The sequence below is a fragment of the Nonomuraea sp. GTA35 genome (assembly GCF_041950525.1).
Lineage (GTDB): Bacteria > Actinomycetota > Actinomycetes > Streptosporangiales > Streptosporangiaceae > Nonomuraea.
The window spans coordinates 166,868-221,576 of sequence record NZ_JBGNUV010000016.1; the positions used below are offsets into that span (position 1 = coordinate 166,868).

Here is a 54,709-nt window from a genome sequence, read left to right on the forward strand (position 1 = left end):
GCGCCGGCCGGGGTCGCGGCGCCCGCCAGGAACTCGTTCCCGCTTGATGAGTCCCTGCTGTTCGAGGAAGGCGACGGTGTGCGAGATCGACGCGGGGCTGACGTGCAGGCGCTGGACCAGCTCGGCGGCGGTGAGCGTGCCGGAGTCGGTGATGTACAGGCAGGCCAGCACCCTGGCGGCCATCCGGGTCATGCCCTGCTGTTCGAGGAGCGTGGCGAAGGATTCGGTGAGGTCCTGGACGGCCTGGGGGTCGCGCCCGTGGCTGCTGTCGCCGACGGGCGGTGCCGTGGACTCGGCCCGACGGACCGCTGGACGACACGGTGCCGGCGCGGCGGCCGATCAGCGTGCGGGACCTGCTCACCTCCACCAGCGGGCTCGGCATGGACATGACCGCACCGGGCACCCCGATCATGGGCGCGCTCTTCGAGCGGGGTGTCTACGGCCAGGAGGACGGCTGGCTGCTGCCCGCGCCGGACCCGGACGAGTGGATGCGCCGCCTCGGTACGTTGCCGCCGATGCACCAGCCCGGCGAGCGGTGGATCTACAACATCAGCAACGACGTGCTCGGCGTGCTGGTGGCCCGGGTCACCGGTCAGTCGTTCGAGGAGTTCCTGCGCGAGCGCATCTTCGACCCGCTGGGCATGAAGGACACCGGTTTCCACGTGCCCGCCGACAAGATCGACCGGCTGCCGCCGCTGTACTCCCCCGACTGGCAGACCGGGGAGTTCACCGTGGAGGACCCGGCCGAAGGGGGACACCACAGCACGCCCCCGGCGTTCCAGTCCGGCGGCGGCGGACTCGACTCCACCGCCGACGACTACCACGCCTTCTTCCGGATGCTGCTGGGCGGCGGGATTCACGACGGCGAACGCATCCTGTCCCGGCCCGCCGTCGAGCTGATGACCACCAACCAGCTTCCGCCCGAGCAGCTGGCCGCCCGGGAGGCATTCGGCCGCGACTCCGTCCATCGAGGGTATGGCCTGGGGCAGCACGGCGGCTGGGGGTTCGGCATGGCGGTGCGCACCTACCGGGGCGACCACGCCCCCGTCGGCCAGTTCGGCTGGGACGGCGGCAGCGGCACCACCGTCTACGCCGACCCGCACCACCAGCTCGTCGGCGTCCTGCTCACCCAGGCCGGCAAGTCCACCCCGGATTCGGCGCGAGCCATCCACGACTTCTGGACCACGCTCTACCAGGCCATCGACGGCTGACAGCCCATCCTGCCTGAAAGGGAGCGTGTGACTCAAACGATCAACAAGTTGCCGTCGAACGCCGCCGAGCGAGCTGAGAGCACCGATGCTGGACCGAGCGCTCTCGGCCCCAGTATGTGGACCGTCAGGCCACGCACGCTGTCGGTGCTCGGCCGCGTCTACTGAGCCGGCCCGCCCTGCCCGTCGCAGAAGACTTCCTCGACGAGCGTGTCCACCAGCTTCTGAAAATCCTTCGCCGGTCCCCTGGTGGCTTCGTCCACCCAGGTCACCGAGCCGGTGACGGTCGTCCTGCCGTCGGGCGAGCTGTACATCAGCGCCCCGTAGCCGTGCGGAGGGCTGCCCTCGTGCTGGTAGACGGTGCCGCAGCCCGGGCCCAGGTCCTCGACGAACAGTCCGAGGCCGTAGCCCATCTTGGGGTGCGGCGTGCGCATCTCGGCGAGCAGCCGGCTGGGCAGGAGCTTGCCGCCGTTCAGCGCGGAGACGAACGTGTGCAGGTCCTGGGTGGTGGAGATCAGGTCACCGGCGCCGGCCAGCAGGGAGAGGTTCTGGCGGCTGATGTCGACCACCTTCTCCCGGCCGGCTTCCTGGTAGCGGTAGTAGCCGTGGGCGTGCGGGCCGGGCAGCTGCGTCTGGTCACCTGGCACGGAAGTGCCCTTCAGCCCGAGCGGGCGCAGGATGCGCCGCCGCAGCTCCTCGGCGTAGGGGCGGCCGGTGACCTTCTCGATCAGCAGCAGGGCCAGCGTGTAGTTGGTGTTGGTGTACTGCTGGTCGCTGCCCGGCTCGAACCGTAGCGGCTTGGCCAGCGCCGGCCGGATCAGCTCTTCGGGCCGGTAGGAGCGGAAGCGGTCGGGCAGCCAGGCGTCGCCGTTGGCGGAGATGCCCGGTACCCACGTCCCGTCGGGGTCGAAGTCGCCGGTGTAGTTGAACAGGCCGCTGGTGTGCTGCAGCAGCATCCGCACCGTGATCCGCTCGTCCAGCCCGAACGCGGGCAGATGGCCGGCCACCGGGTCGTCCAGCCGGATCCTGCCCTCGGCCACCAGTTGCAGCACCAGGGTCGCGGTGAAGGGCTTGATGACGCTGCCCGTCCAGAACCGCCCGTTCGTGGGCGGCTTGGCGGCCTGGCCGAGCTTGCGCACCCCGGCGCTGCCGGTCCACTCGCCGCGCTCATCGTGCACGCGCAGCTGCACCCCGGTGAAACCGGCATCGACGAACGCCTGCATGGCCTGCTGCAGCTCCGGGCGGTTCTGCCCGGCCGGCACGGTCACGGTGCTGTCCGCGGTGGCCGCCCCGGGGGTGGCCGTCCCGGCCAGCAGCGCGGTCGCCAGCGCTGCGACCGCCGCGCGCCGCAGGACCTTGGTCGCGGGTGGGGGTTGGGTCTTCATTGTTCCTCGTCTTTCAGTGTCATTCCTGGGCGAACAGCTCGCCGGGCGATGCGGGGGGCGGGAGGCCGGGTGCCGGAAGGCGGCTGCGGGTCTCGTCAGCTCGCCTACCGGCCTGTTTCTGGTGCTTGCGGCTATTGAGCCGGTCCGGTCTGCTCGTTGCCGAAGACTTCCGTGACGAGGCGCTGGGTCGCCTGCTGGAAGGCCGCTCCCATGGACAGGGTGGCGTCGTCGACGTAGTTGAGCGCGGCGGTGAGAGTCTTGCTGCCGTCGGGCGTGCTGTACATCAGCGCGGCGTGGCCGGCCATGCCGCCGTTGTGGGTGATCAGGGTGCCGCCGCCGGGGGCCTGCTGCACGAACACGCCCAGCCCGTAGCCGGCCTTCGATTCCGGTGTGCACATCTCGGCCAGCAGCTCGGCCGGCAGCAGCTTGCCGCCCACCAGGGCGGTGATGAAGGTGTGCAGGTCGCGGCTGGTGGAGATCATGTCGCCGCCGCTGGAGATCCAGGACGGGTTGTGCTCGGTGACGTCCAGGACGATCTCTTGGCCGTCGGTCTCGTAGCGGTAGTAGGCGTGCGGGTGCGGGGCGGGGATGCCGGTCTCGGTGGTGGGCTGCAGGGTGCCGGTCAGGCCGAGCGGGCCGATGATGAGCCGCTGCATCTCCTCGGCAACCGGGCGGCCGGTGACGCGCTCGATGAGCAGCCGGGCCAGCACGTAGTTGGTGTTGGCGTAGCTCCAGTCGGTGCCCGGCTCGAACCGCGCCGGCTTCGACAGCGCCAGCCGCACCAGCTCCTCGGGCCGGTAGGTGTGGAAGCGGTGGTCCACCCACTCCCGGCCCGCCGTGGTGGCCGGGATGCCGGGTGCGAAGGTGCCGTCCTCGTAGTACTCGCCGGTGAAGTTGAACACGCCGCTGGTGTGCTGCAGCAGCATCCGCACCGTGATCCGCGGGTCCAGCCCGAACTCCGGCAGGTAGTCGGCCACCGGCGCGTCCAGGCCGATCCTGCCCTCGGCCACCAGTTGCAGCACCGCCGTGGCGGTGAAGGTCTTGGTGTTGCTGCCGATCCGCACGTGCCCGTCCACCGGCACCGCCTCGGTGCCGCCGAGCTCGGCCGTTCCGGCGCTGCCCGTCCACTCACCACGCTCATCGTGCACCCGCAGCGACACCCCGACGAAACCGGCATCGACCATCTCCTGGAGGACCTTGTCCAGCTCCGGGCGGTCCTGGCCGGCCTGGGGCACGGCCGGGACGCTGTCCGCGGCAACCGTGCCGAGTGAGACGGAGGCGGCGTCGAGGGCCGCGGTGATCTTGCGGGCCATCTCCGCCATGGCGGGGCCGGCCTCACCCCGGGTGGACGCTTCGACGGCGACCAGGACGGTGCGGCGGAAGTCGGCGGCCTCGGCCGGGTCCCGCTGCTGGAGCAGGCTGACGGACTGCGTCAGGGCTGGCAGCACCTGGTCGGCGAGTTCGGCCACGGTCCTGCCGTACTTCACGCCCTTGGGCGCCTTGGCAAGTACGTGCCCGACCAGGCCGGTCGCGGAGGTCAGGGCGATGGAGCCCTCGGTGGCGGCCTTGTGCGCCGAGCCGGCGGCACCGGCGGCCGACATCAGCGACACGGCGCCCCACGCGGCGGTCCGCAAGGTGAGCTGGTCCTGCTCGGAGAGGGTGATGGACATGGCTATGTGCTCCTTCACATTCGTTACGAAAAATCACGTGAACGGGCGGACGCTGGAGTGCGGGTAGCTGAACGGCTCAGGCCGGGTCGCCCGAGAAAGTCGCCTCCGCCCTCGATGCCGTCCTCGCCGAATCGTTCATGGCATCCACGATCGCCGAGCGCTCTGACACCAGGCCGTCGCCGTCCTGATGCGGCCGCTGACACGACACCGCCTGGTGGCGGTGAGCGTGAAGGCCGGTGGAGATCGAGCCTTCACGGTTTGCATAGGTCACGTCGCTGCGAAGCTGGACGCGTAGTCCTTCAGCCTGACGATCTGCCCGCGGGCCACCCCCGGTGCGCCGGCGGCGACCGTGCCAAGCCCTGCCTGAAGGGGCGTGCCCATGAAGAACCGGTCGGCCTCTTCGCGCCCCATCTGCTGATGCTCGGCGACGAAGCCGCGCATCTCCCGCTCGTAGGCGGCGAACGCCACCACGTGCTCGCCACCGGCCACGGCCAGCTCGCCGGCCAGGACGTAGGCGCCGATCAGCGCCTGGGAGGCGCCGCGGCCCGAGGTCGGCGCCGCGCAGTAGCCGGCGTCCCCGAGCAGCACCACCCGGCCCGAGGACCAGCGGTCCATCTCCACCTGAGTGTTGGCGTCGAAGAAGAAGTCCTCCGCCCTGCCCATCTCCTCCAGCAGGCGCGGGACCGGCCGGCCTTCGCCGGCGAACTGCGCGGCCACGATGCGCTTGTGCTGCGCGACGTCGTCACGCTCGTAGCCCAGCGGTCCGGAGGCGAAGTGCAGCGCCGCGTACGCCTCGGTGCCGTCGCGGGTGCTGAGGATGTCGGCAGCCTTGCCAGGCATGCTGGGGAGCCGGCCGGTGTCGCGCAGGCCAAGGCAGTCGGGCAGGCTGAAGGTCGCCGTGTAGATGCCCAGGTGCCGTACGAACCGCTCGCTCGGCCCGAAGACCAGCGAGCGGGTACGCGAGTGCAGCCCGTCGGCACCGGCCACCAGGTGGAAGCGGCGCGGCCGGCCGCGTTCGAAGGTGGCCCGCACGCCGTCGGCGTCCTGCTCCAGCGTGGCGATCGAGTCGCCGAAGACGTACTCCACCTGCCGGCGGGTGGCCTCGTGGAGCAGGCCGATCAGGTCACCCCTGAGGATCTGCAGGTCGCCCGCGAGGACCACCGCGGGCAGGTCACCGTCACCGTCTGTGCTCGCCGCGCCGCCCAGGCGCATGTTCAGCGCCTTGACCTGCTCCAGCAGGGCCATGCGGTCCAGCACGTCCAGTGCCTCGCCGCGCAAGCCCACCGGGCCCCCGTCCGCACGCACCCGCGGGGCCCGCTCGACCACGGTGGGGGTGAAACCGTGGTGGCGCAGCCAGTACGCCAGAGCGGTCCCGGCGACGCCGGCGCCGGAAATGAGGACGTCCATCAACAAGCTCCATCGAACGAACGGTTCGTGCGATTCGAGGATCAAGCACGGTGAACGCCCGGAACAACGACGAATCCCGAAAGATCACCTTCAGTGGGAGTAAACGGAGCAGGCCAGGCGTGGAACTGCGCGACATCTAGCTCTTCCTGACCCTGGCCGCGGAGCTGCACTTCGGCCGCACCGCTGCCCGGCTGTGCCTGTCACCCGCCCGCGTCACCCAGGCGATCCAGAAGCAGGAACGGCAGATCGGCGCCCCGCTGTTCGAGCGCACCAACCGCAGCGGCCGCACGCTCGAGCGGGGCGCCGTGGTGCAGAACACCGAAGAGGCCATCACCCTGGCCGGCATGGCCGAGATCGTCGTGCTGTTCCCCGCCCACATGACCCGCTACCGGGTACGGCCGGACATCACCTACCTGCCGGTCACCGACATGGGGCACCTGCCGTACGCGATGGTGTGGCGCAGCGAGACGGACAACGAGCCCATCCGCGCCCCACGTCGCAGATGGAGGTGCTTGCGGGGCCGAGCGTAGAAGGGGCGTCAATATTCGGGCATCAGCCGTATGAATGCCGTCAAGAACGGCCAAACCCTCCCAATCTCACGGTTCGCTGGTTCCGGGGCCGCCCAGCAGGTGCGGCAGAACACCCTGTCCAGATTGAGGAGTGGGGATGACCGACGTCATCTTCGTCGCCCTGACGGTCGCGATCTTCGTCGTCCTGGGGCTGGTCGTGAAGGCGGTGGAGCGGCTGTGAGTGCCGTGAACGCCGTGGGTCTTGTCGTGGTCGTAGGCCTGGTGATCTTCGTGGTCGCGGCCCTGCTGTTCCCGGAGCGTTTCTGATGTCATCGACCGTGGCGGGGATCCTGTTCATCGGGTCCCTCCTTCTCGCCCTGGCCGTCTGTTACAAGCCGCTGGGCGACTACATGTTCCGCGTCTACACCGGAACCAGGCACAACGCCGTGGAGCGGGTCACCTACCGGTTGCTCGGCGTCAACGCCGACAGCGAGCAGCGCTGGGGTGTCTACGCGCGCGGTGTGCTGGCCTTCTCGGTGCTGTCGATCCTGTTCCTGTACGGACTGCAGCGGCTGCAGGACCATCTGTCCCTGTCGCTGGGGATGGAGCCCGTGGAGCCGTCGCTGGCCTGGAACACCGCGGTCAGCTTCGTCACCAACACCAACTGGCAGGCCTACTCGGGTGAGGCCACGATGGGCCACGTGGTGCAGACCGCGGGTCTGGCGGTGCAGAACTTCGTCTCGGCCGCGGTCGGTATGGCGGTCGCCATAGCCCTGGTACGCGGCTTCGCCCGAAGCAAGACCGACACGCTCGGCAACTTCTGGGTGGACCTGGTCCGCGGCACCCTGCGCATCCTGCTGCCGATCGCGTTCGTGGCGGCGCTGCTGCTGGTGGCCGGGGGCGCGATCCAGACGTTCGCCGATCACAGCACGTGGACGACCCTGACCGGTGGCGAGCAGACGTTCACCCCGGCCGCGGCAGCCTCCCAGGAGGCGATCAAGGACCTGGGCACGAACGGCGGTGGCATCTTCAACGTCAACTCGGCCCATCCGTTCGAGAACCCCACGTCGTGGACGAACTGGCTGACGATCTTCCTGCTGACGGTGATCGCGTCCTGCCTGCCGCGTACGTTCGGCCGGATGGTCGGTGACAACCGGCAGGGCTACGCGATCGTCAGCGTGATGGCGATCATCGCGATCATCAGCGTCGGCGTCACCCAGTGGGCGGAGCTGGGTGCGAGCGGCACGGTGCCGCAGGCGATCGGGCAGGCGATGGAGGGCCGGGAGAGCCGCTTCGGCGTCTCGAACTCGGGCATGTTCGCCACCGCCACCACGCTGACCAGCACGGGCTCGGTGAACTCCTTCCACGACTCCTACACCGCGATCGGCGGCGGCATGCTGATCTTCAACATGCTGCTCGGCGAGGTCGCCCCCGGCGGCGTCGGCGCGGGCCTGTACGGCATGCTCGTCCTCGCCGTGATCACGGTGTTCGTGGCGGGCCTGATGGTCGGCCGCACCCCGGAGTACCTGGGCAAGAAGATCGGCGCCCGCGAGATCAAGCTCGCCTCGCTGTACTTCCTCATCACCCCGACGCTGGTGCTGCTCGGCACGGCGGTGGCGATGGCCACCGAGACCGGCCGCTCGGCGATGCTGAACTCCGGCCCGCACGGCCTGTCGGAGATCCTGTACGCCTACACCAGCGCCTCCAACAACAACGGCTCCGCGTTCGCCGGCGTGAGCGTGAACACCACCTTCCACAACACCACGCTCGGCCTGTGCATGGCCTTCGGCCGGTTCCTGCCGATCGTGCTGGTGCTGGCCCTGGCCGGGTCGCTGGCCCGGCAGGCGCCGGTGCCCGCCTCGGCCGGCACGCTGCCGACGTACCGGCCGCAGTTCGTCGGCATGGTCGTCGGCGTGACGATCATCCTGGTCGCTCTGACGTTCCTCCCCGCCCTGGCGCTCGGCCCGCTCGCAGAAGGACTGCTGTAGACATGTCAACCCCTGTGCTGGAGAAGCCGGCACCCAAGCAGAACGGCCGGGTCGGCGGCGGCCTGCTCGACCCGAAGCAGATGATCAGGTCGCTGCCGGACGCGCTGCGCAAGCTCGACCCGCGCGCCATGTGGCGCAATCCGGTGATGTTCATCGTCGAGATCGGCGCCGTCTTCACCACCGTGCTGGCCGTCTTCCAGCCGTCGTTCTTCTCCTGGGCCATCGTGGTGTGGCTGTGGCTCACGACGATCTTCGCCAACCTGGCCGAGGCCGTCGCCGAAGGACGCGGCAAGGCGCAGGCCGCCACGCTGCGGGCCGCCAAGCGCGACACGACCGCCCGCCGCCTCAAGAGCCGCGAGGCGACGGAGTGGGACGTGGTCGGGGCGTCCGAGCTGAAGCAGGGCGACCTGGTGATCGTCGAGGCCGGGGAGATCATCCCCGGAGACGGCGACGTGATCGAGGGCATCGCCAGCGTGGACGAGTCCGCCATCACCGGCGAGTCCGCCCCGGTCATCCGGGAATCGGGTGGCGACCGGTCGGCGGTCACCGGCGGCACCAGGGTGCTGTCGGACAAGATCATCGTGCAGATCACCCAGAAGCCGGGCGAGAGTTTCGTGGACCGGATGATCGCCCTGGTGGAGGGTGCGAACCGGCAGAAGACGCCGAACGAGATCGCGCTGAACATCCTGCTCGCCGCGCTGACCGTCATCTTCCTGGTGGCCACGGCGACGATGCAGCCGCTGGCGATCTTCTCCAAGTCGGTCAACCCTGGCGTGCCGGACTCGCCGGCGCTGACCGGCGACGGCGTCACCGGGATCGTGCTGGTGTCGCTGATCGTCTGCCTGATCCCCACCACGATCGGCGCGCTGCTGTCGGCCATCGGCATCGCCGGCATGGACCGCCTGGTGCAGCGCAACGTCCTGGCCATGTCCGGCCGCGCCGTGGAGGCGGCGGGCGATGTCTCGACGCTGCTGCTGGACAAGACCGGCACCATCACGCTGGGCAACCGGCAGGCCGGCGAGTTCGTCCCGGTGAAGGGGGTGAGCGAGCAGGAGCTCGCGGAGGCGGCGCAGCTGTCCAGCCTGGCCGACGAGACCCCGGAGGGCCGCTCGATCGTGGTGTTCGCCAAGCAGCGCTACGGGCTGCGCGAGCGGGAGATCCACGGCGCGCAATGGGTGCCGTTCACCGCGCAGACCCGCATGTCCGGCGTGGACTTCGAGGGCCGGGAGGTCCGCAAGGGTGCCGCCACGGCGGTCATGAAGTGGGTGCGCGACGCCGGCGGCCACCCCACCGACGACATCGGCCACCTCGTGGACGGCATCTCCGCCTCCGGCGGCACCCCGCTGGTCGTCGCCGAACGCGGCCGGGTCCTCGGCGTGATCCACCTCAAGGACGTGGTCAAGGAGGGCATGCGCGAGCGTTTCGACGAGATGCGCCGCATGGGCATCCGCACCGTCATGATCACCGGTGACAACCCGCTGACCGCCAAGGCCATCGCGGACGAGGCGGGCGTGGACGACTTCCTGGCCGAGGCGACGCCGGAGGACAAGCTGGCGCTGATCAGGAAGGAGCAGGCGGGCGGCCGGCTGGTCGCGATGACCGGCGACGGCACCAACGACGCCCCCGCCCTGGCCCAGTCGGACGTCGGCGTCGCGATGAACACCGGCACCTCCGCCGCCAAGGAGGCCGGCAACATGGTCGACCTCGACTCCAACCCGACCAAGCTCATCGAGATCGTCGAGATCGGCAAGCAGCTCCTCATCACCCGGGGCGCGCTGACCACGTTCTCCATCGCCAACGACATCGCCAAGTACTTCGCGATCATCCCGGCCATGTTCGCCGCGGTCTACCCGGGCCTGGACGCGCTCAACATCATGCGCCTGTCCAGCCCCCAGTCCGCGATCCTCGCCGCGGTCATCTTCAACGCGCTGGTCATCATCGCGCTGATCCCGCTGGCGCTCAGAGGGGTCAGGTACCGCCCGTCCAGCGCCTCCAAGCTGCTGTCGCGCAACCTGTACGTCTACGGCCTGGGCGGGATCATCGTCCCGTTCATCGGCATCAAGATCATCGATCTGCTGATCCAATTCCTTCCGGGGATGTCATAAATGGACCGCATGCCCAGCTGGATCCGCCGGCACCTCGCCGCGCTCCGCGCGCTGCTCGTGCTCACGGTGGTCACCGGCATCATCTACCCGCTGGCCGCCACCGGCGTGGCCCAGGCCCTGTTCAACGACCACGCCAACGGCTCGATCATCGAGCAGGACGGCAAGGCCGTCGGCAGCTCGCTGATCGGCCAGTCCTTCACCGACGCCGGCGGCAATCCCGTCCGCAAGTACTTCCAGTCCCGCCCGTCGGCGGCCGGCGACGGCTACGACCCGACCTCCACCTCGGCGAGCAACCTCGGCCCGGAGGACGTCATCGACACCCTGCCGGTGCCGGGCGCCCAGGACGAGGAAGGCAATCCTGACGAGGGCAGGCAGTCGCTGCTCACCCAGGTGTGCGCTCGCTCCAAGGCGGCCGGCGAGCTGGAAGGCGTCAGCGGCGCCCGCCCGTACTGCACCCCCGACGGGGTCGGCGCGGTGCTGAAGGTCTTCCCCGACAAGGCCGTGGCCGTCAACCAGGCCTGCCCCGCCACCCCGTTCATCCCCACCTACCAGGGCAAGCTGGTCGAGTGCGCGCAGCCGGGCGAGGACTACGCGGCCGGCCGCACCGTCCCCGTCCGCGGTGACGTGAGAACCGTGCAGGTGCCCGCCGACGCGGTGACGGCCAGCGGCTCCGGCCTGGACCCGCACATCTCCGTCGCCTACGCCGAGCTCCAGGCCCCCCGCGTCGCCAAGGAGCGCGGCCTGCCCCTCGACCGGGTGCGGACGCTGATCGGCGAGCACACCACCGGCCGGGCGCTGGGCTTCATGGGCGAGCCCGCGGTCAACGTGCTCGAACTCAACCTCGCCCTCGACCGGGGCTGACGTGCGGGGGCGGCTACGGGTCTACCTCGGGGCGGCCCCCGGGGTCGGCAAGACCTACGCGATGCTCGGCGAGGGCCGCAGGGCCGTCGAGCGCGGCCGGGACGTGGTCGTGGGCTTCGTCGAGACCCACGGCCGCCCCCGCACCGCCGCCCTCCTGGAGGGCATGGAGATCATCCCCCGCGAGGCGATCGTCTACCGTGGCGCCACCTTCACCGAGCTCGACGTGGATGCGCTCATCGAGCGCGCGCCGAAGGTGGCCCTGATCGACGAGCTGGCCCACACCAACGTGCCCGGCTCGAAGAACGCCAAGCGCTGGCAGGACATCGACGAGATCCTCGACGCCGGCATCGACGTCATCTCCACGGTCAACATCCAGCACCTGGAGTCCGTCAACGACGTCGTCGAACAGATCACCGGCATCCCGCAGCGCGAGACCGTCCCGGACGAGGTGGTGCGGCGGGCCACCCAGATCGAGCTGGTGGACATGTCCCCGGAGGCGCTGCGCCGCCGCATGGCCCACGGAAATGTCTACGCGCCGGAGAAGGTGGACGCGGCGCTGTCGAACTACTTCCGCGTCGGCAACCTGACCGCGCTGCGCGAGCTGGCCCTGCTGTGGGTGGCGGGCAAGGTGGACGAGCAGCTCGACCGCTACCGCAGCGACCACGGCATCGCCGGCACCTGGGAGGCGCGCGAACGCGTGGTCGTCGCGCTCACCGGCGGCCCGGAGGGCGACACGCTCGTCCGGCGGGCCGCCCGGATCGCTGCTCGCACCAAGGGCGCCGACCTCCTGGCCGTCCACGTGACCAGCGCCGACGGGCTGGCCGGCGGAGATCCGGCCAGCCTGGCCCGCCAGCGCACCCTGGTCGAGAGCATGGGCGGCACCTACCACCAGGTCGTCGGCGACGACATCCCCCGCGCGCTGCTCGACTTCGCCCGCGGCGTCAACGCCACCCAGCTCGTCCTCGGCGCCTCCCGGCGCGGCCGGTTCGCCCAGGTTCTCTCCCGTGGTGTCGGAGTGGAGACCACTGCCCGGTCCGGCCCCATCGACGTGCACCTGGTCACCCATGAGGAGGCCAAGCAGGGTCGCAGGCGGCCCGAGCGCGCCCGGGCCGCGCTGAACAGGAAGCGCCGGCTGTCCGGCTGGGCGGTCGCGGTCGCGGGCATGCCGTTGCTGACCGTCGCTCTGCTGCCGTTCCGCGAGGTGATCTCGCTGCCCAGCGAGATCCTGCTGTTCCTCTGCCTGGTCGTGGGGGTCGCGCTGATCGGCGGCATGTGGCCGGCGATCTTCGCGGCGGTGGGTGGCTCGCTCCTGCTCAACTGGTTCTTCACCCCGCCCGTCGGCCGGCTCACCATCGCCGACCCGGAGAATTTCCTCGCGCTGGTGGTGTTCGTGCTGGTCGCGGCCGCCGTCAGCACCATCGTCGACCTGGCCGCCCGGCGTACCAGAGAGGCAGCGCGAGCCCGTGCCGAGGCCGAGGCGCTGTCCACGCTGGCCGGGCACGTGCTGCGCGGCGAGGCCGCCCTGCCCTCCCTGCTGGGACGGCTGCGCGAGACGTTCGGCCTGGACTCGGTCACCCTGCTCGAACGCATCGCCGAGCCCACCCCGGACGACCAGGCCGAACCCGGAGCCTGGCGCATCATCGCCACCTCCGGCGCCGCGCCCTGCACCGCCCCCGCGGTGGCCGACACCGACGTCCAGATCAACGACCGCCTCGTGCTGGCCGCCCGCGGCCGGCTGCTGGACGCCGGCGACCGGCGCGTACTGGAGGCCTTCGCCGCCGAGGCCGCCGTCGCCCTGCGCCAGGAACGGCTGCAGCAGGAGGCAGAACAGGCCAGGCCGCTGGCCGAAGCCGACAAGATGCGCACCGCGCTGCTCGCCGCCGTCAGCCACGACCTGCGTACCCCGCTGTCGGCCGCCAAGGCCGCCGTCGAGAGCCTGCGCAGCCACGACGTCGACTGGACGCCGGAGGATCGCGACGAACTGCTGGCCACCGCTGACGAGTCGCTCGACCGGCTGGACCGGCTGGTGGAGAACCTGCTCGACATGAGCCGCCTGCAGGCCGGCGTGCTCGGCCTCTCCCTGCAACCCGTCGCCCTGGAGGACGTCATCCCCCGTGCCGTCGACGACCTCGGCCCGATGCGCGACCGCGTCGAAGGCAACGTGCCCTTCGGCCTCCCCGAGATCCAGGCCGACCCGGCCCTTCTGGAACGCGTGCTGGTCAATCTCATGGCCAACGCCGTGCGCCACAGCCCGCCCGGCCACGATGTGCTGATCACCGGCAGCCGGCACGACGACGAGGTCGAGATTCGCATCATCGACCGCGGCCCCGGCATCCCGCCCGAGGAGCACGAGCGGGTCTTCCTGCCCTTCCAGCGGCTCGGCGACCGCGACAACGGCACTGGCGTCGGGCTCGGCCTCGCGCTGTCGCGCGGGCTGACCGAGGCCATGGGCGGCACGCTGGAACCCGAAGAGACTCCCGGAGGAGGCCTCACCATGACCATCCGGATGCCGATCTCTTCCAAGAGGTGACCTCATGACCAGGATCCTCGTCGTCGACGACGAGCCGCAGATCCTGCGCGGCTCGGCGCCGGGCTTCTCCTCGCGACCACGAGCTGTGGCGCCGCCCTGTTGCCGGCCGGGACCCCAGGCGGCGGTGCGGAGGGTGAGCTGGTCCTGATCGGTGAGGGTGATGGCCATGACGGGGCGTGCTCCCTCGAGTCCGAGATCCAGGTGAACGCACCAGCTGACCCGTTCATGCGTCCACCATCGCCGACCGCCCTCGCAATTCGTACGCGTCATCGAGACCGGCGGCATGCCATCGTCAGCTCCGCGGCGACGTGCGGACGGGCAGCCCGGTCAGCGCCCGCTTGAGACCCGGCTGCCAGCCGACCTCCCCTGCCAGGGTGAGCTTCGGGAACCGCTCGAGAAGGCTGGTGAGCGCGATCTGCGTCTCGGCGCGGGCCAGCGCGGCGCCCAGGCAGTAGTGGATGCCGTGCCCGAAGCCGAGGTGCGCGTTGTCGGGACGGTGCAGGTCGAGCAGGCCGGGCCGGTCGAAGCGGCGCGGGTCGCGGTTCGCCGCCGCGTACACGACCTGGACGGCCTCCCCCGCCGGGATGCCGACACCGCCGAGCTCCACCGGTGCCAGGGTGTGGCGCAGGACGGCGATCTCGGCGGGCCCGCTGTAGCGCAGGAGCTCCTCCACCGCCGCCGCGATGTCGACGAGGTCGAGGGAACGGGTGAGCAGCAGCCAGACGCTCTGGCTGATGAGGCCGACGGTGGTCTCGTGTCCGGCGATCAGGATGCTGATGGACATCGAGATCAGCTCCTCGTCGCTGAGCCGGTCCCCGTCGTCCTCCCGCACCTTGGCCAGCCCGGACAGCAGGTCGTCGCCCGGGGTGGCCCGCTTGACGGCGATCAGGTCGCGCATGTAGCCGACGAGCCCTCTGGCTCCGGCGGCGAGCCGGTCCAGATCGGGTGCGCCGAGGTCGGCGGCCCAGCCGCGCCAGGTGTCCCGATCCTGTGCGGGGACGCCGAGCAGCTCGCAGATGACCTGGATCGGCAGCGGGTAGGCGTACCGCTCGATCAGGTCGAACTCCTCGGGCAGGCCGGACAGCAGCTCATCGGCGATCTCCTGGATGCGCGGGCGCAGCCCCTCGACCCTGCGGGCGGTGAACTCGCGGGAGACGAGCCTGCGCAACCGGGTGTGGTCCGGCGGGTCATAGGCGCCGAGCGTGCGCATCAGGTAGGGCACCACGTCCGCGGGCAGTCCGGCCGCCGCCGCCACGTCGACCTTGGCCTGCTTGGCGACGTCGCTGCTGAAGCGCGGATCGGTCAGCACCGTGACGCTCTCCGGATAGCCGGTGACCAGCCAGATGGGGGTGCCGTCCACATAGGTGCCACGACTGACCGGGCCCTCCTTGGCCAGGCCGGCGAGGAACGCGTCACGGTCGGGGGCGGTCAGCAGGCCGGCGATGTTGGTCATGTTCACTCCGATGGGGGAAGGACGACGGCCGGGGGCCGTACGGGGTCGTGGTGGACGAGACGTGTCCGGCGATGCTCATGCCGGCGACTCCAGGATCTTGACGGCGCGGCGTGCTCCGTCCTCGGCCCGGATGAGATGCCCCAGGCGTCCGGCGATCTCCTCCAGGTCCAGGGCCTGGCCGATGGCGGCGGCGAGCCCTTCGGCGGTGAGACGCCGCTGGGGTTGCGGCGGCGGGGCGACGCCGGCCGCGTGCATGCGGGCGGCCCAGAACGGCTGGTCGGCCACCCGCAGGCCGCCCACCCGGACGCGAGCACCGCCCGCACCCTCGCCAGCCGCACGGCCTCGGCCACCACCCGCCCCACCCGCTCGGGGCCGTTGCCCGCCATGCTGCCGAACCCGATGTAGGCCGGCCTGTCCCCCGCCGCCAGGAACGAGGCCGGCTCCGGCGAGGGCGTCCACCCTGGCGGGGCGGGCGGGAACCAGAAGCCGGTGGTGTGCACCCACGGCGGGTAGTCGAGCCCGTCCGGCAGCACATGCGCGCTGAAGCCCTGCAGTACGAGTGGCCGGGCCGCCGTCCGGGCGGCGCAGGAAGTCGTGCCGCCCGCGCCGCCGGGGCAGTTTCAGCCGCTCGGCGCGCAGCCGGTCGGCACCCACACCGGTTGCAGCGCGGCGGGCACCGCGGGCACGCCCAGCCACTCGTCGCCGCGCGTTCCGTGGGTGAGGATGAGGACCTTCATCGTGGCCTGCGTTCCTTCTTGACCGCGTCCCACGCCGCCAGGGCGCGGTCGTCGGCGAACACGCCGTGGGTGAAGATCTCGACGGCGGCCCTGGAGTACTGCAGGGTGGCGTCGGTGTCGTGCAGGTCGGGCACGCCCAGCACCCTGGACAGGTGCTCGCCGAAGGCCAGCGGCGCCAGCAGCCAGGTGACGTAGATCGCCGCCCGCGCCCGCGGGTCCTCGCTGGGCTGGGCCCACCCCTCCTGTACACCCTGTTCCAGCCACCGCCCGGTCGTCTCGACGATCTCGTCGAACAGGGCGGCGGCCTCCGGGGTGCCGTCGAGGAAGGCCCGCGCCAGGTAGCGGCGCACTCCGGCGCCCGCCTCCAGCAGCGCGCCCAGCCCGGCCGCGTCGTCGAGCGCGTCGATGCCGGGGCCGCCGCGCACCAGCGAGATCACGTACGCGTCGCACTCCTTGCGCAGCCCCTCCTTGCTGCCGAAATGGTGCAGCACCAGAGCGTGGGAGACCCCGGCACGGGTGGCGACCGCCCGCAGGCTGACCCCGCCCACGCCCTCGGCGCCGAACAGCTCCAGGGCCGCGTTCCTGATCCGGGCACGCGCCGTGAGATCGGCATCATCGCTTGACCGCATGCTCAGAATACTAACCATTTGGTCAGCCCTGTGGCAAGAACAGGGCCGTAGTGAACACGGGCCGCATCAGGTCATCGAACCCCTCCTTCCGGGGGGAGAAGGCAGCGATTCCGGCGAAGGGGGATATAGTCCACTAAACCTATCGTTTTCATATGGAGTCATGTTGACCAGCAAGTTCGCCGCAGTCGTGGCCGCGCTCACCCTCGCCCTGGCCGCGTGCGGATCCGGCGAGGGAAACGCACCGGATGGCGGGGCCACCGCAGCGCCCGATGCGAGTGCCACCATCGAGGTCGGCTCCCTGTACGAGCCCCAGAACCTCGACAACACCGCCGGCGGCGGCCAGGGCGTGACGGAGGCCTTCAACGGCAACGTGTACGAGGGCCTGTTCAGGCTCACCGATGCCGGCAAGGTGGAGAACCTGCTGGCCGAGGGCTACGAGGTCTCCGGCGACGGCCTCACCTACACCTTCAGGGTGCGTCAGGGCGTGCGCTTCCACTCCGGCAAGGCGCTGACGGCCGCCGACGTGAAGAGCAGCATCGAGCGTGTCCTCGCCGAGGACTCGCAGTCGGCGCGTAAGAGCAACCTCAAGGTGATCAAGAAGGTTGCGGCCCCCGACGACGCCACGGTCGTGGTGACGCTGTCGAACCGGTCGATCTCGCTGGTCTACAACCTGAGCTACGTGTGGGTCGTCAACAGCGCCGCCAAGGACCTGGCCGCCGACGAGGACGGCACCGGGCCGTACAAGCTGGGCACGTGGAAGCGTGGCTCCTCGCTCAGTCTGGAGCGCTTCCCCGGCTACTGGGGCGCCCGGCCGGCCAACGACGGTGTCGTCTTCCACTACTTCACCGAGGCCACGGCTCTCAACAACGCGCTGCTGACCGGCGCGGTGGACATCGTGACCAGCCAGCAGAGCCCCGACGCGCTGAGCCAGTTCACCGGCAACCCCGACTACCGGATCAGCGAGGGCCACTCCACCACCAAGCTGCTGCTCGCCTTCAACGACAGGAAGGCGCCGTTCGACAAACCGCTCGTGCGCAAGGCGGTCGCCTCCGCCATCGACGACGCCAAGCTGCTGGAGTCGGTGTGGGCGGGGCACGGCAGCCTCATCGGCTCGATGGTGCCGCCCACCGACCCCTGGTACGAGGACCTGACGTCGCTCGACCCGTACGACGTCGAGCTGGCCAAGCGGCAGCTCGCCGAGGCCGGGTACGCCGGCGGCTTCCGCTTCACGCTCGAGACGCCGAACTACGACCCGCACCCCACGGCCGCCACGTTCATCAAGAGCGAGCTGGCCAAGGTCGGCATCACGGTGGACATCCACGTCATCACCGCCGACGAGTGGTACACGAAGGTCTACAAGAACCGCGACTTCGCCGCCACGCTCCAGGAGCACGTCAACGACCGGGACGTCGTCTGGTACGGCGATCCCGGCTTCTACTGGGGCTACGACAACGAGCAGGTCTCCGGGTGGGTGGCCCAGGCCGAGCAGGCCAAGACCGCCGAGGAGCAGACCGAACTGCTGAAGAAGGCCAACAAGAAGATCGCCGAGGACGCCGCCAGCGACTGGCTCTACCTCTACCCGCAGATCGTCGTGGCCTCCTCCAAGCTGTCGGGCTACCCGGTCAACGGACTGAACTCGCAGTTCTACGCGTACGGGATCAAGAAGGCCTGATGGCGCGTTACCTGCTGCGCCGTACCGCCTTCCTGCTGGGGTCGCTGCTGGCGGCGGCCGGGCTGCTGTTCGTGCTGCTGCGGCTGCTGCCCGGCGACCCGGCCAACGCGTTGCTGTCGGTGGGGGCCACGCCGGAGCAGATCGCCGCGGCGCGCCGCCAGATCGGCTCGGACCTGCCGCCGGCCGAGCAGTTCTGGGCGTGGCTGGGCGGGCTGGCCCGGCTGGACCTCGGCACGTCGTTCGTCAGCAGGCTGCCGGTCGGGCCGGAGATCGCGGCCCGGCTGGTGGTCACGGTGCCGCTGACGCTGCTGTCGTTCACACTCGCCGTGGTGGTGGCCGTGCCCGTCGGGTTCGTGGCCGCGTGGCGCTCCGGCCGATGGTACGGGTCGGCGCTGAACGGGCTGTCCCAGCTCGGCATCGCGGTCCCGGTGTTCTGGATCGGGCTGCTGCTGGTGACCGTGTTCGCGCTGCGGCTGCGGGTGCTGCCGGCGGGCGGGTTCCCGCGTGACGACTGGGCCGACCCGGCCAGGGCGCTGACCTCGCTGGCGCTGCCGGTGGTGACGATCGCGCTGGTCATGTCGGCCTCGCTCATCCGGTACGTGCGCTCGGCCACACTGGACGTGCTGGGCAGCGACCACCTGCGGACCGCGCGGGCCCTCGGCTCGTCGTTCGCCGGGGCCATGTGGCGGCACGGGGTGCGCAACGCCGCCGTTCCGGTCATCTCGATCCTCGGCATCGAACTGGCCACGACGTTCCTGGGCGCGGTGGTGGTGGAGAGCGTGTTCACCTTGCCGGGGCTCGGCACGCTGCTGGTCGAGGGCATCGCCGAGCACGACTATCCGGTCATCCAGGGCGTGCTGGTGGTCAGCACGTTCGCGGTGCTGGTGATCGGGTTCGCGGCGGACCTCGTGCAGCGGCTGGTCGATCCGCGCCTGCGGGCGCACGTCGGCGGGGGGCGGCCGTGAAGGGACGGCTCACGTTCGTGGTCGGCTGCGTGCTGGTGGGGGCGGTGCTCGTGGTGGCCGCCGTGTCGCTGGTGTGGCTGCCGTACGATCCGGCCGACACCACGGGCGGCCGGCTCGTGCCCCCGGGCGGCGCGCACCTGCTGGGCACTGACAAGCTGGGCCGCGACCTGCTCACCCAGCTCATGGTGGGCGCGCGCATCGCGCTCACGGTCGGGATCGGCTCCGTGCTGCTCGGCGGCCTGCTCGGCGTGGCCGCCGGGCTGCTCGCGGGCTTCGCGACCCGCTGGCTGGACGACGCGCTGTCGGCGGCGCTCGACATCGTCATCGCGTTCCCGACGCTGCTGCTGGCCATGCTGGTGGTGGCGGCGCGGGAGGCGTCGCTCGGCTCGGCGGTGATCGCCATCGGGCTGGCGATGTCAGGGGTCGTCGCCCGGCTGACGCGGGTGCTGGTCAAACGGGTGCTGGCGGAGGATTACATCACGGCCGCGCGCACGTCGGGCACGTCGTGGCCGCAGGTGGTCGTCGAACACGTGCTGCCGAACATCTGGCCGACGCTGCTCGTCAACCTGGCGCTGCAGCTCGGGCTGGCGGTGCTGGCGGAGGCGGCGCTGTCGTACCTCGGTCTCGGGCCGCCCCCGCCGAACGCCTCGTGGGGGCGGTTGCTGCAGGAGGCGCAGGCGACCGTGCTGACCTCCCCGACGGGCGCCATCGCGCCGGGCGTGCTGCTCGTCGTCCTCGTCGTGGGCGTGAACCTGGTCGCCGACGGGCTGCGCGACCTGGCCGACCCGATGCGAGGGAGCAGCCGATGAACCCCCTTGAGGTGACCGGCCTGTCCGTGCGCCGCGCCGACGGCCGCGAGCTGGTCCGCGACCTGTCCCTCGCCCTGGCGCCCGGGGAGCGGCTGGGCCTGATCGGCGAGTCCGGCTCCGGCAAGTCGCTGACCGCGCTGGCCGTCATGGGCCTGCTGCCCGCCGGCATGACGTCAGGCGGCAGCGTCCTGCTGAGCGGCACGCAGGTGATCGGGACGCCGGACCGGAGGCTGGACCGGGTCCGCGGCCGGGCCGCCGCGGTGGTCTTCCAGGAGCCGCTGACGGCGCTGGACCCCCTGATGCGGATCGGGCGGCAGCTCGCGGAGCCGATCCGCCGCCACCGCGGCCTGCGCGGCGTACGGCTGCGGGCCGCCGTGCTCGACGCGCTGGCGGAGGTGCGGCTGCCGGAACGGGTGGCCGGCGCCTACCCCCACGAGATCTCCGGCGGCCAGCGGCAGCGCGCGGCCATCGCCATGGCCCTGGCCTGCGAGCCCCGGCTGCTGATCGCCGACGAACCGACCACGGCCCTGGACGTCACGGTGCAGGCCGAGATCCTGGCGCTGCTGGACGGGCTGGTGACGGAACGGGGCATGGCGCTGCTGTTCATCAGTCACGACCTGGCCGTGGTCGCCGACGTAGCGGACCGGGTGGCGGTGCTCAAGGACGGATCCATGGTGGAGTCAGGAAGGACACGTGACATCGTGCGCGAACCACGCCACGCCTACACGCGCGCGCTGGTGAACAGCGCGTGGGCGCTGGAGTCCGAGCTCGACAGGCTGGCCCCGTGAGCGGCAGTCCCGGGCAGGCCGGTAACGCGGGGCCCGCGGAGGTCCCCGCGGTGCTGGCCACGGACCGGGCGGGCTTCGCCTACCGGGGCGGGCGTCCCGTGCTGGCGGAGGTCTCCATCGCCGTGCCCGCCGGGCGCGGCCTGGCACTGGTCGGCGAGTCGGGCGCGGGCAAGACCACGCTGCTGCGGCTGCTGCTGGGCCTGGCCCGGCCGACCTCGGGCCGGGTGTTGTTCGACGGTGCGGACCTGGTCCCGCGCGATCCCGCCTTCCGGCGGGCGGTGCAACCGGTCTTCCAGGACCCGTACTCCTCGCTCGACCCGCGCCGGCGGATCGGCCGGATCGTCTCGGAGCCGCTGCGCTCGCTCGGCCTGCTCGCCCCCGGCTCCCGCGCGGCCCGGCGGGACGAGGCCGCCGACCGGGTGGCCGAGGCCCTGCGCTCGGTCGGGCTGCCGCCCGACGCCGCCCGCCGGTACCCGCACGAGTTCTCCGGCGGGCAGCGGCAGCGCATCGCGATCGCCCGGGCCATCGTGGGCCGGCCGCGCGTGCTGCTCGCCGACGAGCCGGTCAGCGCGCTCGACGTCACCACCCGGGTACGCGTGGTGGAGCTGCTCGGCCGGCTGGCCGAGAGCCACGGGCTGACGGTCGTGGTGGTCTCGCACGACCTGAGCGTGGTGGCGGCGCTGTGCGCGGACACGGCGGTCATCGAACAGGGCCGGGTGGTGGAACAGGGTCTGACGGCTGACGTGCTGGGCTCGCCCGAGCACCCGTACACGAGGAGGCTGCTCGACAGCGTCCCGAGGCTCAGCCGCGCCACCCGGCTCCACAATTCCCCGTGACCGCAACGGCGTGCTCGTCGGCGCAGGCCGCGCCGTCAACGGCCAGCTCGGGTCGCTGATCGGGGTGCCGGGCAGCGCGATCCGGCAGGCCGGGCCTGGCCATTCCGCCGCGCGGCCCCGCCGGCCACGGGTGGTGCCTGCCGCTCGTGACCTGCGGGTCCGTCGGGTCGTCCGTTCGTCCTCCGGGTACGTGCTGCGGCATGGCGGCGCGTTGCGGGTGGCGGAGGGCGGCGTGCTCAGCATCAGGAACATCAGCGGCGCGAACGCGTCGACCTTCTGCGTCTCCTACGGCTGCCGCCCTCGCTCACGACGAGAGCCGGCGGCAGCAGGCCGAGGCTCGCGTCGAGGCCGCCGTCCACGACCAACGCCGTGCCGGTGAGGGAGGAGGCGGCGGGCGAGAGCAGGAACGCGATCGCCTCGGCCTGCTCGCGCGGCTTGGCGGGGCGCCGCATCGGCGGCCGCCACGCCTGCCGGTGTTCGCCTCGCCCGGCGATCCGGGTGCTGGTGAGGCCTGGTGCGACGGCGTTCACCCTGATGCCGGCGGCGGCGTAGTCGAGGGCTGCGGCGCGCACGAGGTTGAGCACCGCGCTCTTCGACGCGTTGTACGCCCAGGTGCCGGGGTCGGCCCGCAGCCCGGCGACGGAGGCGGTCACGACGATGGCGCCACCTCCGGCCTCCCGCAGGGCGGGGGCGGCGGCCCTGATGCCCAGCATCGGCCCGCGCAGGTTGACGGCGAAGATCCGCTCGGCCGCGGCGACCGCGCGCGGGTGCTCCCACGGCAGCGTGCCGCCGGTGCCGGCGTTGAGCACGACGCCGTCCAGCCGCCCGTACGTCTGGACGGCCAGCTTCACGGCGGCCTGGTTGACCGCCTCCTCCGCCACGTCCCCCGCCAGCGTCACCACCCCTGCCAGGTCGCGCAGCGTGGCCAGGGAGTTGCCGTCGAGATCGACTGCCACGATGCGGGCCCCCTGGTCGAGCAGCAGGTCCACAGTGGCGCGGCCGATCCCGGACGCCGCTCCCGTGACGAGCACCGCGGCGCCCGCGACCAGATCGAGCTCGCTCATGCCTCGACGGTACGGAGAGGAGGAGCGAGAAGTCAACATTACCTACTTGCTATACATGAAATCCTGCCCGAGCTCCTTGCGGCCCCGGCGCGGGCGGGGACACCGGACCGGAGGGCCATGCGCGGCCGGGTCGATCGACGACCGGCAGGATCGTCACGGGGCCCGAACGGGCCACGGGCGGCGTGGTGCCACCATGCGGCACCGCGCAGAACGCGCCAGGCTGGGGCGCCCGCCCCACCCGGCCCCGTCCCACGTCCCGCAGCGGCGCCGCACCCGCGCCGGGCGCGAAGGAGATCGGCGCCCGGGAAGTTCCCCCAGGCCAGCTCCTGAGCCAGGGATGTCCCAGTGACCGGCCGGGGCGACAGGTCACGCCGTAGGGCCCGGAAGCGCCCCGCCCACGACGGGCCGCAGCCGGACCCCGGCCGGCGGGCCCGCACGCTTGGCCGGCTCGTCGCGGTCTCGAGCCGCTCCATGGGAGCCTGACCCGCCGGCGGCCTCAGACGGCGGAGCGGAGCCGACGCTCGGCGGGCGGGATCAGCAGTACCTCCAGCGCGCGGGCGCAGGCGCGCGCGTGCGTGACGAACCAGCCGATCCGCGCGTCGCTGATGACCAGCGGTGTGGAGCGCACGGCCAGCGCGTAGCGCACGTTGTGCTGCCGGTCGAGCACCGGCACCGCGACGGTGCGGATGCCGTCGCCCGACTCCTCGTCATTGAGCGCGTACCCGGACTCGCGCACGCGGACCAGCTCGGCGCGCAGTTCGGCGTGGTCCACGATGGTGCGGCCCGTCAGCGCCCGCAGCGGCCCGAGCGCCTCCAGATCGACGCTCCCCTCCGGGTCCCAGGCCAGCAGCACCTTACCCAGCGCCGTGGAGTGCAGGGGGCGGCGCAGGCCGACACCGCTGTCGGGATTGAGCGAGCCGCCGCTCAGGATGACCGCGTGCCGGTCGTTGCGGACGGCCAGGTCCACGGTGGCGGACGTGATCCTGGCCAGCTCGGCCAGCTCGGGGGCGATGCGATGCAGGCCGCGCCGGTGGAAGGAGAGCTGCCCCAGCTCGGTGATCGACGGCCCCAGCCGGTAGCGGCCGGTGCGTGCCTCCTGCTCCAGGAAGCCGGCGCCGGTCAGCGTTCTGGCCAGGCGGTGCGTGGTCGAGGTGGACAGCCCCGTTCTGCGTGACAGGTCGGACAGGCTGAGCGTGGCGTCGCCGCCGCCGAAGCAGCCGAGCATGCCGATCGCTCTGCGTACGGACTGGACGCCGCCGTCTGCTGCCATGCGGGAAACTCCGTCTTCTGAGTAGGGAGGGTCGGGACCAGGTGAGGCCAGGTCGCGCCGGAAATGCTTCCCGCATCGCGGGACATTCTTTGCATTTCCTACCAAATTACTAGCAAACTCTCCTCCATGACCACAGCCCCACTCGACGCCATCTGGTTCACCCGCTGTCCCGTGCCCACCGCGACGGGCATCGCGGCCGACCAGGGCTGGCTGGCCAGAGAGTTCGCCGATGACGGGATCGAGGTCCGCTCGCTGCAGGACGACGACCCCGGCGTGCCCCGCGAGACCCACTACACCCACGCCCTGACCGGCCTGTTCCGCGAGGGCGGCAACGTGCCGGCGCTGTGGGCACGCTCCCGCGGCGAGGCCACCAGGCTCATCGGCCTCACCTGGATCGAGGAGCGGCAGGTCGTGCTGGTTCGCGGCGGCACCGCCCTGGAGAGCCCCGAGCAGCTCAGGGGCTTGCGGCTGGCGGCGCCCCGGCATCGCATCGCCATCGACTTCTGGCGGGCCATGGCCCTGCACGGCTTCCACGGCGCGCTGTCTCTGGCCGGGCTCGGGCTCGGTGACGCTGAAGTGGTGGACGTCGAGGCCGAGCCCGGCGGCGGTCAGTGGGAGGCGGAGCTGGCCGCGCTGGCCGCGGGCCGGGTGGACGCGGTCTACGTCAAGGGCGCGCTCGCCGTCGAGGCCGCCCTGCGCCACGGCGCGGAGGTGGGCATCGACCTGGACGCCGTGCCGGACCGGCGCGCGCGGATCAACAACGGCACCCCCCGTCCGATCACCGTGCACCAGCGCCTGCTGGACGAGCATCCGGAGGTGGTGGCCCGCTTCCTGGCCGTCCTGCTGCGCGCCGCGGACTGGGCCGCCGGGCACCCGGCCGAGGTGGCCAGGATCCTGGGAGCGGAGACCGGCGCCGGCGCGGCCGGCGTGGCCGCGGCCTATGTCCCCGGCGCCTCGCTCCACCTCGACCTGTCCGCCGAACGCCTCGACCTGCTGGCCGAGCAGGAGCGTTTCCTGCGCGGCCACGGCTTCCTCGAATCGCCTGTGGACGTCGCGGCCTGGGCCGACCATACCCCGCTGCAAGGAGTCACCCATGCGTAAGCTGCTGCTAGCCCTTCCCCTCGCCCTCCTGGCCGCGGCCTGCGGCAGCGGAACCGGCGCCACCACCGCGCAGGAGCAAGTGATCGTCCGGATCTCCGACCCCGGCAACAGCGGCTTCCTGGCCGTCGCGAAGAAGGACGGCAGCCTGGACGCAGCCCTGGCCAAGGTCAATGCCAAGGTCAAGTGGGCCGGCGACTTCTCCGTGTTCGCCCCGGCCGCCCAGGCCATCAACGCGGGCTCGCTCGACGTCGCCACCGGCTCGATCACCTCCGGCGTCACCGCGCTGGCCGTCAAGCCCAGCTTCAAGATCTTCGCCACCGTCCCACCCGACCTGGCCGGGGAGGGCATCGTGGTGAAGAACGGCTCGCCGATCAGATCCGTGGCCGATCTGGCCGGGCGCAGCGTGGCCGTCGGGCACGGCGGCACCAGCGAGTATCTGCTGCTCAAGGCGTTGCAGACGTTCAACGTGCCGGTCGAGAAGGTCAAGCGGGTCTACCTGCAGCCGCCCCAGACCGCGCCGGTCTTCGGCTCGGGCGAGGTGGACGCCTGGTCCACGTTCTCCACCTTCCTCATCCCCGCCGTCACCGACCTGGACGCCCGGATCCTGGCCGACGGCGAGGCGATCAAGTCCGACAACTACGTGATCTACGTGGCCGCCAACAAGCTGCTGCAGGAGCATCCCGAGGTGGTCAAGGCCCTGTTCGAGTTCATCAAGGAGGGCAGCGCCAAGGAGATCGCCGATCCGGCCGCGTACGTGAACGTCTTCACCCAGACGGGCCCGCAGGCCGTGCAGGGCAAGCAGAAGGACCTGGTGGTCGACATCCAGAAGAAGGGCAAGCCCGCCCAGGCGGTCACCGCTGCCGAGATCGCGAAATATCAGGACGTGGCGAAGTTCTTCTTCGACCAGAAGGTGCTCACCGCGCCGCTTGACGTCTCCCAGCACGTCCTGGACGTGACCACGCTCGGGGACGCGAAGTCATGAGCATGGCCACCACCCGTACGGAGGCCGGTGTCGAAGGGCTGGTACCGCCCGAGCCGCCGCGCTCGGCCGGCCGCCACCCGGCCGTCACGTTCGCGCTGCGCGCCATCGGCCCCGTCCTGCTGCTCGCCGCCTGGTACGTGGCCACCGCCACCGGCGCCCTCACCGAGGATGTGCTCGCCGGCCCCCAGGACGTCGTCAAGACCTTCGCCGAGCTGTGGACCGACGGCCAGCTCCCCGAAGCGCTGCGCGTGTCGGTCACCAGGGCCGGGCTCGGCCTGCTGCTGGGCGCTTCCACCGGTCTGGCGCTGGGCGTCGTCTCCGGCTTCACCCGGCTCGGCGAGGAGCTCGTGGACTCCTCGATGCAGGCGCTGCGCGCCATTCCGTTCCTGGCGCTGACCTCGCTGTTCATCGTGTGGTTCGGGATCGAGGAGGCGTCCAAGATCCTGCTGATCGGGGTGGCCTGCACGTTCCCCATGTACATCAACGTCTCCAGCGGGGTGCGCAACGTGGACCGCAAGGTCGTCGAGGCCGCCCGCTCGTTCGGTCTCGGCCGGCTCGCCATCGCCCGCGAGGTCGTGCTGCCGGGCGCGCTGCCGTCCATCTTCGCCGGGCTGCGGCTGTCCACCACGCTCAGCGTGATCGCGCTCATCGCCGCCGAGGAGATCAATGTGACGGCCGGGCTCGGCTACCTCATGGCCCGGGCCACCGACTACCTGCGCACCGACATCCTCGCGCTGTGCGTGCTGCTGTACGCGGTGATCGGGCTGATCGCCGACCTGACCCTGCGGCTGGCCGAGCGGGTCACGATGCCCTGGCGCAGGGCGGTGACGATCCGATGAGTCTCGCTGTGCGGACGACAGGCCTGCGCAAGGTCTTCGGCGAGCGGGCCGTGCTCGACGGGGTGGACCTGGACGTGCGGCGCGGGGAGTTCCTGGCGCTGCTCGGGGCGAGCGGCACCGGCAAGACCACGCTCCTGCGCATCCTGGCCGGGCTGGACGCGGCCAGCGGCGGGAGCGTGCTGGTGCCGCCGGTGCGCACGGTCGTCTTCCAGGAGCCGCGGCTCGTCCCGTCCAAGCGCGCCCTCGCCAACGTGATCATCGGGCAGGGCCGCGCCGCCCGGGCCAAGGGCCTGGCGGCCCTGGCCGAGGTGGGGCTGAGCAGCCATGCCGACGCCTGGCCCGCGACGCTCTCCGGCGGCGAGGCCCAGCGGGTCGCGCTGGCCAGAGCCCTGGTACGCGAGCCGGAGCTGCTCCTGCTCGACGAGCCGTTCGCCGCGCTGGACGCCCTGACCCGGCTGCACATGCAGGACCTGATCGCCGAGCTGTGCGCCCGGCACCGCCCGGCCGTGGTGCTGGTCACGCACGACGTGGAGGAGGCGATCCTGCTCGCCGACCGGATCGCGGTGCTGCGCGAGGGCACGTTCGTCACGGACGTGCGGGTCGGACTCGACCGCCCGCGCGACCGCACCGATCCCGACTTCGTCGAACTGCGCCGCCGGCTCCTCGCCGACCTGGGCGTGGACGCTCACGCGGGAGCGGCGCCATGACGGCCACGGGTTGGATCCGCGAGAACGCCGCAGCGCTGACCGGGCTCGCCGACCGGATCTGGGCCTACGCCGAGCCGTCGCTGCGCGAATGGCGCTCGGCGCTGGCCACCGCCGAACTGCTGCGCGCGCACGGCTTCACGATCGCGTGGGGCACGGCCGGCCTGCCCGCCGCGTTCGTCGCCACCCACGGCGGGCGCGGGCCCGTGCTGGGGTTCAACGTCGAGCCGCCGTACCACCTGCCGCCACCCGAGTTCCTCGACGAGACGGGCCAGTCACCGCGGCCTTCCCGGACGCCGCCCGTTTCCGCTGAACCCCTAGGAAAGATCTGACATGTCCGTCCTGCTCATCTCCGGCAGCCCATCGGCCGCCTCCCGCACCGTACGTCTGCTCGACCACCTGGCCGGGCGGCTGGGCCGGCCCGCCACGGTCCTGCGCCTTCGCGATCTGCCCGCGGAGGCCCTGCTGCACGGCGACACCACCCATCCCGGGCTGGCACGGGCCACGGAGCAGGTGGCCGCGGCGGGCGCGATCATCGTTGCCACCCCGATCTACAAGGCGTCCTACACCGGGCTGCTGAAGGCGTTCCTGGACGTGCTGCCGCAGGGTGCGTTCGCCGGCAAGACGGTGGTGCCGGTGGCCACCGGGGGCACCGCCGCTCACCTGCTGGCCGTGGACTATGCCCTGCGGCCGGTGCTGAGCGTGCTCGGCGCGCGGCACGTCACGCGCGGCCTGTTCGTGCTGGACAGCCAGATCGAGCCGCTGGCGCGGGAACTGCTCCCGCGCATCGACGCCCTGCTGGAAGAGGTTCCGCTGGAGGCGGCGGCATGACGACGCACAGCACCCCGCGCTTTCACGTCGTCCTGCCCACCAGGAGCCCCGCCCCCGCCGGGTTGCCGGCTTTCGTCACCGACGTGCGGCCGGTGCTCGCCGATCCCGCCGGGCGGACCGCCGTGGCCGCGGACCTGTCCGGGTGGGCGGGTGCGCTCGTGCCCTTCGACCCGGACGGGCAGGAGTCCCTCACCGTCGCCGCCGGCGCCCTGCGCCGCACCCGCCACCTGCGTGTCGTCGCCGAGTTCCACCCGGCCGTGGCCACCCCGGTCTACGCGGCCAAACTGTCGGCGTCCCTGCAGCGTTTCGCCGCCGCACGGCTCGGCTGGCGGCTCGCCGTGGACCTGGACCCGGCCGTGGCCAGGGCGCAGGGCGACTTCCTGACCGGCGCAGCCCGGTTCGCCCGCGCCGACGAGTTCCTGACCGTGGCCAGGGGCGTCTGGGACGGCGGCCCGCTGGACTTCAAGGGCGCCTTCTACGAGGTGGTCAAGGGCGGCTTCGGAGCGCCGCTGTCGTCCTCGCCCTTCCCCGAGGTGCACCTGTCGGGCACCTCGCCCGACGCCCTGGAGCTGTCGCGCCGCCACGCGGACGTGCACGTCTTCTCCGCCGGCGACGACCTGGCCGCGCTCATCCCCGAACTGCCGGGCCTGCGCTACGGCGTGCACCTGTCCTCGATCGACGCCGCCGACGAGTACGTCGCGCTCGGTGTCACCGAGTTCTTCCTCCAGACCGAGGACGTCTACCGCCTCGGCGAGCACGTGAAGGAGCGGGCTCTTGACCGTTGACATCTACTGGCGCATCCACATGGAGGGCGACCAGCCCTCGCTGCGCCGCCGCGTCCGCAGCCGCGGTGGTTTCGCCCCCGGCGGCACCGCCCCGGGCACCAGGGACGGCCAGGACGACGGCTACAGCCACGCCGACTACATGGCCGAGGTCGCCAGAGCCGCCGAGGGCAGCGGCTTCGTCGGCGGGCTGCTGCCGAACTTCCCGCACACCGACGACCCGTGGGCCGCCGCCGCGACGCTGGCCCGCGAGACCACCTCGTACCGCTTCATGGTGGCCTTCCAGCCCGGGTTCCTGCACCCCGTCCAGGCCGCCCGGATGACGGCCACGCTGCAACGGGCCACCGGCGGCCGGATCGTCTACAACGTCATCTCCGGCGGCGGCGGTCCCGCGCAACTCTGGTGGGGCGACAAGGTGGACCACGACGACCGCTACGCGCGCACCTCGGAGTTCCTGGACGTGCTCAAGGGCGTCTGGCAGGGCGGGCCCACCCGCGGTCACACTCACCGGGGCCGCTTCTATCAGGTGGAGAACGCGGGACTGCCGGAGGAACTGGCCGGGCAGCCGTTCCCGGAGATCTACTTCTCCGGCTCCTCCCCCGCCGCCATCGACGCCGCCGGCCGGCACGCCGACTACTACCTGTCGTGGCTGGAGCCGTTCGAGGCGCTGGCGGAGAAGTTCGACGCCGTGCGCGCGCACAGTGCCACGCCGCCCCGGTTCGCCGTGCGGGTGGACCTGCTGGCCCGCGAGAGCGAGGAGGAGGCGTGGGCGGAGATCGAGGAGGGCTGGCAGGCCAGGCCGCGCGGGGGCGAGCTCGGTGAGGGCGACTCCGTCGGCGTGCGGCGCAGCCGCGCCTTTCTCGCCGGAGCCGGTGACGACCCCCGCGCCCTGGAGGTCGCTCCCAACGTGTGGGGCGGGTTCAGCCAGTTGCGCGACGGCCCGGCCTTCGGCCTGGTCGGCGACTACCACCAGGTCGCCGAACGTCTCGACCAGCTCCTGGACCTCGGCGTGGACGCCTTCGTCCTGGCCGGGATCCCCCATCTCGAAGAGGCCCGCCGCGTGGGCCGCCACGTCTTGCCGCTACTGAAAGGACGCACCTCATGACCACCAGAATCGGCTTCTTCCCGCAGAACAACACGCTCTGGGTGGCCCGCCACCGCGACCTGCTGCCCGGCGCCGAGTGGGTGGACCTGAACGCCCTCGGCCGGGGCGAGCGCGTCGATCCCACCCGGGCCCTGCCGTCCGCGCACGGCGACCACCTGTTCGACGGCGGGTACGACTTCATCGGCACCGGCTCCACTCCCCCGGTCACCGCCCAGGCCAAGGGCCACGACATCGTGTACGTGGCGATCTCCGGCCCGCGCGTCGAGAACGGCCGCCTGGTGGTGCGGGACGACTCGCCGATCGGCTCCGTGGCGGAGCTGAAGGGCAAGCGGGTGGCGCTCGGGCACGGCTCGTGGCAGACCACACTGCTGCTGCTGGCGCTGGAACAGGCCGGGCTCGGCTGGGGCGACATCGTACCCGTGGACGCCTACGGCAACGCCGCCGAGCTGCTGGTGAACGGCGACGTGGACGCCTGGGTGGGCTCCTACCCGTACCTGACGCCGGTCGAGTCGCGCACCCGCACGCTGGTGGAGACCGACGGCCTGTTCAGCCACCGCTCGCTCTGGTTCACCCGCCGCGACTTCGCGCGGGAGCGGCCCGAGGAGCTGGCCGGGATCGTCACCGCGCTGCAGCAGGCGGACCGCTGGACGGAGGAGCATCCGCGCGAGGCTGCGGCCCTGTTCGACGGCGACAATCTGGACGCGTGGGAGCACGCGCTGCGCACCCGCCCGTGGGGGCTGCACCCGGTCAGCGAGGAGTTCGTCGCCGAGCAGCAGCACGCCGCCGACCTGTTCCACGCCAACGGGCTCGTCCAGCAGAAGATCACGGTCGCGGACGCCGTGCTTCCCGAGATCGGCGAGCTGGTGGCGCGAACCCGATGATCCCGGCGTGCCGCTGCCCGCGCGCCCGGACGCGACTCCCCGCCGTGCTCGGCGCGATCGGCCCTGCGGCCCGGTTCGTCGTCACCTCACCGACCGGTGTGCGGGCGCGCTTCGCCGCGGCGGACCCTACGCCGGCTCACCCCCGCGCCGGTGTTCGGCCTGGACGGCGGCGCGGGGGCCTGGCGCACCGCCGCACCGCTCCGGGTGCTCCAGCGATCCGTGCGCCGGGGGCGCGCCCGCGTGGGGCAGCCCGTTCACGAGGCCGGCCGGCGGGGCAGGCCGGGCGGGTTGATCCGCGACTCGGGGATGGCCTCGCTGTCCAGCCCCCACCGTTCGAGCACCTGCCGGTACGTGCCGTTCTTGATGACGGTGTTCAGCGCCTCGTGCAGCGGCTGCACCAGGCCGTTGCCCTTCCTGGTCATGGCGGCGATGAGTCCCTGCAGGTCCGGCCCCGCCCCGGAGAACGTGCCCACGATGCGGGAGCCGCCGCTGACGGCTATGTTGTAGGCGATGTTCGGGTTGGGGCCGAAGTACGCCTGCACCCGGCCCGACTTGAGGGCGAGCAGCACGTCGCCGTACTTCTCGTAGTAGAGGATCTCGACCGGTTCGCGGCCGGCGGCGCGGTTCTGCTTGTCCCAGTCGAGCAGGATCTTCTCCTGGTTGGTGCCGGAGCCGACCGACACGCGCAGCCCGGCGATGTCGGCGGGTCCCTTGATCGCCTTGATGGGGCTGGTGTCGGGCACCTGCCAGGCGAGCTGGTCGATCCGGTAGGTGGCGAAGTCGTAGGTGTCCTTGCGTTCCTCGGTGACGGTGACGTTGCTGAAGACGGCCTCGTACTTGCCGGACTTGGCGGCCAGGAACAGGTTCTCCCAGGAGCTGGACTGCGGGGTGAACTCCAGGCCCAGCACGTCGGCGACGAGTTGGGCGAGGTCGGTCTCGACGCCGATGAGGGTGGTGTCGTCGGTGGCCGGGGAGACCAGCGGGGGCGAGCCGCTGGCGCTGAAGCCGACGGTGAGCTTGCCGTCGGCGGCGATCTCCTGGGGGACCTTGGCCGCGATGGCCGCGACCTTCCCGGTCCGTACCCTGTTCTGGTCCGGGCTCAAGTTGATCTTCTTGCCGGCGATCACGGGGGCGGAGGCGGCCGGGGTGTCGAGTGCCGGTTCGGTGCCACAGGCGGCGAGGGCGGCGACGGCGAGGAGGAGCACGGGCACGGTGAGAGTCCGCGCGGGCGAAGTACGCATGTCTGGCGTCCTTGGGGTGTCAGAGGACCTTGGCGAGGAAGGCGCGGGTGCGCTCGTGGGCGGGGGCGTCGAGGACCTGGGCGGGCGGGCCGAGCTCGACGAAGCGGCCGGCGTCCATGAACGCCACCGCGTCGGCCACCTCGCGGGCGAACCCGATCTCGTGAGTGACGACGATCATGGTGGTGCCGCCGCGGGCGAGGTCCTTGATGACGTCGAGGACCTCGCCCACCAGCTCGGGGTCGAGCGCGGAGGTCGGCTCGTCGAACAGCAGCAGCTTCGGCTCCAGGGCGAGGGCGCGCGCGATGGCGACCCGCTGCTGCTGGCCGCCGGACAGGGTACGCGGGTAGGCGTCGGCCTTGTCGGCCAGGCCCACCCGGGCCAGCAGCCGCTCGGCCAGCGGCTCGACCTCGGCGCGCGGCCGGCGCTGCGCCGACAGCGGCGCCTCCATGAGGTTCTGCTTGACGGTGAGGTGCGGGAACAGGTTGAAGGACTGGAAGACGAAGCCGATCTGGGTGCGCTGGCGCAGCACCTCGCGTTCGGAAAGCTCGTGCAGGCGGTCGCCGGCCTGCCGGTAGCCGAGCAGCCGCCCGTCCACGCGGACCGAGCCGCGATCCACCTTCTCCAGGTGGTTGATCGTGCGCAGCAGGGTCGACTTGCCCGAGCCGGACGGGCCGAGGACCACCAGCACCTGGCCCCGGGGCACGTCCAGGTCCACGCCGCGCAGCACGTGCAGGGGACCGAAGCTCTTGTGCACGCCGCGCAGCTCGACCATCGCGCTCATGCCCGCCCCCTGCCGTAGTGCCGCTCGACGTAGTGCTGGACGAGCGACAGGGCGGTGGTCAGGACGAGGTACCAGATGGCCGCGACCAGCAGCAGCGCCATGACCCGGCCGTTGCGGTTGTAGATCACCTGCACCTGGTAGAACAGCTCGGGCAGCGCCATGATGTAGACCACCGAGGTGCCCTTGATCAGGCCGATGATCTCGTTGCCCGCGTTGGGCACGATGGTCCGCATGGCCTGCGGCAGGATGATCCGGAACAACCGCCGCGCCGGGGGCAGCCCGAGGGCCGCCGCGGCCTCCCGCTGCCCGTGGTCCACCGACAGCAGGCCGCCGCGGACGATCTCGGCGGCGTAGGCCGCCTGGTGCAGGGCCAGCCCGAGCACCGCCGCCGTCAGCGGCCCGATGAGGTCCATCGTGCCGAAGTCGAAGAACGCCGGGCCGAACGGCACCCCGACCGACAACCGCGGGTAGAGCAGTGCCAGGTTGTACCAGAACAGCAGTTGCAGGATGAGCGGCACCGACCGGAACAGCCACACGTACCCGAAGGCCACCGACGACAGCAGCCGGTTGGGCGACAGGCGCATCAGCGCCAGCACCGTGCCGAGGGCGAAGCCGAGCCCGATGCCGAGCGCGGTCAGCTCCAGCGTGAGCAGCACCGAACGCACCACCGACGGCGCGAACAGGTACTGCCTGACCACCTCCCACTCCCAGGCGGGGTTGGTGATCAGGGCGCTGGCGGCCATCGCCAGCACCACGAGCACGGCGGCCGCGGCCACCCACCGCAGCGGACGGCGGGCGGTCACCACCTCCAGCGGCCGTTCCGCCTCCTGCTGGGCGGGGGCCTGAACCTCGGGCAGCGTCATGGCCTGCCCTCGATCCGGGCGCGCGCCGGAACGCGTACCGTGCGGAACTCGGTGGTGCGGCGCAGGCGGAAGCCGAGCCGCTCGTACAGGCGGATCGCGCGCGTGTTGGCGGCGGAGGCGTGCAGGAACGGCGTCTCGCCGCGGTCCCGGATGCCGGCGGCGACCGCGAGCACGAGCCGGGTCGCCAGGCCGCGGCCCCTGTGGCGGGGATCGGTGCAGACGGCGCTGATCTCGGTCCAGCCCGGCGGATGCAGCCGCTCCCCCGCCATCGCCACCAGCGCACCGCCGAGCCGGATGCCGAGGTAGACGCCGAGCTCGACGGTCCGTGGCAGGAACGGGCCCGGCTTGGTCCGCTCGACGAGGCCGAGCATCTCGGGCACGTCCGCCGGCCCCAGCCGCACCACGCCGGGGTCGTGCCTCCCGGTGACGCGTTCGCCGGTGAGCTGGACCCCGGGGATGTTCTTCGCCTCTTCCCAGCCGGCCGGCGGCACCGCTGCCGGGTCGTTCAGCGGCACGTCGCCGCCCTCGCCCGCCAGCGCTGCCGCGTCCTGCCAGTCGGCGGGACCCGGGTCGTGCGGCATGGACAGGAACGGGGACACGTCGAGGGGGTAGCGCAGCACCCGGCCGCGCCGTTCGGCGAGGTGCGCGTGCGCCCCGAGGAGCGAGGCGCGCACCGGGTCGTCCAGCGGGTCGAAGCCGGCACCCTCCTGCCCGACCGATAGGGGGCGGGACCCGTCAGAGGCGGCGGGGAACGCGGGCGCGGTCATGCCGCGACCGCATCAGGCGAGCGCGAGCCGCCGCCGGTTCCGCCGGTCCCGAGGAACTGCACAAGCATGCGCCGAGGCCTTTCTCACGTCCGTCAGCCGCCCTCAGCTCAGCACAGCCCTCAAAAGCCGTCAAGACCTACTTGTTTAGTTGGTTTTTCGTAGGTTTCCCACATAACCCCCTTGATTTATGGCAAATCTCTTCCTACCTTGAAGCTCCAGCAGCCGGAGAGGATGTCATGAGTCACCTGACCGTGTTCGATCTCGACGGAACGCTCGTCGACACGCCACGCGCGATCGTCGAGACCTTCACCGCGGCGTTCGGCGCGCTGGGCGTCGCCGCGCCACGGCCCGCGGCCATCCGCGCCACGATCGGGCTCCCGCTCGAACGGGCCTTCGGCGACCTGCTGGCCGTGGCACCGGACGGCGAGCTGGTCGCCAGCGGGGTCCGGCACTACCAGCGCCTGTTCAAGGAGATCATCCTGCCGCGCGCCCGCGAGCTGGTCTTCCCCGGCGTGGCCGAAGGGCTGGACGAGCTGCGCGTCCAGGGCTTCACCCTCGCCGTGGCGACCAGCAAGTTCTACGCCAGCGCGGACGCGCTGCTGCGGTCGGCGGGGCTGCGTGACAGGTTCGCCCTGGTGGTGGGCGCGGACCAGGTGAGCAGGCCCAAGCCGGACCCGGAGTCGGGACTGCTGGTCCTGCGCACGCTCGGCGTGGCGGCTCGGCACGCGGTGATGGTGGGCGACACCGCGCACGACATCCACATGGCCAACGCGGCGGGCATGCGCTCGATCGCCGTCACGTACGGCGTGCACGGTGCCGGCGAGCTGGCTCTCGCCGGCCCCACCTGGGTCGCCGGCACGTTCGCCGAGGTCGTCGTCCGGCTGGGCTCGGCGCTCACGGACCCTGCGGAGCCGCCGCACGAAGCGGAGCCGCCGCACGAAGCGGAGCCGCCGCACGAAGCGGAGCCGCCGCACGGCATCGGGGTGCGGCGAGAGGCCGAGGAACTGGCCGGATGAGCGGGCGCGCGCTCGACTGGTCGCTCGCGATCGCCGGCGGTGTGCTGCTCACGCTGATGACCCAGGCCAACGCGGTGCTCGCCGGCCACACCGACGCCCTGTACGCCTCCTGGGCCGCGCACGGGCTCGGGGCCGTGGTGGCGGCGATCCTGGTGCTGGCCGTCGCCCGCCGCGCACCGGCCGCAGCGGCTCCCGGCGAGAGCGAGGGCCGCGCGCCGCTCTGGTACTACCTGGGCGGCATCCCCGGCGCCCTCGTCGTCGTCCTGTCGGCCATCGCGGTCAACAGCGAGCTCGCCCTGGCCGGCACCATCGCCCTGATGCTCACCGGCCAGCTCCTCTTCGGCACGGTCTCCGATCACCTGGGCCTGCTCCACACCCCCAGGCGCCGTGTCACGTCCATGGACCTGGCGGTCGCCGGCTGCGTGCTCGCCGGCGGCGTTCTCATCGTCCTCGGCGGAGCGTGACCATGCTCTTCTTCGTCGTCCTGGCGCTGCTCAACGGCGTCCTCATCGGCACCAGCCGCACGGTCAACGGCCGGCTCAGCACCAGGAAGGGCGCGTTCCGGGCGTCCGTGTGGAACCACGTGGTCGGTTTCGCCTTCCTGAGCGTGGTCCTGCTCGTCCTGCGCACCTGGCCGGACGTCACGGACGCGCCCGTCGCCGCCTACGCGGGCGGGGTGTTCGGCGCCCTGTTCGTCGCGGTCAACAGCTACGTCTTCCCCAGGCTCGGGGCGATGAGCGCCTCCGTGCTGGTGATCAGCGGGCAGGTGCTGTCCGCCGTGGTCATCGACTGTGTTCAGCAGCGAGCGCTGCCGGCGCCGATCAGGCTGGCCGGCGTGGTGCTCGTGCTCCTGGGGCTCAGCCTGCCCCGATTGTCAGCCCGTCTCCGGCAGAGGGAGATCCACCAGTGCCCGACCGAGAAGAAGTGATCGACGCCCTCCTCGACGACCGCGCGTACCACATCGAGTTCAACGGCCACCTCACCAACCATGCCAAGCACGCCGTCGTGGCCCTGGCCGGGCTGGGCGTGCCCGCCGCCGACATCAAGGCGTACTACGACGCGTACGCGAAGCTGACCTCGTACGGGTTCGGCCTGGAAGCGCCCAAGCCGGACCGGCACCTCATCACCGAGCAGAACTGGCGCGAGCACCTGGGGCAGCGCACCAGCTTCTGGTCCTACTGCGACTTCTTCGACCGGCTCGAACGGGATCTCGGCCTGGAGGAGGTCCTGCGCCGATACGTGCCCGAGTTGCTGCCCGGCTGGACGGGCTCGTTCACGCACGCCACCATCCATCTCGGCTGGGCACTCGACGTCGGCCACCGGTGGATGGCGATCGAAGGGCTGGCGTACCTGGCCTTCTCGTACTCGACCTGCCATCCGGAACGGGCACGGCCGCCGCGGGCGGACGGCGCGCCCGTGGACTCGCTGTTACGACTGGCCGGCGTGTGGGACGAGCACCGCGACGAGCTCGCCCACTGGGTCGCCGGCATCCTCGCCGACACCTCCCCTGTCGAGGACGGCCGCATCCACCCGGAGCTGCTCCGCTCCGGCCTGCAGTTCCGGATCGCCCGCACGCTGAGCGAGGGCCATCCCCTCTTCTACGACACACCCGCGTGGACGCGGGACGACACCTGGGAGCCGCTGTACTACGCGGTCACCCTGCTCTACTTGTCACGTCCGGGTGACTTCGTGCTCCTGCACCTGATCACCTCGTTGTACGCGGTGGAGCGGATCGCCCAGCACCTGCCGGCCGAGCAGCGGTGGGAGGCCGCCGTCTGTTTCTGGATCGGGCTGCTCGGCACCGTCTTCTCCGGCGGCGACTTCCCCCGCCGCGACAAGCTCGCCGCCCTGCACCGGATCTTCTCCGAAGCCGAGGACGAGGGCGCCGGCGATTGGGACACGATCGTGGGCCGGGCCGTCCTGGAGGAAGAGGAGCACAATCCCAAGCTCGTGCACGTGCTGCGCCGGGTGTGGGAGCGCAGCGGCCACCGCTCGATCTACCGGGTCGCCGCCGGCCAGTTCACCGCCACGCCCGAGCTTCCGCCCTCGTTCGACGAGCCGCCCACCGCCTGACGGGACCGCCATGCCTGCCCAGCACAACCTCCATCTGCTTCCGCAGACCCGCCAGCTCCGCGCCCTGCACACGGTCGTCCGCGACCGGCACGCCGGGCTCGACGTCTTCGTCCTGCATGCGCGCCGCATCATCCGCCTCCTGCTGGAGGCCGGGCTCGATCAGCTCCCCTTCACCGAACACCACGTGACCACGCCGGTGGGCGCCACCTACCGGGGGCTCAAGCACGCCGTCGACATCTGTGCCGTGGCCGTGGTCAGGGCCGGGGAGAGCATGGAGGCCGAGTTACGCGACATCCATCCCGGCATCCGCATCGGCAAGATCCTCATCCAGCGGGACAAGCAGACCAAGCTTCCGCATCTGTACTACTCGCACCTGCCTCCGGGCATCGCCGGCAGCCACGTCCTGCTCCTGGAGCCGATGCTGGCCACCGGCGGCTCGGCCAACGCCGCCATCGACGTGCTGCTCAAGGCCGGCGTGCGGGAGGAGCACATCGTCCTGATCGACTTCATCGCCGCACCCGAGGGCATCCGCGCCGTCCGCGAGGCGCACCCGCACGTCAAGATCGTCGCCTCCTCGATCGAGGAGCGGCTGAACGACCACGCCTTCATGGTCCCGGGCATCGGCGACTTCGGCGACCGCTACTTCGGCACCACCGACCCGGGGGCATGATGATCACCGTTCCTTCCGCCCGGCCGGCCGGGCTCCGCGTCCCCGTCGGCATCGGGGCCTGCCTGCCCGACCTGCTGCTCCAGCAGGCCGAGCACCGGCCCGACGCCGTGGCGGTCACCGGCGCCGGCGGCAGCCTCACCTTTCGCGAGCTCGTCCGCGACGCCGGCCGGCTGGCGGCCCGGCTCCGGCGGCTGTCCACGGGCCCTGACGACTGCGTCGGCCTTTACGCCGGCCCCTCGGCCGACCTGATCACCGGCGTCTGGGGGATCCTCATGGCGGGGGCCGCGTACCTGCCGCTGTCCCCCGACTATCCGCAGGACCGCGTCCGCTTCATGATCGAGGACAGCCGGGCCGCCGTCGTCGTCACCCAGCCCCACCTCGTCGGCGAGGTGTCGGAGCTGGCGCCGCCGGGCACGCGGATCGTCAGCCTGTCCGACGTGGTCGACGAGTGGCAGCCCGGCGAGGCGGCCTGGCGACCCGGCTCCCTGGCTTACGTCATCTACACCTCCGGCAGCACGGGCCGTCCCAAGGGGGTGCTGATCGAGCACCACAGCATCGCGTCCCAGCTGCGCTGGATGCACACGTGCGGCCACGTCGGCCCGCACACCACGGTGCTGCAGAAGACGCCCGCGAGCTTCGACGCCGCGCAGTGGGAGATCCTGGCGCCGGCGTTCGGCAGCCGGGTCGTCACGGCCCCGGCGGGCGGCCATCGCGACCCGGACGCCCTCATCGACACCATGGCCGCCTACGACGTCACCACCCTGCAATGCGTGCCCACGCTGCTCGAAGCGCTGGTGGACACGGGGCGGCTGTCGCGCTGCACGGCGCTGGCCCGGGTCTTCTCCGGCGGCGAGGCGCTGACCAAGCGGCTGGCCAGGGACTTCTTCGCCGCGCTGCCGGAGGCGTCGCTGATCAACCTGTACGGCCCCACCGAGTGCACGATCAACGCCACCGCGCATGTGGCCGATCCCTGGCAGGCCGCCGACGGGGATGGAACGCTCCCGATCGGCGTCCCTGTGGACAACACGCACTGCTTCGTCCTGGACGAGAACCTGGCCCCCGTGGACATCGGGGAGACGGGCGAACTGTACATCGGCGGCGCCCAGCTCGCCCGGGGCTATCTGAACCGGCCCGAGCAGACCCGGGAGCGGTTCATCCCCTCGCCGTTCGTCCCGACCCAGCGGCTCTATCGCACCGGCGACCTGGTGTACTGGAATCCCGATGGCACCCTGCAGTTCGCCGGCCGCGCGGACGACCAGGTCAAGTTACGCGGTCACCGGATCGAACTGGGCGAGGTGGCGCTGGCCGCCGAGCGGCACGCCTGGGTGCGGCGGGCGGCGGCGGTGGTCGTGACCGATGACAGGACCCGCTCCCCGCAGCTGGTGGTGTGCGCGGAGCTGAATCCCCGCGAGGCCGCCCTCATGGACCAGAGCCATCACTCGGCCCACCACCGCTCCAAGTCCGACCGCCTTCAGGTCCGCGCGCAACTGGCAGACGCGGGGCTCAGGCCGGACCTGGCCGGCCTGCCGGCGGTGGCGCTGCCTCACCGCGACGAGCCCGCCGAGCTGCGCCGGGCGGTCTTCGCCCGCAAGACCTACCGGTTCTACGAGGGCGGACCGGTCACCCGCGCGGACCTGCTGGCGCTGCTCGACCCCAAGCCCGCCAGGACGCGCGCCCGCCACCTCGATGGTCTCGGGCTCGACGAGCTCGGGCGGATCCTGCGCTGGTTCGGCCAGTTCCGCAGCGACAAGCGGCTGCTGCCCAAGTACGCCTACGCCTCGCCAGGCGCCCTGTACGCGACCCAGCTCTACGTGGAGGCCGCCGGCGTGGCCGGCCTGGCTCCGGGGCTGTACTACTACAACCCCGCGGAGCACGCTCTGGTCCGCATCGGTGCGGCCCTGCTGCCCGAGGACGGCGGCCTGAGGGTGCACCTGTCCGGCAGGCGGGCGGCGATCGAGCCGGTCTACCGGGAGAACCTGCACGAGGTCCTGGAGTTCGAGGCCGGTCACATGGTGGGTGTCTTCGAGGACGTGCTGCCCGCGTACGGGCTGGACATCCGCCCGCTGGACCGCGTCGCCTCGGTACGGGAACGGCTCCGCGTCGAGCCCCACGACCACTACGTCGGCACGTTCGAGATCCGCCCGCACGACGGCTCGCCGCGCGCCGAGGACGTCGAGGTCTTCCTCCAGGCGCATCCCGGCCGGGTGACGGGCCTGCCGGCGGGCTGGTACCGGCATCGCGGCGGCGCGCTGGAGCGGGTCTCCGGCGAGCTCGTGCTGCGCCGGCACGTCGTGGCGATCAATCAGCAGGTGTACGACCGCGCGGCCTTCGGCCTGGCCCTGCTGGCCGGGGACGCGCGGCCGTGGCTGGCGTACGTCGTGCTCGGCGCCCGGCTGCACCACCTGCAGCGCAACGGCCTGGGCCTCGGCCTGATGTCGTCGGGGTACAGCTCGAAGAGCGGCCACCCGATGCCCGCGGCGCGGCGCGTGGAGGAGATCCTCGCGAGTGCGGGGCTGCCCGCCCCGCAGGCGATGTACTTCGCGCTGGGCGGCCGGGTCAGCGCCGAACAGGTGGCCGGCGAGGACATGCGCGAGGACGCGGTCCACATGAAGGGCCCCGCCGAGCTGATCAAGGACGAGCTGGCGCGCCTGCTGCCCGGCTACATGCTGCCCAACCGGGTCCTGCTCGTGGACGCGCTGCCGTTGACGGCGAACGGCAAGGTGGACGCCGCCGCGCTGCGCGCCCTGGCCCGGCCGCGGCCGGGCGCCCGGCGCACGCCGCCCGTGACCGCGACCGAGCGGTGGCTGGCCGAGGAGTGGGGCCGGGTGCTGAAGTACGACCAGGTGTCGGCGACGGACGACTTCTTCGCCTGCGGCGGCAACTCGCTGACCGCGGTTGCGCTGATCAACCGGATCAACCGGGAGTTCGGCACGCGGCTGCCCTTCCAGGCGCTGTTCGAGTCGCCCGGGCTGACGGCTCTGGCGGCACGCGTGGATGACGGGCAGGCAGCGCCGTCCTCGCGGCTGGTGTCCCTCGGGCGCGTTGCGGAGGGCCGGCCGGTGTTCTGCTGGCCCGGGCTCGGCGGCTACCCGATGAACCTGCGCCCGCTGGCCGGCCACGCCGCGCAGGACCGCCCGTTCTACGGGATCCAGGCGTACGGCCTGAACCCGGGCGAGGAGCCCTACCCCTCCATCCAGGACATGGCCGCCGCGGACGTGGCCGAGATCCGCCGCGTGCGGCCGGAGGGGCCGTACACGTTGTGGGGGTACTCCTTCGGCGCGCGCGTCGCCTTCGAGGCGGCCAAGCAGCTCGAAGGAGCCGGCGAGCAGGTGGACGGGGTCGTGCTGATCTGCCCGGGCAATCCCCGGGTGGGGGCCGGGAGCCGGGCTCGCGAGGCGTCCTGGGCCAACCCCGCGTACGTGACGATCCTCCACTCCGTCTTCACCGGCACGGTCGCCGGCCCCGGCCTGGAACGCTGCCTGGAGCAGGCCAGGGACGAGGAGAGCTTCACCGGCTTCGTGCACGGACTGCTGCCCGAGCTGGACCGGCCGCTGATCCGCCGGATCGCCCGCCTGGTGGCCAGGACCTACGCCTTCCCGTACACGTTCGACGGACTCGCCGCGCCGGTGACCGTCATCAGGGCCGCCGGCGACGAGCAGCCGCGCGTCGACGGCAAGGTGTTCGAGCTGACCGCCGACCACTACGGCGCGCTCAGGGAGCCCGGCGTGGCCGAGCTCGCCCGCGCCATCCGCACGAGCACGAAGGAGTCGTGATGCCGCACGTCACCATCCAGCACTTCCCCCTCGACCTCGGCCCCGAGCAGAAGCGACGCCTGGCGGACGCGCTGACCGCGGTGGTCGTGGAACAGTTCGGCACCTACGAGGGAGCCGTGTCCATCGCGCTCGAACCGGTGGACCCCGGCGACTGGGCCGCCGCGGTGTACGAGCCGCGGATCGCCGGCCGCCCGGATCTGCTGATCAAGGCTCCGGAGTACCGCGGTTGAGCGGCATCCCCCTGGTGGTCGCCGAGGAGGTGGCCCAGGCGCTGGCCGAGGGGCGGGCGGTGGTCGCGCTGGAGTCGAACGTGATCACGCACGGCCTGCCGTACCCGGACAACGCCGCCACCGCCGTCAAGGTGGAGTCCGCGGTGCGGGCCGGTGGGGCGGTGCCGGCGACGATCGGCGTGGACGGCGGCCGGCTGCTGATCGGCATGAGCGCGGCGGACATCGAGCGGTTCGCCTCGACCCCCGGCATCCCGAAGGCCGGCAGCCGGGACCTGCCCGTGGTGCTGGCGCGCGGCGGGCTCGGCGCCACCACCGTGGCCTCCTCGCTGGTCGCCGCCGAGCTGGCGGGAATCCCGTTCTTCACCTCCGCGGGCATCGGCGGGGTGCACCGGGGCGCGGAGACGACGATGGACATCTCCGCCGACCTCATCCAGTTCACCCGCTCCAGGGTGGCGGTCGTCTGCGCCGGGGCCAAGAACATCCTCGACCTCGGGCTGACCCTGGAGTTCCTGGAGACGCAGGGAGTGCCGCTGGTGTCGTACCGGTCGGACGACTTCCCGGCCTTCTACTGCGCCTCCAGCGGCCTGCGCAGCCCGCACCGCATCGACGATCCCGACGTCGTGGCCCGCGTCGTCGACAACCATTGGGCGGCGGGCAGCCGCGGCGCCGTCGTCATCACCACCCCGCCCCGCCCGGAGGACGCCGTGGACCCCGCGGTGGCCGAGACCGCCGTGCGCGCCGCGCTGGCCGCCGCCGAGCGGGACGGCGTCAAGGGCAACGCGGTCACCAGATACCTCATGCGAGCCGTGGACGAGGTCACCGGCGGGCGGACCTCGCAGGCCAACATGGCGGTCCTCATCAGCACGGCCGAAGTCGGCGGCGTGCTCGCCGCCGCGCACGCCCGCCACCGATCCGCTCTCCGATAAGGACGCCTCACATGCCCGTGGAGTTTCTCGGCATCGCCTACACCAACAACGCCTCGGAGACCACCGCCCGATCCGGGCTCTCCTTCGACAAGGACTACACCCTCAGGCTCGCCCGCGCCCATGAGGACCATGGCTGGGACCGGGTCCTGTTCGCCTACGGCTCCGACACGCCGATCCCCACGCCGGCCGCGGGCTGGCTGGCGGCGAAGGTGGAGCGGCTGCAGATCCTGCTCGCGCACCGGCCGAACGTGTCCTACCCGACGTACGCCGCGCGCTCGTTCGCGACGCTGGACCACATCAGCGACGGGCGGCTGACCATCCACTTCATCACCGGCGGCAACGACCACGAGCAGCGCCGCGAGGGCGACACGCTGACCAAGGACCAGCGTTACAGCCGGACCAGGGAGTACATCCAGATCGTCAAGAAGGTGTGGGCCGGCAGGGAGCCGTTCGACCACGAGGGCGAGCACTACCGCTTCCACGACTACGTCAGCGACGTCTTCCCGGTGCAGGACCCGCATCCGGGGATCTCCTTCGGCGGCTCGTCGCCCGCCGCGTACGCCGCCGGGGGCGCGGAGGCGGACATCTACTGCCTGTGGGGCGAACCGCTGGCCGACACCGCCCAGCAGATCGAGGCGGTGTGGGCGGCGGCGCGGGCGGCCGGGCGGGCCGACCTGCCGCGCATCCAGGTGGCCTTCCGCCCGATCATCGCCCCGACCGAGGAGCTGGCCTGGGAGAAGGCCCACCGTACGGTCGAGGCCATCCGGGTACGGCGGGCCGTCAGGCAGCCGCCGCGCGGCCATGCGCCGGACGGGCCGGAGAACACGGGCGCGCAGCGGCTGATCGCCATCGCCGCCAAGGGCGAGCGCTTCGACCGGGCTCTGTGGACGCCCACGTCCGCCGCCACGGGCGGGGAAGGCAACTCCAACGCCCTGGTGGGCACCCCGGAGACCGTGGCGAAGGCGCTGCTCGACTACTACGACCTGGGCGTGGACATCATCTCCGCCCGGGGCTACGACCTGCTCGGCGACGCCGTCGACTTCGGGCGGCACGTCATTCCGATCATCCGGGAGGAGGTGGCCAGGCGCGACCGCGAGGGGGCCGAGCGCGGGCCGCACCTGCTGGAGAAGATCACTGCCGGGATCTGACGGTCCGGGCGCCCGCACTCGGGGGTGTGGGCGCCCGGACCGTCAGGTGTCCACGCTGACGGCGTAGGCACCGGCCGGAGTGCCCAAGGCGGGATCGAAGCCGAGACCCTTCACGCTCTTGCGGGCCGCGATCTGGTCGGCGGGAACGTACAGGGGGAAGACGATGGCCTCCTCGTCCACGGCCCGCTGGATCTTCGTGTAGAGGTTCTTGCGCTCGGCCTGGTCGGAGCCGGCCGCCGCCTGGTTCAGCCAGCCGTCGATGCGCGGGTCCTCGATGTGGGCGAAGTTGACGGCGGCTCCGGACGACAGGATGAGGTTGAGCGCCGCCCCTGCGTCGGAGTCGCCGCGGGAGTTCCAGAAGATCTCGTACTCGTTGGCCTTCCACGCCTGCTGCGCCGCGCCCTGGTCGAGGATCTGCACCTGCAAATCGATGCCGGCGCTCTGCTTGACCTGCGCCTGGATGGCCTGGGCGAGTCAGCACGCCTTGTCCCTGGAGAGCGTGCTGGAACTGTCGGAGAAGACCGGCCTCCCACTCGACCAGTTGCTGCGCGGCACGACCGCGGCAGAGGTGTCCGTGCACCGGCCACGCGAGGTGGACGCGCCGGGTGTGCTGGTGGACGATCCTCAGCGCGGCATCCGGATGACGAGCATGGTCATCCCGTCCCGCGGCTCCGCCACCCCGCCCTCGCAGCCCGGCCATTCCTCCGGCATGCTGCTCGTGGGGGTGGGGTTCGTCCGCGTCGTGCATTCTTCCTCCAGGGTCGTGCTGCGGCAGGGCGACGCCTTGCGCGTGGCGGGCGGCAGCGTGCTCAGCATCAGGAACATCGGCGACGTGAACGCGCTGGTCTTCCACCTCTCCTACCGGTGACGGAAGCGTCGTGACCCAGCAACAACGCCTCGTTCACGTCGCGCGTGACCAGGAGAGCGGCACCCACTGCGCACCCTCCCCTGCACGAGTCCATGTCGTCATCCACCGGCACCGCACGACCGCAGGGCGCCTGACGACTGTCCGGGCGGTGGACCGGCGTATTTCCACGGAAGGCGATCAGCGACACCGGGCGCCGGCGACGCGGCCGAAGTCCACGTACGCGCGGGTGACCAGCGAGAGACGGGGGCTCATGATCACGACGCTACACGCCGCCCTCCCCCTAGTCAATTATTCCTACTGGATATATATGGAATAGGCAGCGCGGGAAACGGGTTGTCGGGCAGGAGCAGGACCCGGCGCGCGCGATCGGGCTGTCCGGCCGCGTCCAGGTGCAGCAGGGCCGTCCCTATACCGGCGGCGCCGGTCATGTAGCCGGTGTCCGCACTGACCTCGCCGGGCCGCACCCGGCGGTAGGCCTGGTACCAGCGGTAGCCGCGCCCGTCGTGGTCGTCGGCCCTGGCCACCAGATCGGCGGCGAGAGTGCGGGCGAACTCCAGGCAGGAGGCACGCCCCGTGACCGCCCACAGCCCCACGAACAGTTCCACCAGACCGGCCGTGCCGCAGCACTGGCAGGCCGAGTTCCAGTAGCCCGGCGTCCTGCGCGGCGGGGCGGAGCTGTCGACCACGCCATGCGCCAGCCGCTCGACCCAATCCAAGTCCTCAAGGTCGCCGGCCACCCGATACAGCTCGTAGAACATCCTGGCCACCCCGGCCGCGCCCGAGCAGAACCCCGCGTAGTACAGCTCCCCGGACCGCGGCACATGGTGCGGAACCAGGGCACGGCCGCCGCCCGTCACACTCACCTCGCGCACGAAGCCGGCTCCGCTGCGGGCGGCGCGCAGGAAGCGCTCGTCTCCGGTCACCCCGTACAGGCGGGCCAGGAGGAAGGCGATGCCGGCCGAGCCGGCCAGGAAGCCGGGGGTGATCGCGTCGGAGGGCAGGCCGTCGAGGCCACCGTGCCGGTGGCCGGGCACGGGCAGCCCGGCGATGCGCAGGCCCGCACTGACGGCCGCCGCCTCGTATCCGGGCTCGCCGAACCGGGCGGCGGCACGCAGCAGACCCAGCACGATGCCGCCGTCGCCGCGCTGGGCGGGGTCGAACGTCCAGCCGAAGCCGTCCACACGGGCGCGCCCGCTCGCGACGATCAGGTCGGCGATGGCCGCCGCCTCGGCGTCGAACCGGTCGTCCCCGAGCGCCCAGCCGGCCTCCATCAGCGCGATCATCGTGCCGGTCAGCCCGTGGTGCAGCGTCAGGTCGTCCTCCCGCCGCCAGGTGGCCGCCAGCCACTGCGCACCACGCCGCGCGTCCTCCAGGTATGCCTCGTGCCCGGTGGCGGCGGCCAATTCCAGGAAGAACAGCACGACCCCGGCCGCTCCCGAGTACAGGGACCGGGGCCGCGGCGGCAGCGCCGACCTGCCGTGCCGGTCGGGGTTGGCCCGCCAGTGCCTGCCGTCCTCGTCGTCCACGGCGGCGGATCTTATCCAGCGCGCGGTCGAGATGGCGGCCGTCATCGGAGACTGGGCACGAGCGCTCACGGGGCGGATCTCGTCCAAGCTCATGGCCGGGACTATGGCACACCTACCGTGCCATTGCAGGGTTTTCCGATTATTTCCGTAGGTTTGATTGGGAATCGGCGGTCGCGCGCCGGGCATCGTAACGGCCACGGGCGCCCTCCATGTCGTCGTGGTGCTCTACGGCCCAGTCGATCAGTCCCCAAACCCGCTCGAGCAACGTGCGGCCGAGCGGCGTCAGCTCGTAGTCGACGCGGGGTGGCACTTCGGCGTACGAGGTTGCACAAGGCTGTCCGCAGCGTGAAGCACCGGCTGACACGTTGGCTGCGCGTTGCGCACCGTGAACGAGGCGATCGAGGGCGCGGCCGGCGAGACCGTACCGGCCGCCCCCGTCACAGCCGAGTACGTGGCCGAGGAGCGCGACGGGATGGTCCGCGCACTCGCCTCAGCGATCAAGCCACGGTCGCGGGCCACCCGGACCAACCCGTCCGCAGGGACCGGCGAGAGATCATTTATTGGTACGCGTTCGCCGGTGCCTGCACCAGGGCGGCGCGCCTATGACGTCTCGACGTTGTCGGACGCGGTTGCGCGTGTTCGACGCTCTGCGATCAGCACGGAGTCGAGCAGGCCGGGAAACAAGGTGTCGAGGTCGTCCCGGCGCAGCCGTACCAGCCGGGATCGGCCCTGCACGGTCGTCCACGTCACGCCTGCCTCGCGCAGCACCCGGTAGTGGTGCGACAGCGTCGTCTGGTGCACGTCGATCTTCCCGCCGATCGCGTTGCAGGCGTCCTCGCCCATCTCGCCGGCCCTGTCCGCGCCGCTCATGGGCGCGCTCACCAGCGGACTGGACAGGCGCTCCACACTGCTCATCGCGTTGAGCGTCTTCGTGGCCGGCAACGCCATCACGGCCCTGGGCACCGGCTACGAGGTCGTGATGATCGCCCGCATCGTCACCGCGATCGGGGCCGGGATCATCACCTCCGCCGCATCCAGCACCGCGGCGGCCATCGCACCCCCAGACCGCCGAGGCAGTGCACTCGCCGTCGTCCTGGGCGGCCTCACGTTGGCGACGGCGTTGGGCCTTCCCCTCGGCACCCTGATCGGCCGCGCCGACTGGCACGTCACTCTGTGGGCCGTCGCCGGGATCGGCCTCGCCGCGGCCCTCGGAATCGTCATCGGCCTACCCAGCGTGAAGCTCCCCGCCGCATCGCTGAGCGACCGGCTGCGCCCGCTCAGGCAGGGCCGGGTCCTCGGGCTTCTGGCTGTCACCACGCTGCTCTTCCTCGGGGTCTACATCCTCTACACCTACGTCGGCCAGGCCCTCCAGGGGGCGACCGGCGGCTCCGAGTCGCTGCTCACGGTCATTCTGCTGGCCTGGGGAATCGGCACGCTGGCCGGAAATATCATCGCCGGACGCCTGGTCGACCTGCACAACCCCGCGCATGTGCTGACCGGGACCCTCCTCATCGCCGCCGTTACCCTGGCCCTCACCCCCGCGGCGACCGCCGCCCTGGCGTCCGCCCCGGTGTGGGCTGCGATCTGGGGTGCGACCGTGGGCGTCATCGCCGTACCCCAGCAACACCGGCTCATCGCCCTCAGCCCGGCAGCGGCCCCCGTTCTGCTCGGCCTCAACTCCTCGGCCATCTACCTCGGTGTCGCCCTCGGCGGCGGCCTCGGTGGACTGGCGCAGGAGTGGCTCGCCCTCGCGCCGGCCATGCTGGGGCTGCCCGCCGCCGGCATCACCATCCTGGCACTGCTCCACCACCTGACCACCGCGCGCCGCCACACACCCGCGGCGGTTTCGGTCCGGGCGTTCGGGGATGAATCCGGTGCTCCTCGCCGCGATAACAACGGTGGGGACGTTTCCGCAGGTCGTGTTGCTCGCTAAGTGGCTTCCTGTCAAGCCCTCCGGGGGTCGTGGGCCACGCCGAGTGACTTTGCGGCTGGTTCCACGAACCCTGCGGAGGGCCTGGATAGGTGTCGCTAGGCGCTGAAGCTTGCCGTTGTGGGATGGACGTGCGCGCCATGGCCGGCGGGGATGGTCATGCCAGGTGTGAGGCAGTACGGGTCGGCGTAGACCCGGACGTCGCGGTCGGTTTGGTTGTTCAGCTGGTGTGCGCCCGCGGGCAGCCGGTGGCAGCCGGTGGGGTTGTCCCAGGTGATCAGCGGCGAAAACTCATGGGAGAAGACGACGACCTGGCCGGTGACGGCCTGGGCGGGGACTGCGGCGCCCAGCAGGGCGAGGGCGAGGGCGGCGCCGGCGAGGGCGGCGGCCGTCCGGGGGCGAGGCATCATGCGGTGCTCCTGACTTCTTTCGCGAAGGACAGTTCCGGGGAGCCGGCCCGGTCTCGTGTGGTGAGCCGCGCCACCGGTGCGGCGACCGGCGGGGGTGGTCAGGGGATGCTCAGGTAGAAGCCGGCGTCGGCGGGCTGCTTGGTGTCGCTTTCGTTGACCGCGACCAGGATGGTGTTGATCTGGCTGCCGCAGTGGGGGTGCGGGGTCCAGATGCCGTAGGTCTTGTTGTAGTCCCGCCACGGGGTGACGTGCACGACCTCTTGGCGCAGGTTGATGTCGTCGCCGACGCGGACGCAGTAGCGGCCGGTGCTGTGCCGTGAGACCGAGACGATGTTCTTGCCGTGGTCGAGAGTGCCGTCCCGTTGGACGGCGGCGGCGGCCTGGGCGTAGGGCGAGGGCGCGGCCGCGTGGGCGGCGGTGGGTGCCAGGATCGCGATGCCGGCCAGTACTGCGGCCGCGAGGCGTGCGCGCGTCTTCGTGGTGATCATGTGTCCCTCTTCGTCATGGCGCGGCGCGATCCTCATGGTGAGTCCCGCCCCGCGATCGCTACTGTCAGTAGTCATTAAACTACAAAGAGTAACCATGCCAAGGTAACCGAAGACCGTCACGACGGCCAGCAGGAGCCTGCCGGGAGGCAGGAGCTTGCTGATGCGGCCCGACAGCAGCGCACCGGTCAGCCCGCCGATACCGAGGCCGGCCAGGACCGTGCCGGTGATACGCGCATCACCGCCGCGTTCGCCGACGAGCACGATCAGCGGGATCAGGAACGCTCCGCCCAGCAGGTTGAGGATCATGACCGCTGCGGTGACCTCCCGCAGGCCATGCTGGCGCCACAGCCACGCGATGGCCTCAGCCGCTTCCCGGCGCATGCTACGCCGGATGGGTCGTTGCTCCTCGCCATCGTCTCGTGCGGCGGATTGCGGCTCGTCCGCCGGGCGGCGCGGCACCTTCGCAAGGGCGTAGAAGAGCGTGGCGGCAAGGAAAGTGATGGTGTCGACGACGAAGGGAACCGCCCGCCCAAGGCCGTACAGCAAGCCGCCGAGCGGAGGGCCGATCAGCCCGGCCGCGTGGGTACGGGCCTCCTCCTGCGCATAGGCACTGTGCAGTTGGCCTGAGGGGACGATGCCGCGGATCGCCGTGCCTTGGACGGGGCCGATGAACGCGGCGCACAACCCGTCCAGCGCTGCCAGCGTGACGAACTGCCAGACCTGTACATGACCGGTGATGATGAGCGCCGTCAGCAGCGCGGAGACCACCGCCTGAAGGCCCTGAGCCGTGATGAGCGTGCGGCGGCGGTCCCACCGGTCCACCCAGACGCCGGCCGGCATCTGGATCGCGAGGAAGGCGACCGTACGGGCTCCAGCGACGATGCCCGCCAACCCGGGAGAGCCGGTGAGCGCCAGCACCAGCAGCGGCATGGCGAGCCTGGTGAGCTCCGACCCCAGCTGGGAGACCGCGCTGCCGGCCCACAGCAGTTGAAAACGCACGTTCTTGCGCAGCGGGACGGTGTCGGTCACGAAGCGTCTTCCTTGGATGCGAGGCGCGGTCACCTGGCATGAGGCGCACTGCTGGAGGTGAAGGCTGCGCCGGTTCCGGTTCCGGTTTCGGACAGGTCGGGCGGGACCCGGAGAAGGTACCTATCGGAGATGACGCTGTCTACTGAAGAGAACGGCCCCTGTCGGAAGCGGACCCATGAAGACGGTTGTCTCCCTTCGGCGCAGAACCAGCCGGTAGAGGCACCGTATCGTCAGCTCTGTCAGCGATGTGGTGCCATCGTCGTGCACACCCTCGACCGACTCGGCCGCAACCTGCGCGAGGTCCTCAACCTCGTCCACGACCTGGCCGAGAAGAACATCGGCCTCCGGTCGCTGGCCGACCCGCTCCCGATCAACACCACCGACGAGGGCATGGGCCGCATCGCCTTCCTGCTGGTGGCCCTGTTCGCCGAGATGGAACGCACCTTCACCTCACCTCACGCACTGAGCCGTGCCGGCGCGGTGGCGTCCTTGGGTTCCAGCCGCAGCACCGGCAGGAGAGCGGCCGCGTGTACGAGTGACAGCGTGATCTTCGTCCCGGCGAGGGCTCCCGAGCGTCTCCGCCGTAATCACTCGTGAGCGGGCCATTCGTCGGCCAGGAGCGCGTATGAGAGACCGTCGAGCCATCCCTTGGTGCGGTGGAGTGAGTCTCTCACCGTGTGCTGTTCGCGGCGCATCCCGACCCGCTCCATCAGCCGCCACGAGGGTTCGTTGTCGTAGAAGCAGTCCGCGTGCAGGCGGCGCAGGCCGAGCCTCTTGAAGGAGATGTCGATGAGGGCGCGTACCGCTTCGGTGGCGTAGCCCTTGCCGCCGTAGGAGGGGTCGAGCGTCCACCCGAGCTCTCCCTGGACGCCTTCCGCCTGCTCAGCGACCTCTTCCTGGGCCCAAGCGTCCTGGACCTTCAGTGTCAGGTCGCCGATCACCCGGCCGTCCAGTTCGACGACGAGCAGGTCTGCGAGCCGCTCCTCGCGAAGGAAACGCTCACGGTAGTCGTCGTAGGTCTCTGTGGCGGCCGCGACCCATTCGTGAGTCTCCGGCAGCTGCCGGTAGGCCCAGGTCGCGTCCAGGTCGTCGGGGGCAGCCCGGCGCAACAGCAGCCGCTCGGTGGAAATCGGCCAGTCCAGCGTGTCAAGAGGGTGACGCATGGGCCCTCATACTGACAGCGGGCTGTGGTGATACACAAACGGATTACTGCGGACGACGTCTCCGACAACGACGCGGCGATCGCCCCGCAGGGTCAGGCTGCGCCGCGCGTACCTGACATCGCGGCGTCTGCGCGCCGAACCTCACCCGGACGTCTCGCTGAGCCGGACCGCCGCGGCGGTCCGGCGAATGAGCTCGGCGAACGCGCGGACCCGACCTGTCTCGCGGCTGACCGGCCACAGCAGTCCGTACTCGATCGGTGGCGCGTCGTCGAAGGGGACCATCACGACCCCCGGATGCGAGTAGTACCGCGCGGCCCTGAGGGATGCGGGTGAGACGCCCTTGCCCGCGCCGACCAGCGAGACCGCCTCCTGCCAGTAGGCCGCGCCCGGGCCGTGCGGGATGGGGAGCCCGGACGGGGTGTGGCGGGGGTACATGGCGTCCAGCCAGTACTGCGGGATGCGCTCGCCCGTCATGGGAATCAGCGTGGTCCGGGCGAGATCCTCGACCGATACCGAAGGGCGTTCGGCGAACGGATGCCGTGCGGGGACCATGAGCCCGCGCGGCTCGGCGAACACCACGGCTCCCACGGCGATGTCGGGCTCGCGAATGGGAAACTCGGTGAGTTGCAGATCGATCTCGTCGGCGCGCATCGGACCCAGGGGATCGTTGAGCTGAACTTCCCGGATCTGCACCTCGGCGTCGGGACGGCGGCCCTGGAAGAGGTCGGCGGCCTGGATGACGGCCTCGCCTGACCACGAGGCCGAGAAGCCCACCCGGATCCGACCGGCGAAACCACGCGCGAGGGTGTGTGCCTGCTCAACCGCCCGCTGGATGCGGTGCGCCGAAAGTGGAGTTCCTCAGCCAGCGTCAGGAACGTCTCGATCTCGTAGCGTTCCATGACGCCCGCTCCTCATCGGTGAGCCAGGCTCACCAGACCTGGACGACTTCTGTCTTGATTCGGACATTCTCCGCCATTGATTCTGGACGGGTCCAATCACGCACCATCCACCCAGGAGACGATCATGACGGAGATCCCTGTGTTCCTGTCTGCCGTGGAGCCTGCCGCTGGGGACATCGGTGCCGCGAGCCCGCGATGAGCCTGCCCGCACAGGTCGCGGCGACCTGTGATCCGTTCGCCGAAGACCCGTCGTCACCGGCACGATCAACGAATACCACCGCACCGCTTGGCCGTAGCTCAGGCCACGTCATTCAAAATTCGAGCGGCACACCCTTGGGTGCCCGGCTCAGTCGAAAGTGAGCGCGCCCAGGTCTCGGAAAATCTGTGCGAGACCGCGGATGGCAGGGGTCTCCGCGTCCGCGCGCCAGACCAGGCCCCAGCTGATGGGGCGGGCGTCCCGGAGGGGCAGGTAGGCGATGTCGGGGCGGGCGTTGTAGCGGATGGCGTGCCAGTGAACGGGCTGGACGACTTGGCCGTCGGCGATCAGCGTGGCCATCTCGTCCCAGGTGGTGATCGGCGCAGTGCGGGTGACCGGGCGGCCCTTGGGCGTGCTGAAGGGCACCGCGGTGTCCTCCCAGTAGTCGGGCAGGGTGATCGAGGGCCCGCAGACGCCGTAATGGGCAAGTGCTTCGAGGCTGGCCGATCCACGCTCGACCAGGTCGTGGTCGGCGGCCACCATCAGGGCCCGGGGTTCGGTCCAGATGACGGGGCCGGCGGTGAGGTCCGGTTCCTCGACGGGAAACCAGCTGATCAGGGCGTCGATCGCGCCGCTGCGCAGTGGTTTGAACGGTTCGATGAAGAGGTTGTGCCGGATCTGCAGGCCCCACTGGGGGTGCCGGGCGCGGAAGGCGTCCCAGAAAGGTCGCAGGTCGTAGGCGAAGCTGGGGATCATGCCGACGCGGAGCACGCCGGTCTTGCCCTGGGCGGCCAGGCTGGCTCGCCGCATGCTCTCGTGGAGTTCCCGGTAGACCGGCCGGAGGTCGTCTCTGAGCTGCTCGCCGATCGGCGTCAGCCGTACGCTGCGGCTGGTCCGGTAGAACAGCTCGGCGCCGATCTTCCGCTCCTGCTGCTTGATCACCTGGCTGACCCGCGCGTGGGTGATGCGTAAGCGCTCGGCGGTTCGTCCGAAGTGCAGCTCTTCGGCGAGCGTCAGGAAGATCTCGATGTCACGAAGCTCCACGTTCGCCTTCCATCGGTAAGTCGCGCTTACCGGAGCATAGCGAACTGCGTCGTTGATCCTTATCACCCCGAAAATCCATCATTTGGAGAGCCGCCATCCAGCGGATTTGAGGGGAGAGACCATGACGCATCGACCGCGAGTTGTGATCATCGGCGGCGGATTCGCCGGTTACAACGCTGCGCGGGTTCTGAACCGCAAGCACCGGCGGGAGATCGATGTCACCCTGCTGAACCCGACCGATTTCATGCTCTACCAGCCCTTGTTGCCGGACGTGGTGGCCGGGATCGTGCACCCGCGCCATGTCGCGGTGTCCCTGGCCGCCGCGCTGCCGTACACCCGGTTGGTGCCCGGAACCGTCACCGGGCTGGACGCCGATCAGCGAGAGGTGCGCTACGTCGACTCCGAGGGCCGATCGCGGCAGGTCGGCTACGACCGGCTGATCGTCAGCGTGGGCGCGGTGAACAAGGTTCTGCCGATCGAGGGCAGCCAGGCCTACAGCCACGGCCTGAAGGGTCTGCCCGAAGCCCTCTATCTGCGCGACCACATCATCCGGCAGG

The 54,709-nt window shown here is 71.4% G+C and carries 57 protein-coding genes and 1 pseudogene (2 of these 58 cut by a window edge); 36 read left to right on the forward strand and 22 right to left on the reverse strand.

Annotated elements, in window-relative coordinates:
• Window positions 1-192, reverse strand: partial view of a MarR family transcriptional regulator gene (locus ACBJ32_RS48380; RefSeq protein ID WP_375132643.1) — the beginning only. 207 nt of this gene lie to the left of the window's left edge; only the first 192 of its 399 coding nucleotides appear in the window; its start codon is at window positions 190-192; its stop codon lies off the left edge, out of view.
• 89 nt (window positions 193-281) lie between these two features.
• Between ACBJ32_RS48380 and ACBJ32_RS48385 the strand changes: the two genes are divergently transcribed.
• On the forward strand, window positions 282-1,211 hold the full coding sequence (locus ACBJ32_RS48385) for a serine hydrolase domain-containing protein (protein WP_375132644.1): 930 nt from the start codon (window positions 282-284) through the stop codon (window positions 1,209-1,211).
• A 158-nt stretch (window positions 1,212-1,369) separates the two neighbouring features.
• Here the strand turns inward: ACBJ32_RS48385 and ACBJ32_RS48390 are convergent, their stop codons facing one another.
• The 3 genes from ACBJ32_RS48390 to ACBJ32_RS48400 form a co-directional block, all read right to left on the reverse strand.
• Complete coding sequence (locus ACBJ32_RS48390; RefSeq protein WP_375132645.1) at window positions 1,370-2,593, reverse strand: serine hydrolase domain-containing protein; 1,224 nt, start codon at window positions 2,591-2,593, stop codon at window positions 1,370-1,372.
• 131 nt (window positions 2,594-2,724) lie between these two features.
• On the reverse strand, window positions 2,725-4,263 hold the full coding sequence (locus ACBJ32_RS48395; protein ID WP_375132646.1) for a serine hydrolase domain-containing protein: 1,539 nt from the start codon (window positions 4,261-4,263) through the stop codon (window positions 2,725-2,727).
• Between the two features lie 267 nt (window positions 4,264-4,530).
• Window positions 4,531-5,670, reverse strand: a complete 1,140-nt coding sequence (locus tag ACBJ32_RS48400) for an FAD-dependent monooxygenase (protein WP_375132647.1) — start codon at window positions 5,668-5,670, stop codon at window positions 4,531-4,533.
• Between the two features lie 152 nt (window positions 5,671-5,822).
• Here ACBJ32_RS48400 and ACBJ32_RS48405 point away from each other — a divergent pair.
• From ACBJ32_RS48405 to ACBJ32_RS48440, 8 genes and pseudogenes are all read left to right on the forward strand, one after another.
• Window positions 5,823-5,939: pseudogene (locus ACBJ32_RS48405) on the forward strand (LysR family transcriptional regulator); the annotation flags it as partial.
• A gap of 39 nt (window positions 5,940-5,978) precedes the next feature.
• Entirely contained in the window at window positions 5,979-6,200 is a 222-nt protein-coding gene (locus ACBJ32_RS48410) for a hypothetical protein (RefSeq protein ID WP_375132648.1), read from the forward strand.
• A gap of 216 nt (window positions 6,201-6,416) precedes the next feature.
• Window positions 6,417-6,506 (forward strand): K(+)-transporting ATPase subunit F, encoded by a 90-nt coding sequence (gene kdpF, locus ACBJ32_RS48415; RefSeq protein WP_148433700.1) that lies wholly within the window; start codon window positions 6,417-6,419, stop codon window positions 6,504-6,506.
• The gene (kdpA, locus tag ACBJ32_RS48420; RefSeq protein ID WP_375132649.1) at window positions 6,506-8,167 is read left to right on the forward strand and encodes a potassium-transporting ATPase subunit KdpA; all 1,662 of its coding nucleotides are present in this window, start codon (window positions 6,506-6,508) and stop codon (window positions 8,165-8,167) included. The genes kdpF and kdpA overlap by 1 nt, the downstream gene beginning before the upstream one ends.
• 2 nt (window positions 8,168-8,169) lie before the next feature.
• A complete protein-coding gene (gene kdpB / locus ACBJ32_RS48425) occupies window positions 8,170-10,272 on the forward strand; it encodes a potassium-transporting ATPase subunit KdpB (RefSeq protein WP_375132650.1) in 2,103 nt (700 codons plus the stop codon).
• The gene (locus ACBJ32_RS48430; RefSeq protein WP_375132651.1) at window positions 10,273-11,133 is read left to right on the forward strand and encodes a potassium-transporting ATPase subunit C; all 861 of its coding nucleotides are present in this window, start codon (window positions 10,273-10,275) and stop codon (window positions 11,131-11,133) included. It abuts the gene before it with no gap.
• A gap of 1 nt (window position 11,134) precedes the next feature.
• On the forward strand, window positions 11,135-13,663 hold the full coding sequence (locus ACBJ32_RS48435; protein ID WP_375132652.1) for a DUF4118 domain-containing protein: 2,529 nt from the start codon (window positions 11,135-11,137) through the stop codon (window positions 13,661-13,663).
• A 4-nt stretch (window positions 13,664-13,667) separates the two neighbouring features.
• The gene (locus ACBJ32_RS48440; RefSeq protein WP_375132653.1) at window positions 13,668-13,811 is read left to right on the forward strand and encodes a hypothetical protein; all 144 of its coding nucleotides are present in this window, start codon (window positions 13,668-13,670) and stop codon (window positions 13,809-13,811) included.
• A 144-nt stretch (window positions 13,812-13,955) separates the two neighbouring features.
• On the opposite strand, the gene ACBJ32_RS48445 is transcribed toward ACBJ32_RS48440, so the two are convergent.
• The 3 genes from ACBJ32_RS48445 to ACBJ32_RS48455 form a co-directional block, all read right to left on the reverse strand.
• Window positions 13,956-15,116 carry a cytochrome P450 gene (locus ACBJ32_RS48445; protein ID WP_375132654.1) on the reverse strand — a complete coding sequence of 387 codons (1,161 nt, stop codon included), beginning with the start codon at window positions 15,114-15,116 and terminating at the stop codon, window positions 13,956-13,958.
• 75 nt (window positions 15,117-15,191) lie between these two features.
• Entirely contained in the window at window positions 15,192-15,416 is a 225-nt protein-coding gene (locus tag ACBJ32_RS48450) for a hypothetical protein (RefSeq protein ID WP_375132655.1), read from the reverse strand.
• A gap of 433 nt (window positions 15,417-15,849) precedes the next feature.
• Window positions 15,850-16,482, reverse strand: coding sequence for a TetR/AcrR family transcriptional regulator (locus tag ACBJ32_RS48455; RefSeq protein ID WP_375132656.1), 633 nt, complete (start codon window positions 16,480-16,482; stop codon window positions 15,850-15,852).
• Between the two features lie 160 nt (window positions 16,483-16,642).
• On the opposite strand from ACBJ32_RS48455, the gene ACBJ32_RS48460 reads away from it, so the two are divergent.
• From ACBJ32_RS48460 to ACBJ32_RS48480, 5 genes are read left to right on the forward strand one after another with little or no spacing between them, the layout of a single operon-like run.
• Entirely contained in the window at window positions 16,643-18,154 is a 1,512-nt protein-coding gene (locus tag ACBJ32_RS48460; RefSeq protein WP_375132657.1) for an ABC transporter substrate-binding protein, read from the forward strand.
• Complete coding sequence (locus ACBJ32_RS48465; RefSeq protein WP_375132658.1) at window positions 18,154-19,119, forward strand: ABC transporter permease; 966 nt, start codon at window positions 18,154-18,156, stop codon at window positions 19,117-19,119. The genes ACBJ32_RS48460 and ACBJ32_RS48465 overlap by 1 nt, the downstream gene beginning before the upstream one ends.
• On the forward strand, window positions 19,116-19,928 hold the full coding sequence (locus tag ACBJ32_RS48470) for an ABC transporter permease (protein WP_375132659.1): 813 nt from the start codon (window positions 19,116-19,118) through the stop codon (window positions 19,926-19,928). Before ACBJ32_RS48465 ends, ACBJ32_RS48470 begins: the two co-directional genes overlap by 4 nt.
• Window positions 19,925-20,716, forward strand: coding sequence for an ATP-binding cassette domain-containing protein (locus tag ACBJ32_RS48475; RefSeq protein WP_375132660.1), 792 nt, complete (start codon window positions 19,925-19,927; stop codon window positions 20,714-20,716). Before ACBJ32_RS48470 ends, ACBJ32_RS48475 begins: the two co-directional genes overlap by 4 nt.
• A complete protein-coding gene (locus tag ACBJ32_RS48480; RefSeq protein WP_375132661.1) occupies window positions 20,713-21,552 on the forward strand; it encodes an ABC transporter ATP-binding protein in 840 nt (279 codons plus the stop codon). Before ACBJ32_RS48475 ends, ACBJ32_RS48480 begins: the two co-directional genes overlap by 4 nt.
• Before the next feature lie 251 nt (window positions 21,553-21,803).
• Here the strand turns inward: ACBJ32_RS48480 and ACBJ32_RS48485 are convergent, their stop codons facing one another.
• Together ACBJ32_RS48485 and ACBJ32_RS48490 are read right to left on the reverse strand one after the other, a co-directional pair.
• The gene (locus ACBJ32_RS48485; RefSeq protein WP_375132662.1) at window positions 21,804-22,616 is read right to left on the reverse strand and encodes an SDR family NAD(P)-dependent oxidoreductase; all 813 of its coding nucleotides are present in this window, start codon (window positions 22,614-22,616) and stop codon (window positions 21,804-21,806) included.
• A gap of 496 nt (window positions 22,617-23,112) precedes the next feature.
• Window positions 23,113-23,886, reverse strand: coding sequence for an IclR family transcriptional regulator (locus ACBJ32_RS48490; protein ID WP_375132663.1), 774 nt, complete (start codon window positions 23,884-23,886; stop codon window positions 23,113-23,115).
• Window positions 23,887-24,012: 126 nt separating this feature from the next.
• On the opposite strand from ACBJ32_RS48490, the gene ACBJ32_RS48495 reads away from it, so the two are divergent.
• From ACBJ32_RS48495 to ACBJ32_RS48535, 9 genes are read left to right on the forward strand one after another with little or no spacing between them, the layout of a single operon-like run.
• Window positions 24,013-24,987, forward strand: coding sequence for an ABC transporter substrate-binding protein (locus ACBJ32_RS48495; protein ID WP_375132664.1), 975 nt, complete (start codon window positions 24,013-24,015; stop codon window positions 24,985-24,987).
• The gene (locus ACBJ32_RS48500; RefSeq protein ID WP_375132665.1) at window positions 24,980-25,969 is read left to right on the forward strand and encodes an ABC transporter substrate-binding protein; all 990 of its coding nucleotides are present in this window, start codon (window positions 24,980-24,982) and stop codon (window positions 25,967-25,969) included. The genes ACBJ32_RS48495 and ACBJ32_RS48500 overlap by 8 nt, the downstream gene beginning before the upstream one ends.
• Complete coding sequence (locus ACBJ32_RS48505; protein WP_375132666.1) at window positions 25,966-26,808, forward strand: ABC transporter permease; 843 nt, start codon at window positions 25,966-25,968, stop codon at window positions 26,806-26,808. The genes ACBJ32_RS48500 and ACBJ32_RS48505 overlap by 4 nt, the downstream gene beginning before the upstream one ends.
• 8 nt (window positions 26,809-26,816) lie before the next feature.
• Entirely contained in the window at window positions 26,817-27,515 is a 699-nt protein-coding gene (locus ACBJ32_RS48510) for an ABC transporter ATP-binding protein (RefSeq protein ID WP_375132667.1), read from the forward strand.
• Window positions 27,512-27,844 (forward strand): hypothetical protein, encoded by a 333-nt coding sequence (locus ACBJ32_RS48515; protein ID WP_375132668.1) that lies wholly within the window; start codon window positions 27,512-27,514, stop codon window positions 27,842-27,844. The genes ACBJ32_RS48510 and ACBJ32_RS48515 overlap by 4 nt, the downstream gene beginning before the upstream one ends.
• A 1-nt stretch (window position 27,845) precedes the next feature.
• The gene (ssuE, locus tag ACBJ32_RS48520) at window positions 27,846-28,343 is read left to right on the forward strand and encodes an NADPH-dependent FMN reductase (protein ID WP_375132669.1); all 498 of its coding nucleotides are present in this window, start codon (window positions 27,846-27,848) and stop codon (window positions 28,341-28,343) included.
• The gene (locus ACBJ32_RS48525) at window positions 28,340-29,128 is read left to right on the forward strand and encodes an LLM class flavin-dependent oxidoreductase (RefSeq protein ID WP_375132670.1); all 789 of its coding nucleotides are present in this window, start codon (window positions 28,340-28,342) and stop codon (window positions 29,126-29,128) included. The genes ssuE and ACBJ32_RS48525 overlap by 4 nt, the downstream gene beginning before the upstream one ends.
• A complete protein-coding gene (locus tag ACBJ32_RS48530; RefSeq protein ID WP_375132671.1) occupies window positions 29,118-30,230 on the forward strand; it encodes an LLM class flavin-dependent oxidoreductase in 1,113 nt (370 codons plus the stop codon). Before ACBJ32_RS48525 ends, ACBJ32_RS48530 begins: the two co-directional genes overlap by 11 nt.
• Window positions 30,227-31,111 carry an ABC transporter substrate-binding protein gene (locus ACBJ32_RS48535; protein WP_375132672.1) on the forward strand — a complete coding sequence of 295 codons (885 nt, stop codon included), beginning with the start codon at window positions 30,227-30,229 and terminating at the stop codon, window positions 31,109-31,111. Before ACBJ32_RS48530 ends, ACBJ32_RS48535 begins: the two co-directional genes overlap by 4 nt.
• Window positions 31,112-31,365: 254 nt before the next feature.
• Here the strand turns inward: ACBJ32_RS48535 and ACBJ32_RS48540 are convergent, their stop codons facing one another.
• From ACBJ32_RS48540 to ACBJ32_RS48555, 4 genes are read right to left on the reverse strand one after another with little or no spacing between them, the layout of a single operon-like run.
• Window positions 31,366-32,352, reverse strand: coding sequence for an ABC transporter substrate-binding protein (locus tag ACBJ32_RS48540; protein WP_375132673.1), 987 nt, complete (start codon window positions 32,350-32,352; stop codon window positions 31,366-31,368).
• 19 nt (window positions 32,353-32,371) lie between these two features.
• Complete coding sequence (locus ACBJ32_RS48545; protein WP_375132674.1) at window positions 32,372-33,133, reverse strand: amino acid ABC transporter ATP-binding protein; 762 nt, start codon at window positions 33,131-33,133, stop codon at window positions 32,372-32,374.
• Window positions 33,130-33,996 (reverse strand): amino acid ABC transporter permease, encoded by an 867-nt coding sequence (locus tag ACBJ32_RS48550; RefSeq protein ID WP_375132675.1) that lies wholly within the window; start codon window positions 33,994-33,996, stop codon window positions 33,130-33,132. Before ACBJ32_RS48550 ends, ACBJ32_RS48545 begins: the two co-directional genes overlap by 4 nt.
• Window positions 33,993-34,763 (reverse strand): GNAT family N-acetyltransferase, encoded by a 771-nt coding sequence (locus tag ACBJ32_RS48555; protein ID WP_375132676.1) that lies wholly within the window; start codon window positions 34,761-34,763, stop codon window positions 33,993-33,995. The genes ACBJ32_RS48550 and ACBJ32_RS48555 overlap by 4 nt, the downstream gene beginning before the upstream one ends.
• Window positions 34,764-34,999: 236 nt before the next feature.
• Here ACBJ32_RS48555 and ACBJ32_RS48560 point away from each other — a divergent pair, with 236 nt between their 5' ends.
• Genes ACBJ32_RS48560 through ACBJ32_RS48600 form a run of 9 tightly spaced genes read left to right on the forward strand, consistent with a single transcriptional unit; the run spans window position 35,000 to window position 44,599 of the window.
• Complete coding sequence (locus ACBJ32_RS48560; protein ID WP_375132677.1) at window positions 35,000-35,779, forward strand: HAD family hydrolase; 780 nt, start codon at window positions 35,000-35,002, stop codon at window positions 35,777-35,779.
• The gene (locus ACBJ32_RS48565) at window positions 35,776-36,243 is read left to right on the forward strand and encodes a DMT family transporter (protein ID WP_375132678.1); all 468 of its coding nucleotides are present in this window, start codon (window positions 35,776-35,778) and stop codon (window positions 36,241-36,243) included. The genes ACBJ32_RS48560 and ACBJ32_RS48565 overlap by 4 nt, the downstream gene beginning before the upstream one ends.
• A 2-nt stretch (window positions 36,244-36,245) precedes the next feature.
• Window positions 36,246-36,707, forward strand: coding sequence for a DMT family transporter (locus tag ACBJ32_RS48570; RefSeq protein ID WP_375132679.1), 462 nt, complete (start codon window positions 36,246-36,248; stop codon window positions 36,705-36,707).
• Window positions 36,686-37,852 carry a questin oxidase family protein gene (locus tag ACBJ32_RS48575; protein WP_375132680.1) on the forward strand — a complete coding sequence of 389 codons (1,167 nt, stop codon included), beginning with the start codon at window positions 36,686-36,688 and terminating at the stop codon, window positions 37,850-37,852. Before ACBJ32_RS48570 ends, ACBJ32_RS48575 begins: the two co-directional genes overlap by 22 nt.
• Window positions 37,853-37,862: 10 nt before the next feature.
• Window positions 37,863-38,522 (forward strand): uracil phosphoribosyltransferase, encoded by a 660-nt coding sequence (gene upp, locus ACBJ32_RS48580; RefSeq protein WP_375132681.1) that lies wholly within the window; start codon window positions 37,863-37,865, stop codon window positions 38,520-38,522.
• Complete coding sequence (locus ACBJ32_RS48585) at window positions 38,519-42,295, forward strand: amino acid adenylation domain-containing protein (RefSeq protein ID WP_375132682.1); 3,777 nt, start codon at window positions 38,519-38,521, stop codon at window positions 42,293-42,295. The genes upp and ACBJ32_RS48585 overlap by 4 nt, the downstream gene beginning before the upstream one ends.
• The gene (locus ACBJ32_RS48590) at window positions 42,295-42,525 is read left to right on the forward strand and encodes a tautomerase family protein (protein WP_375132683.1); all 231 of its coding nucleotides are present in this window, start codon (window positions 42,295-42,297) and stop codon (window positions 42,523-42,525) included. Before ACBJ32_RS48585 ends, ACBJ32_RS48590 begins: the two co-directional genes overlap by 1 nt.
• Entirely contained in the window at window positions 42,522-43,451 is a 930-nt protein-coding gene (locus tag ACBJ32_RS48595) for a pseudouridine-5'-phosphate glycosidase (RefSeq protein ID WP_375132684.1), read from the forward strand. Before ACBJ32_RS48590 ends, ACBJ32_RS48595 begins: the two co-directional genes overlap by 4 nt.
• A gap of 11 nt (window positions 43,452-43,462) precedes the next feature.
• On the forward strand, window positions 43,463-44,599 hold the full coding sequence (locus ACBJ32_RS48600) for an LLM class flavin-dependent oxidoreductase (RefSeq protein ID WP_375132685.1): 1,137 nt from the start codon (window positions 43,463-43,465) through the stop codon (window positions 44,597-44,599).
• A 42-nt stretch (window positions 44,600-44,641) separates the two neighbouring features.
• On the opposite strand, the gene ACBJ32_RS48605 is transcribed toward ACBJ32_RS48600, so the two are convergent.
• On the reverse strand, window positions 44,642-45,019 hold the full coding sequence (locus ACBJ32_RS48605; RefSeq protein WP_375132686.1) for a hypothetical protein: 378 nt from the start codon (window positions 45,017-45,019) through the stop codon (window positions 44,642-44,644).
• Between the two features lie 40 nt (window positions 45,020-45,059).
• Here ACBJ32_RS48605 and ACBJ32_RS48610 point away from each other — a divergent pair, with 40 nt between their 5' ends.
• Complete coding sequence (locus ACBJ32_RS48610) at window positions 45,060-45,467, forward strand: hypothetical protein (protein WP_375132687.1); 408 nt, start codon at window positions 45,060-45,062, stop codon at window positions 45,465-45,467.
• Between the two features lie 284 nt (window positions 45,468-45,751).
• Here the strand turns inward: ACBJ32_RS48610 and ACBJ32_RS48615 are convergent, their stop codons facing one another.
• The 3 genes from ACBJ32_RS48615 to ACBJ32_RS48625 all read right to left on the reverse strand — a co-directional run bounded on the left by ACBJ32_RS48615 (window position 45,752) and on the right by ACBJ32_RS48625 (window position 47,908).
• A complete protein-coding gene (locus ACBJ32_RS48615; protein WP_375132688.1) occupies window positions 45,752-47,086 on the reverse strand; it encodes a lanthionine synthetase LanC family protein in 1,335 nt (444 codons plus the stop codon).
• A 46-nt stretch (window positions 47,087-47,132) separates the two neighbouring features.
• Window positions 47,133-47,357 carry a winged helix-turn-helix transcriptional regulator gene (locus ACBJ32_RS48620; protein ID WP_375132689.1) on the reverse strand — a complete coding sequence of 75 codons (225 nt, stop codon included), beginning with the start codon at window positions 47,355-47,357 and terminating at the stop codon, window positions 47,133-47,135.
• 236 nt (window positions 47,358-47,593) lie between these two features.
• Entirely contained in the window at window positions 47,594-47,908 is a 315-nt protein-coding gene (locus tag ACBJ32_RS48625) for an ArsR/SmtB family transcription factor (RefSeq protein WP_375132690.1), read from the reverse strand.
• Between ACBJ32_RS48625 and ACBJ32_RS48630 the strand changes: the two genes are divergently transcribed.
• Complete coding sequence (locus ACBJ32_RS48630) at window positions 47,862-48,926, forward strand: MFS transporter (RefSeq protein WP_375132691.1); 1,065 nt, start codon at window positions 47,862-47,864, stop codon at window positions 48,924-48,926. The two genes, ACBJ32_RS48625 and ACBJ32_RS48630, sit on opposite strands and share 47 nt — an antisense overlap.
• Window positions 48,927-49,021: 95 nt before the next feature.
• On the opposite strand, the gene ACBJ32_RS48635 is transcribed toward ACBJ32_RS48630, so the two are convergent.
• Window positions 49,022-49,333, reverse strand: a complete 312-nt coding sequence (locus ACBJ32_RS48635; protein WP_375132692.1) for a hypothetical protein — start codon at window positions 49,331-49,333, stop codon at window positions 49,022-49,024.
• Window positions 49,334-49,431: 98 nt separating this feature from the next.
• A complete protein-coding gene (locus ACBJ32_RS48640) occupies window positions 49,432-50,850 on the reverse strand; it encodes an MFS transporter (protein ID WP_375132693.1) in 1,419 nt (472 codons plus the stop codon).
• Between the two features lie 129 nt (window positions 50,851-50,979).
• Between ACBJ32_RS48640 and ACBJ32_RS48645 the strand changes: the two genes are divergently transcribed.
• Window positions 50,980-51,447, forward strand: a complete 468-nt coding sequence (locus ACBJ32_RS48645; protein WP_375132694.1) for a recombinase family protein — start codon at window positions 50,980-50,982, stop codon at window positions 51,445-51,447.
• Here ACBJ32_RS48645 and ACBJ32_RS48650 read toward each other — a convergent pair.
• The 3 genes from ACBJ32_RS48650 to ACBJ32_RS48660 all read right to left on the reverse strand — a co-directional run bounded on the left by ACBJ32_RS48650 (window position 51,438) and on the right by ACBJ32_RS48660 (window position 54,152).
• Window positions 51,438-52,013, reverse strand: coding sequence for a GNAT family N-acetyltransferase (locus tag ACBJ32_RS48650; RefSeq protein WP_375132695.1), 576 nt, complete (start codon window positions 52,011-52,013; stop codon window positions 51,438-51,440). The two genes, ACBJ32_RS48645 and ACBJ32_RS48650, sit on opposite strands and share 10 nt — an antisense overlap.
• Before the next feature lie 141 nt (window positions 52,014-52,154).
• On the reverse strand, window positions 52,155-52,787 hold the full coding sequence (locus ACBJ32_RS48655) for a LysR substrate-binding domain-containing protein (RefSeq protein ID WP_375132696.1): 633 nt from the start codon (window positions 52,785-52,787) through the stop codon (window positions 52,155-52,157).
• A gap of 471 nt (window positions 52,788-53,258) precedes the next feature.
• Complete coding sequence (locus ACBJ32_RS48660; RefSeq protein ID WP_375132697.1) at window positions 53,259-54,152, reverse strand: LysR family transcriptional regulator; 894 nt, start codon at window positions 54,150-54,152, stop codon at window positions 53,259-53,261.
• Between the two features lie 121 nt (window positions 54,153-54,273).
• On the opposite strand from ACBJ32_RS48660, the gene ACBJ32_RS48665 reads away from it, so the two are divergent.
• Window positions 54,274-54,709, forward strand: partial view of an NAD(P)/FAD-dependent oxidoreductase gene (locus ACBJ32_RS48665; protein ID WP_375132698.1) — the 5' end (the start) only. Its footprint extends 956 nt past the window's final position; 436 of the gene's 1,392 nt are visible here — the first part of the coding sequence; it begins with the start codon at window positions 54,274-54,276; its stop codon lies off the right edge, out of view.

Excerpts from the sequence above, each read along its gene's own strand:
- ACBJ32_RS48625 (WP_375132690.1), bottom strand. The coding sequence starts at position 47,908 with ATGAGCAGTGTGGAGCGCCTGTCCAGTCCGCTGGTGAGCGCGCCCATG.
- ACBJ32_RS48540 (WP_375132673.1), bottom strand. The coding sequence starts at position 32,352 with ATGCGTACTTCGCCCGCGCGGACTCTCACCGTGCCCGTGCTCCTCCTC.
- ssuE (WP_375132669.1), top strand. The coding sequence starts at position 27,846 with ATGTCCGTCCTGCTCATCTCCGGCAGCCCATCGGCCGCCTCCCGCACC.
- ACBJ32_RS48550 (WP_375132675.1), bottom strand. The coding sequence starts at position 33,996 with ATGACGCTGCCCGAGGTTCAGGCCCCCGCCCAGCAGGAGGCGGAACGG.
- ACBJ32_RS48585 (WP_375132682.1), top strand. The coding sequence starts at position 38,519 with ATGATGATCACCGTTCCTTCCGCCCGGCCGGCCGGGCTCCGCGTCCCC.
- ACBJ32_RS48460 (WP_375132657.1), top strand. The coding sequence starts at position 16,643 with ATGTTGACCAGCAAGTTCGCCGCAGTCGTGGCCGCGCTCACCCTCGCC.
- ACBJ32_RS48430 (WP_375132651.1), top strand. The coding sequence starts at position 10,273 with ATGGACCGCATGCCCAGCTGGATCCGCCGGCACCTCGCCGCGCTCCGC.
- ACBJ32_RS48610 (WP_375132687.1), top strand. The coding sequence starts at position 45,060 with ATGGCCTGGGCGAGTCAGCACGCCTTGTCCCTGGAGAGCGTGCTGGAA.
- ACBJ32_RS48455 (WP_375132656.1), bottom strand. The coding sequence starts at position 16,482 with ATGCGGTCAAGCGATGATGCCGATCTCACGGCGCGTGCCCGGATCAGG.
- ACBJ32_RS48395 (WP_375132646.1), bottom strand. The coding sequence starts at position 4,263 with ATGTCCATCACCCTCTCCGAGCAGGACCAGCTCACCTTGCGGACCGCC.
- ACBJ32_RS48400 (WP_375132647.1), bottom strand. The coding sequence starts at position 5,670 with ATGGACGTCCTCATTTCCGGCGCCGGCGTCGCCGGGACCGCTCTGGCG.
- ACBJ32_RS48500 (WP_375132665.1), top strand. The coding sequence starts at position 24,980 with ATGCGTAAGCTGCTGCTAGCCCTTCCCCTCGCCCTCCTGGCCGCGGCC.
- ACBJ32_RS48635 (WP_375132692.1), bottom strand. The coding sequence starts at position 49,333 with ATGATGCCTCGCCCCCGGACGGCCGCCGCCCTCGCCGGCGCCGCCCTC.
- ACBJ32_RS48535 (WP_375132672.1), top strand. The coding sequence starts at position 30,227 with ATGACCACCAGAATCGGCTTCTTCCCGCAGAACAACACGCTCTGGGTG.
- kdpA (WP_375132649.1), top strand. The coding sequence starts at position 6,506 with ATGTCATCGACCGTGGCGGGGATCCTGTTCATCGGGTCCCTCCTTCTC.
- ACBJ32_RS48645 (WP_375132694.1), top strand. The coding sequence starts at position 50,980 with ATGACGCTGTCTACTGAAGAGAACGGCCCCTGTCGGAAGCGGACCCAT.
- ACBJ32_RS48555 (WP_375132676.1), bottom strand. The coding sequence starts at position 34,763 with ATGACCGCGCCCGCGTTCCCCGCCGCCTCTGACGGGTCCCGCCCCCTA.
- ACBJ32_RS48570 (WP_375132679.1), top strand. The coding sequence starts at position 36,246 with ATGCTCTTCTTCGTCGTCCTGGCGCTGCTCAACGGCGTCCTCATCGGC.
- ACBJ32_RS48465 (WP_375132658.1), top strand. The coding sequence starts at position 18,154 with ATGGCGCGTTACCTGCTGCGCCGTACCGCCTTCCTGCTGGGGTCGCTG.
- ACBJ32_RS48545 (WP_375132674.1), bottom strand. The coding sequence starts at position 33,133 with ATGAGCGCGATGGTCGAGCTGCGCGGCGTGCACAAGAGCTTCGGTCCC.
- ACBJ32_RS48600 (WP_375132685.1), top strand. The coding sequence starts at position 43,463 with ATGCCCGTGGAGTTTCTCGGCATCGCCTACACCAACAACGCCTCGGAG.
- ACBJ32_RS48440 (WP_375132653.1), top strand. The coding sequence starts at position 13,668 with ATGACCAGGATCCTCGTCGTCGACGACGAGCCGCAGATCCTGCGCGGC.
- ACBJ32_RS48490 (WP_375132663.1), bottom strand. The coding sequence starts at position 23,886 with ATGGCAGCAGACGGCGGCGTCCAGTCCGTACGCAGAGCGATCGGCATG.
- ACBJ32_RS48390 (WP_375132645.1), bottom strand. The coding sequence starts at position 2,593 with ATGAAGACCCAACCCCCACCCGCGACCAAGGTCCTGCGGCGCGCGGCG.
- ACBJ32_RS48630 (WP_375132691.1), top strand. The coding sequence starts at position 47,862 with ATGGGCGCGCTCACCAGCGGACTGGACAGGCGCTCCACACTGCTCATC.
- ACBJ32_RS48485 (WP_375132662.1), bottom strand. The coding sequence starts at position 22,616 with ATGAGCGAGCTCGATCTGGTCGCGGGCGCCGCGGTGCTCGTCACGGGA.
- ACBJ32_RS48505 (WP_375132666.1), top strand. The coding sequence starts at position 25,966 with ATGAGCATGGCCACCACCCGTACGGAGGCCGGTGTCGAAGGGCTGGTA.
- ACBJ32_RS48615 (WP_375132688.1), bottom strand. The coding sequence starts at position 47,086 with ATGAGCTTGGACGAGATCCGCCCCGTGAGCGCTCGTGCCCAGTCTCCG.
- ACBJ32_RS48650 (WP_375132695.1), bottom strand. The coding sequence starts at position 52,013 with ATGCGTCACCCTCTTGACACGCTGGACTGGCCGATTTCCACCGAGCGG.
- ACBJ32_RS48560 (WP_375132677.1), top strand. The coding sequence starts at position 35,000 with ATGAGTCACCTGACCGTGTTCGATCTCGACGGAACGCTCGTCGACACG.
- ACBJ32_RS48590 (WP_375132683.1), top strand. The coding sequence starts at position 42,295 with ATGCCGCACGTCACCATCCAGCACTTCCCCCTCGACCTCGGCCCCGAG.
- ACBJ32_RS48475 (WP_375132660.1), top strand. The coding sequence starts at position 19,925 with ATGAACCCCCTTGAGGTGACCGGCCTGTCCGTGCGCCGCGCCGACGGC.
- ACBJ32_RS48525 (WP_375132670.1), top strand. The coding sequence starts at position 28,340 with ATGACGACGCACAGCACCCCGCGCTTTCACGTCGTCCTGCCCACCAGG.
- ACBJ32_RS48565 (WP_375132678.1), top strand. The coding sequence starts at position 35,776 with ATGAGCGGGCGCGCGCTCGACTGGTCGCTCGCGATCGCCGGCGGTGTG.
- ACBJ32_RS48515 (WP_375132668.1), top strand. The coding sequence starts at position 27,512 with ATGACGGCCACGGGTTGGATCCGCGAGAACGCCGCAGCGCTGACCGGG.
- ACBJ32_RS48445 (WP_375132654.1), bottom strand. The coding sequence starts at position 15,116 with ATGACCAACATCGCCGGCCTGCTGACCGCCCCCGACCGTGACGCGTTC.
- kdpB (WP_375132650.1), top strand. The coding sequence starts at position 8,170 with ATGTCAACCCCTGTGCTGGAGAAGCCGGCACCCAAGCAGAACGGCCGG.
- upp (WP_375132681.1), top strand. The coding sequence starts at position 37,863 with ATGCCTGCCCAGCACAACCTCCATCTGCTTCCGCAGACCCGCCAGCTC.
- ACBJ32_RS48495 (WP_375132664.1), top strand. The coding sequence starts at position 24,013 with ATGACCACAGCCCCACTCGACGCCATCTGGTTCACCCGCTGTCCCGTG.